We start from the raw sequence: 54,793 nt of genomic DNA on the forward strand, positions 1-54,793 counted from the left end.
GCGCGCACCCAGGCGGACGACATGCGTGACGAGGCCGAGCGCGATGCGACCGCGCGCCGCAGCGAGGCCCAGGCGCTGTACGAGCAGGAGCGGGCCAAGTCCGCTCAGGCCGCGGCCGCCTTCGAGACCACCCTGGCCGAGCGCCGGGGCAAGGTCGAGCAGGAGTTCGCCGCCCGGACCGCGCTGGCCGAGCAGCAGCTGGCCGCCGTCACCGACCGCGCCGCCCAGGTGCAGCGCGAAGCCGACCGCTCCCGCTCCGAAGCGGAGCGGCTGGCTCAGCAGCAGCTGGCCGACGCGAACCGGCAGGCTCAGGAGATCGTTGCCGCCGCCAAGGACAAGGCGGAGCGGATCCGGGCCGAGTCCGAGCGCGAGCTCGCCGCCGCGACCCAGCGCCGCGACAGCATCAACGCGCAGCTGACCAACGTCCGCCAGATGCTGGCGACGCTGTCCGGCAGCCCGGCGATGCCGCTCGACCTGCTGGCCGACGACGACGAACAAGCCACCACCGGCAGCAAGAAGAACTGAAACACCAGGCCGGCCCGAGAACCTCGGGCCGGCCTTTCGGTTCGAGTGACCGGTCGCTCAGTTCGGCAACCGGTAGCGAGCCCGCGGGAGCGGCTCGACCAGGCCGTCGGCCACGAGTCCGTCCAGCGCGCGCTCACGCTGAACGTCGTCGTGCCAGCAGGCGTCCAGAGCCTTCTTCGGTACGGCGCCTGACGCGGCCCGCAGGACCGCGAGCAGCCGACCCCGGACCTGCCGGTCGGTGCCTTCGTAGGTCTGCCCTCTGCGCGGCGGACCGTCGTACGGCGGGTTGCCGGCGAGGACCCAGGCGCAGCGGTCGCGGATCGGGCAGTCGCCGCACTTCGGCGTACGTGCTGTGCAGATCAGTGCGCCGAGCTCCATCGAGGCAACTGCCCAGCGGGCCGCTGTCGGCTCGTCCGCGGGCAGTGCGGTCACGGCCAACCGCTGGTCGGCCGCAGTGGGGGAGATAGTCGGCTGTGCGACGCCGGTGAGAGTCCTCGCGAGCACCCGGCGAACGTTGGTATCGACAACCGCGTGCCGCTGCCCGAACGCGAAGGACGCGATCGCAGCGGCCGTGTAGGTGCCAACACCGGGCAGAGCGAGCAGTGCGTCGTGGTCGTCCGGTACTTCGCCGCCGTGCCGCTCCACAATCGCCTGTGCCGCCGCGTGGAGCCGGAGCGCACGCCGTGGGTACCCGAGCCGGTCCCAGGCCCGCACAGCCTCGCCTGGCGGCTCTGGGGCCAGGTCCACCGGCTTAGGCCACCGCTCCAGCCAGGCGTGGTACGCCGGCAGCACCCGATTGACCGGTGTCTGCTGCAGCATGAACTCGCTGACCATCACCGCCCACGGGCCGGCGTCGGGCTGCCGCCACGGCAGCACCCGGGCGTTGGCGTCGTACCAGCGCAGCACCGGCTCGTGCAGAGCGGTAGCTGCGGCGGTGAGCGGCGAGCCTGACTGGTCCAGCACAGAGCCGATATTAGGGTGCGAGCATGAGCAGCCTGCTCCGTCCGGTCGGGCATCTGCCCGCCAGCGTGTACTGGTTCCGCCGGGGACTGGTACTCGTCGTTGTGGCGCTGCTGTTCATCCTGGTCTTCCGGCTGTTCTCCGGCGGCGGTGAGGATCCGCAGAATTCGGCCGCGTCCGGCCCGCAGCAGAACCCCAGCAGCGCCCCGCCGCCGACGCCGATCACCACACCGACGGCGACGGAGACCGACAAGCCGGCCAAGAGCACGCCACCGCCGACCCCGCGCGACACCAAGTGCGAAGGATCCGACCTCCGCGTCGACGTACTGCCCGCGACCCGCCGGATCGTCTCCGGGTCCGTGCTGAACTTCGTGGTCCGGCTCGACGCGGTCTCGGACGGGTGCAAGGCGAGTGTCGATCCCAGCCAGCTGACCGTCACGGTGATGTCGGGCAACGACCTGATCTGGACCACGACGCATTGCGCGCAAGCAATCAAGCGCACCACGCTAGTTGTTGCTGAAGGCAAGCAAGCGGCCAGTACGGTGGCGTGGAACGGCCACCGGTCCGGCCCCGGCTGCCTGCCGGGGCAGCCGGTGGCCAAGCCCGGTACCTACGTGGTCAAGGCCGTCTTCGACGGCACTCCGTCACCCGCGCAGGCCTTCCAGGTCGTTTGATCCCGGTACGTCGGCCGGCCGCGCCATGTGCGACGGCTTGGCGAACAGCAGCGCCGCGACCAGACCGATCAGCAGTACGGCGCCCGGCAGGATCAGCGACTGAGCCATCGAGTCACTGAAACCCTGCACGACCGCCTCCGGAAGCTTGCCTCCGGCAAATGCACCCTCACCACCCGCGGGCGCTCCACCCGGCATGGCCGGCAGGTTGTGCGCCAGCCGCGACTCGATCAGTACGGCGATGCCCGCGCTGCCGAGGACGGCGCCGACCTGCCGGGTCGTGTTGTAGACACCCGCGCCGGCTCCGGCCTGGTGCATCGGCAGGTTCCGCGTCGCGGTGCTTCCGATCGGCGCCCACATGAAGCCGTTCGCGACACCCAGCAGTGCGATCGGCAGCAGCAGCTCCCAGATCGGAAGGTCCGGCTCGATCACCTGGCTCAGCCAGAACATCGCCACCGAACAGCACAGCAGTCCGAAGCCTGCGATGAACCGCGGCGGCGTCCGGTCGACGAGCCGCCCGACGAACGGCGCCAGTGCACCGGAGATGACTGCCATCGGAACCAGCAGCAGCGCGGCCTTGGTCGGGCTGAGGCCGCGGACCGCCTGCGCGTACAGCATCAGCGGGAACGCCATCGCGGTGATCGCGAAGCCGACCGTGGTGATCGCGATGTTGGCCAGCGAGAAGTTGCGGTCCTTGAACAAACCCAGTGGGAGCAACGGCTCGCCGCGGTTGCGGGACTGCCAGACGACGAAAACCGCCAGCAGCACCAGCCCGGTGATGATCAGCGACCAGACCGAGATGGGTCCCTTGATCTGGCCCCAGTCGTACTTCTGGCCCTCCTGGATCCCGAACACCAGGCAGAACAGGCCGGCCGTGCTCAACGCGACGCCGATCAGGTCGAACTTGTGCGGGTGCGTCTCCAGGTTCGGCACCAGGCGCATCGCCAGCACGAAGCCGACCACCCCGACCGGCGCGTTCACGAAGAAGATCCACTGCCAGCCGAGACCGTCGACCAGGACGCCGCCGAGAATCGGGCCGACCAGGGTCGCCACGCCGGCCGTCGCGCCCCACAGGCTCATCGCCCGGCCGCGCTGGTCCGGCGGGAAGATCCGGGTGATCACGGCCATCGTCTGCGGCGTCATCATCGACGCGCCGAAGCCCTGGAAGACGCGGGCCACGATCAGCATCCCGATCGTGGTGGTGAAACCGCACCAGACCGAGGCCAGCGTGAACAGGGCCAGACCGGTCAGATAGACCTTCTTCGGCCCGACCCGGTCGCCGAGCCGCCCGGTCACCAGCAGCGGTACGGCGTACGCCAGCAGGTAGGCGCTGGTCACCCAGAGAACGTTGCCGACGTCGGTCCCGAGATCCTCCAGGATCGCCGGGGTCGCGACCGACACGATGGTCGAGTCGACCAGGATCATGAAGAAGCCGAGGACCAGCGCCCACAGCGCCGGCCACGGCCGAACCTGCGGCCTCACTGTTTCTTGCGGGGTTGCCATTCCAGGTCCTTGCTCTCGATACGTTCGATGACGGTGGCGAGCCAGTCGCGTTCCGCCGCGATCTGGCTGCGGACGTAGGCACCGCCGATCCAGTACGGCTCGTACACCTTCGCCGCCCGGGCGGCGCCGACCACTTCGTCGATATCGGCCAGCCAGCGGTCCAGGTCCTCGACGCGGCGGCGGAACCGCAGCACCGCGTCGTCGGCGTCCAGGTTGTGTGCCTCGCTCAGCACCACCGGGAAGAGCGGGTACTCGTAGACGTACTTCTCGATACCACTTTCCACCCGCCGGGTCAGCGCCTGGCTGCCCTCCGGAGTGATCTCGTATGTCGTCCGTTCGGGGCGGTTCCCGGCACGTTCGGTGCCGATCGCGCGGACGAGGTTCTGCCCGGCCAGCCGCTCGACCGTGTGGTAGAGCGAGCCGGGGCGGACCTTGACGATCCGGTCGTTGTGCCGGCTGATCAGCAGTTGGTACATCTCGTAGGCGTGCATCGGCCGCTCCTCGAGCAGCGCCAGCACCGAGATCGCCAGCGGGGTCAGGTCGGCCATCTTCCTCCACCCGGATTGTTCCACGCGAAATGTTCCATGTGGAGTATTACTCGCCGTACGCCGGAAACGCAAGCGCCCCCGGGCTCGATCACGAGCCGGGGGCGCCTGGTGGCAAGCGGGTCAGACGTAGCGTTCGAGGATGCTGGATTCGGCCAGCCGGGACAGGCCCTCGCGGACCGTGCGGGCGCGGTTCTCGCCGACGCCCTCGACCGTCTGCAGGTCGTCGATACTTGCCGCCAGCAACTTCTGCAGGTGGCCGAAGTGATCGATCAGCCGGTCGATCACGGCACCCGGCAGACGCGGCACCTTCGCCAGCAGGCGGTAGCCGCGCGGGGTGACGGCGGCGTCGAGCTGCTCGGCGCCACCCAGCTGCAGGGCCCGCGCGACCTGGCCGATGTCGAGCAGGTCTGTCGGGCTGACGGCGTCCAGCTCGAGCAGTACGTCGTCGGCCGTCTTGGGCTTGCGACCCGCGGCCGGCGGGAGGTAGTCGCGGACCACGAGCTCACGCTCGCCGGCGACCCCGGCGACCAGCTCGTTCAGCTGCAGGGTGAGCAGCCGGCCGTCGGTCCCGAGCTCGACGACGTACCCGTCGATCTCGGTGGCGATCCGGCGGACCATCTCCAGCCGCTGTGCGACCGCGGCCACATCCCGGACCGTGACCAGGTCCTCGATCTCCAGTGCGGACAGGGTGCCGGACACCTCGTCGAGGCGCAGCTTGTACCGCTCCAGGGTGGCCAGGGCCTGGTTGGCGCGGGACAGGATGGCGCCGGAGTCCTCCAGCACGTAGCGCTGGTCGTCGACGTACAGCGCGATGATGTGCATCGACTGCGACACCGAGATCACCGGGAACCCGGTCTGCCGCGCGACCCGGTCGGCGGTGCGGTGCCGGGTACCGGTCTCGTCGGTGTGGATCGACGGGTCGGGCATCAGGTGCACGGCGGCGCGGATCAGCTGGGTGGCGTCGCGGTCGAGGATGATCGCGCCGTCCATCTTGCTGAGCTCACGCAGTCCGGTCGCGGTGAACTCGACCTCGATCTCGAAGCCGCCGGTCGAGATCGAGTCGACGGTCTTGTCGTGACCCAGGACGAGCAGGGCGCCGGTACGCCCGCGCAGGATCCGTTCCAGGCCTTCGCGCAGTTCGGTACCCGGTGCCACCGCCGCGAGGGTCGCGCGCATCCGGGCGCCGGTGCTGTTCTTGTCGGAATTCGGAGCCACGAAACCTGAGTCTATGCGGTCACGCCGTCGCGTTCGCGCGGAAGTACCCGCCGACCGGTCGCTCGGCAGGTCAGGTCGGGACGGTGTTCGCCCGTGCGCGTGCAGGCGCCCGTGCATCCGGACCGTGCAGTTCCGGTTCCCCGCGTGAAACCCGACGTTGCGGGTACGGCGTCTGCCGCGTCAGGGGCAGCGGATGACCTGGCCGGCGTACGACAGACCACCGCCGAAACCGAACAGCAGTACCGGCGCGCCGGACGGGATCTCGCGCTTCTCGACCAGCTTGGACAGCGCCATCGGGATGCTCGCCGCGGACGTGTTGCCGGACTCGACGACGTCCTTCGCGACCACCGCGTTGACCGCGCCGAGCCGCTTCGCCAGCGGCTCGATGATGCGCAGGTTGGCCTGGTGCAGGACCACGCCGCCGAGGTCCTCGGGCTTGAGCCCGGCCTTCTCGCAGACCTGCTGGGCGATCTCGGGCAGCTTGGTGGTGGCCCAGCGGAAGACGCTCAGGCCTTCCTGCTGGAACGGGCCCTCGCGGCCCTCGATCCGGACCGCGTCCGACATCTCCGGCACCGAGCCCCAGACCACCGGGCCGATCTCGCGCTCGTCGCTTGCGACCACCACGGCGGCGCCGGCACCGTCGCCGATCAGCACGCAGGTCGTGCGGTCGGTCCAGTCCGTCCAGTCGCTCAGCTTCTCGACGCCGATCACCAGCGCCTTCGTCGCGTCGCCGGCCCGGATGGCCTGGTCGGTGGTCGCGAGTGCGTAGGCGAAGCCGGAGCAGGCGGTGTTCACGTCGATCGCAGCCGGGTTGCCGAGGCCGAGACGAGCCGCGACCCGGGCGGCGATGTTCGGTGACCGGTCGATCGCCGTACAGGTGGCGACCACCACGTAGTCGATCTCGTCCTTGTCGAGGCCGGCGTTGGCCACGGCCTTGTCGGCTGCCCGCCAGGCCATCTCGTCGACACTCTCGTCGGGCGCGGCGATCCGGCGTTCGCGGATGCCGACCCGGCTCTGGATCCACTCGTCACTGGTCTCGACCATGGTGGCGAGCTCGTCGTTGGTGAGCACCCGCTCCGGTTGATAGTGGCCGAGCGCGACAACTCTGGATCCGGTCATCTCGAGTGCTCCTGAGGTCATCCGGCAAGGCCGGGCGGTATCCCAGGTTCAGCACTGAACCCGGCGGGGGCGTCTCAAGACTACGTTCCGTCCATCAGCCCCGGGCAGCCCGCGTCTCATCCCTGACCCGATCTTGTGGGAAGGGACACAACCGCTCAGGTCAGGCCGGCGGCCAGCAGCGCCGAGGGCAGGTCGGGTGCGGCGAAGGTACGCAGGCCGTACTTGGCCTGGATGTCCATCGGCTTGAGGTCCTTGCCGCGGTTGGGGACGTCGGCAGGGATGATCGCCTTGGTGAAGCCGAGCCGGGCAGCCTCGGCGAGGCGCTTCTCCAGACCGCCGACGCGGCGTACCTCACCGGCCAGACCGACCTCGCCGATCGCGATCAGGCCGGGGTGGATCGGGCGGTCCATCACCGAGGACGCGACCGCGATCGCGACGGCCAGGTCGGCGACCGGTTCGGTGATCTTCACGCCGCCGACGGTGGCGACATACACCTCCTGGTCGGTCAGCTTCAGGCCGACCCGGTTGCCGAGGACGGCGAGGACCATCGCGACGCGGGACGACTCGAGGCCGGAGGTGGTCCGGCGCGGTTGTGGCGCGGCGGACGGTCCGACCAGCGCCTGGACCTCGGCCAGCAGCGGCCGGCGGCCCTCCATCATCACCGTCACGCAGGTGCCGGCGACGGGCTCGGCGTGCTCGGAGACGAACAGGCCGGTCGGATCGCTCACCTCGACGATCCCGGTGTCGACCATGTCGAAGCAGCCGACCTCATCGGACGGACCGAAACGGTTCTTGGTCGCCCGCACCATCCGGAACCCGGAGTGCCGGTCGCCGTCGAAAGCCAGCACGACGTCGACCAGATGCTCGAGCATCCGCGGACCGGCGATCGCGCCGTCCTTGGTCACGTGGCCGACGAGCACGACCGCGATGTGCCGCTCCTTGGCCAGCCGCACCAGCGCACCGGTGACCTCACGCACCTGGGTCACGCCGCCAGGAGCGCCGTCCACCTCGGGATGCGCCATCGTCTGCACCGAGTCGATCACCAGGAACGTCGGCTCGACCGCGTCCACCTGGCCGACCACCGCGGACAGGTCGGTCTCGGCCGCGAGGTACAGCTCGTCGACCAGCGCGTCGGTCCGGCCGGCTCGCAGCCGCACCTGGGCGGCCGACTCCTCACCCGACACGTAGAGCGTGCGCTGCCCGCGGCGAGCCGACTGCGCGGCGACCTCGAGCAGCAGCGTTGACTTGCCGACCCCGGGCTCGCCGGCGAGCAGGATCACGGCGCCTGGTACGACGCCGCCACCGAGAACGCGATCGAGCTCGGCGATGCCTGTCGGACGGGACTCGGCCTCGATGACGGAGACCTTCGCGATCGGCATGGCCGGCGACGACACCGGCCCGGCGCTGATCCGGGCGGCCTTGGGCGCACCGACCTCGGCGACCGTGCCCCAGGCTTGGCATTCGCCGCAGCGACCGATCCAGCGCGCCGACGTCCACCCGCACTCGGTGCACGCGAACTGCGGCTTGGCCTTCGTGTTCCCCGTCGCCTTCGCCATGCAGAACAACCTAGGCGAACCCGCCGACAAAACCTCAGCGGCTGAGCGTGAAGTGATCCCTGATCTTGTCGAGCAGCCGCCGGAACCGGCCAACCGTGACGCCGTCCCCGCCGTCGTCGTCGACCTCGGGCGGCTTCCCGTCCTCCTGCGCGGCCTCGAGGTACTTCGTCAGCAGCTCACTCTCCGATGTCCGGAGCCCGGCGCTGCGCTCGAGCAACGCCCGGGCCTGCTTCTTCCGGCCGGCCACGACCTCTGCCGATCCGAGGTGCTGCAGGCAGCGGGCGCGGCCTTCGCTCTCGTCGATCTCCGAGTAGAGGTGTTCCGCATGACGCCACATTCGCTTGGCCTCGTGCGGACTGCGTTGCATCCAGGCCGCTACCCCCATCAGCTCGGACGCGTGGGCCTGGCCGCTGATGTCACCGGCCGCGCGAGCACGTGCGACGGCGGGCCGGAGTTGGTCGAGCGCCTCTTCCGGCTCCAGTTGGTACAGGTTCACGATCGCGCGGTTGATGAGGATCGCCACCTCGGCAGCCAGGTCAGGGCCTGGCCGGTTCAGGCGCGCGTCGTCCAACCGGTCGCGCGCGTTGAGCACCGCCTCGACCCGGTCGTTGCCCGCCGGCGATTGCTCCGCACGAGCTAGGTGCAGAAGCGCCCGCTCGACCTGCCGGCGAGTCGTGAGCGCCGCCGCGGTCCGGCTGTGGGTCGCCACGTTGTCCGAGACGCCCAGCCGCGTGGTCGCACTCTCCAGATCACCCAGCAAGCGGTACGCCGTTGCTTCGCGAGCCGCCGCGAGTTCTGCGAGATCGCGGCGCCCGCAGGCCTCCGCAACGGCGGACAGGAGTTCGCTGAGCTCCAGCAACGGGAGCGGCTCGGACCGGCGCAGGTACCAGACCTCCAGCGCGTCGCAGATCCGGGCGAAGTCGTCCGCGATGCCTTCGCGTGGCTTCTCGGCCTGCAGGCGCTCGCGCAGTTGCGGCTCGTTCAGTGAGTACCACTCGGCGGCCGCTATACCGCCGGTGTCGGAGCCGAGCGCGATCATCCACTGCTCGGCCTCCTCCGCCGCCGCACGCAGCTCCGGGGCTGCGACGACTGCCACAGCCTCTTGTCGCCGTCGCTTGTACGCCGCCAGCACGGTCGGCGCGTAGTACGCCGCCCAGATGAGCAGGAAGAGGAATGTGAGCGACAGGCCGACCACACGGACCCAGCCGCCGCTGTCGAGACTCTGCGACAGCCGCTCGCCCGCAAGACCGGACAGCAGTGCTGAGGCGAGCGCGCTGATCCCGAAGAAGTCACCCCGCCTGCGGCTTTGGCGCTCCTTGTTCTCCGGCTTCGGTTGCTGGTCGCCAGAAGTCATGGCCGACTCCCTGCGGTCAGTCCACGCACCACTTTCTGCCAGAACGTCAGCATCAGTACGGCGGGCACAACTGACGCGACCACAGCGGCAGCAGCGACGGTCCCACTGGACGCGGAGAACTGCCGAGCCTCGCCCCACAACACCAGCGACAACGGCGTCGTACCCGGACCGCTGATCAGGAACCCGACGATGAAGTCGTTCCACACCAGTGCGAACTCCAGCACCGCCACCGCGATCAACGCCGGCCGATAGGTCCGCTGCACCGTCGCCAGTACGGCGCTCTGTCGCGCAGGACCCAGCAGAGCCTCAGAAACCAAAGCAGGTGGAGCAGACGCGAACGCGGACCGCAGGAGCAGCACAGCGAACGGCAGACCGGCCGCCGCATGGACCAGTGCCAACGCGATCCGCGATCCGGCCAACCCCGCTGCACCGATCGCGTCCTGCAGCGGAGCGGCGTACATCTGGACCGGGGTGACCGCGAGTACGACGAACACGGCCATGACCACGCGGCCCAGCCACTGCGGTAGACCACCCCACGCGATCAGATAGGCGGTCGGTACGGCGATTACCAGGAGAACTGCTGTGGCTGCGCCGGCAATGAGCACTGTGGACAGCAGAGCGCGGAACAGTCCGATGTTGGCGGCAGCGCTGAAGGACGAGAAGCCGAGACCGGACAGCGACCACCAACCGTGCAGACCGGCCTCACGTGGGGAGTGGAGAGCAGTGGCGACGAGCACTATGGCCGGGAAGATCCACACCAGGCTGACTGCGAAGCCGACGATCCACCCGAAGCGCCGTACCAGCTTGCTGGGTTTCGGACGGCCCAGCGTCGGGTCCGGGGTCACCACAGAGACCGGCATCGCCCACCGGCGCCGGCGCAGTCCGCGTACGCCGATCACGGCGACAGCGGCCACGATCGCGAACAGCACCACACCAAGCGCCGCCGTACGACCCGAGTCCGCACCATTCGCGTTCGCACGCCACCAGTTCAGGCCGAGCACATCCGCGGAGCCTTGCATGGAACCAGGTACGACGATCAAGACAAGGTCGAAGACCCGGACCGCCGCGATGACAAGAGTCAGCGTCACCACACCGGTGATCGGCCGGAGCAGTGGGATCTCCAGTGCGAACAGCCGTCGCCAGCCCGTGACACCCTCGGCGGCGATCGTGCGAGTGACGTCGTCCGGGATCGCGTCCAGGCCGGCGCGGAACAACGAGACGACGTACCCGAGCCAGGTCCAGCCGAAGGCGGACACCAGTACGAGCCAGAACAGGCCGGGGCCGAGCCACACCGGGCTAGTGCCGAACAGCCGCGTCCAGACCGCAGTCACGGTGCCGCGCTCCGGCGTCGGGTCGAAGATGAGCCGGAACGTCGCACCCGACACCAGCACGGACACAGCGAACGGGATCACCAGTGCGGGCTGCAGGAACGACGTCAGCCCGGGCAGCCGATAACTCAACAGGGCCAGGAAGAACCCGACCACGACCAGCGCGAACGCGACCAGTACCCAGGCCAGACTGTTGCCTACGGCACGCAATGCGCCGGGGTCACCCATCACCGCGAAGTTGCCGAACCCGAAGCCACTGCTGGTCCGGAACGCCGCCACGACCGTTACCCCGATCGGGATCAGCAGCAGGCTGCTCAGCAACAGCGCGGGGAGCCCGAGCAGGTACGGTCCGGCCGGTCGCCGCGGCTTGCCGGCCACGGGGCGGCCGCTCACCTCGCGCCCGACGATCTCCAGCGAAAGGCCGTTCGTCTGCAAGCCCATCAGCTCTCCACCTCACGCAGTTCGTTCACCGCGGCGTCAACAGCCTCCGGTACGACGGCACTGCCGCGATCGCCGATCCTGATCAGGAAATCGGTGAGCACGCGCCACAGCCCGTTGATGCCACCAACGGGTCCCAGTTGGTCGGACAGGTCGAACTGCAGCAGTCCATTCGGTGCGGTCAGTTGTTCGGCCAGTCTGGTCAGCTCGGGCGAGTAGCCCGACACCCGTCCGTCGACGAGGAAGCCGCCCTGCCTGATCCACGGGTCCACCGCGGTCGGGTCGGACAGACGACGTACCAGGTCGACTGCGTCGTCGCTGGAGGGCTTCGGCAGCACCATTACATCGCCGCCGACCACAACTGGCGCGGCGGCACCCGGCGCGAGAGCCGGGAACGTGAACACCCCGATGTCGTCCGGGTCGGCTGCGAACGAACGCACCACTGGCTCGGCGAAGTCGGACGCCAGCACCATGGCGGCTCTGCGGTGGCCGAACACCTCAACGATCGCATCCGGGAACTGCTGCACGAGGGAGCGCTTCACACCTCCGGCCAACGCGCCCGGAGCGGACCACATGGATCCCAGCAAACGAAGGGCTGCGGCGAACTCGGGTCGTCGTGACGGCCTCGGCTCCGTCGCTGTCGCCAGCCCTGCGTAGACCGCAGGCGCTATGCCCAGCAGGACGTTCTCGAGAAAGTCGGTGAGTACCCAGCCGTCACCCGCGGCCAGTGAGAGCGGCCGGACACCTGCGTCGGTCAGCGTCTTGTTCAGCATCAGCCAGTCCGACCAGAGCTGTGGTGGCTCCACACCGACCTCCCGGAACGCAGAGGGCCGGTACCAGACCGCCGACTTGTGGGCCGTCTTGAACGGGACGCCGTACGTCTTGCCGTCGTACACGAGCAGGTCTTTCCACAGCCGCGCCCGGCCGGGGGTCGCGAGCTCGTCCGGGATGGCCTGGAGGTCGTTGCGCTCATTGCGTTCACGCGGGACCAGTCCGGGCTGCGGCAGCATCACGAGGTCCGGCCGCCGGCCGGAGCGGGCCCCGAACGCAGTGGAGATGTCGTCGCCCAGCGGCACGACCTCGACCGGGTAGTCCAGCTTGCCCAGACCATCGAGTACGTCGTGGAACGCATGCAACTCCTGACCGCTCCAACTCACCGCGACCCGCACACTGCGCCGCAGTCCCAGTACGTCGTTCGAACACCCCGCGACCATGAGCGTCGCGGCGGCTCCCAGGAATGCTCTGCGGCTACTAGGCATCGCGGAAGCCCGCCGTACGGCTGGAGTCGGTGGTGATCAGCAGCACTGCGGCTCCGTACAGCTCAGGGGGTGGTTCCTCGGGTGCGTGGTGGAGCCGGAGCAATGATCCCCACGTCGGCAGACCGGCTGCGTCCTCCAGCACGATCACCCTCGGGTGTGCGCGGAGTGCGCGAGCCACACCGGCCAGCCGGCGACGTCCTGGCGTGATCTCGTGCGGATAGCGATCCAGTACGTCGTCCAATCCGCAGTCTCCTGCGGTAACAAGGCTCTCCTCCTCCGCGGCTTTGCGGGTGACGCGGTGCTTGACGATGTGGCCGTGGACGACGTTGCCGAGCACTGTCAGGTGTGGCAGCAGTCCGCCTTCAGCAGGCACCAGCCGGACCGGATCGCTGATCGTCACCACTGCACCGGCCGGTGGATCGTCTGCACCGGTCAGCACATCGACCAACCGGCGTGCTGCAGCGGCCGACGGCATCACCAGCGCTCGCTGCTCGCCTACGTCGATCTGGACCGTCTCCGGCAAGCCGGGGACCTTTTCGAGCAGCAGACCGTCCATCCGTGGCTGGCGCCTCCCCAGAAGACCCGTCGAGTGGTTCGTCAACCCTATGGGGAGTGGAGGTCCGTTCGCAGGGCCGTCCGGGTGTCGTTTCAGAAGACGTTCAGAAGGTCCGGCTCCACAGGTTGATCGCGTAGTCGACCTCGACCCCCGGATGCGACGCGATGATGCGTTCCGCGTCGGCCGGCGTGAACTCGATCCGGATCACGGCCTCGAGATCCTCCCGCCGTTGGAACCGCCAGCCCATGTCGAGTGGCGTCCGCTGCCAGCCGCGCGCGGTCCAGAACGCCTCCACGTCGGCCGCTTTGATCTTCGGGTACGACTCGGCGAACCAGCGCCCGAACGTCGACCGGCTCCCGTCGTTGTCGATCACGAACGCCGTCCCGCCGCGCCGCATCACCCGGTCCAGCTCGGCCAGTCCCGGTTCGCAGCCCGGCCCGAAGAAGTACGCCCAGCGCGCGTGCATCACGTCGATCGACGAGTCCGGCACCGGCAGCCGTTGCGCCGTACCCTGCCGGACCTCGACGTTCGGCAGGTCCTTGGTACGACGCTTGGCTGCGTCGGCCAGTGCACCATGCGGCTCGACCCCGATCACCCGGCCGGCCGTTGCGGCGAACATCGGAAGGTGGAATCCGGTCCCGCAGCCGATGTCGAGCAACGTCGCGCCGGCCCAGTCCCGGATTGCCCGCATGGCAGGCTCGATCACCCCGTCAGGATCGACGGCCCGGTTCTCGACCTCGTACACCTTCGGGTGATGCCAGATGTTGGGACTAGGGATCCCACCGTCCGCGATGCTCACATCGTCAAACCCTAGTTGCTGCCGGCATTGGTCTGGTCGTCGCGGCCAGTAGGGCGACCGGGATCAGGAGCATCCCGCAGAAGACGGCGAGCCAGTGGAAGCCGAGTACGGCGAGGATCGGGCCGGCCGCCGTACCGGCGATCGAGGCGAACGCACCCATGGTCAGGTCGGACAGGCCCTGAGCCGACGTGCGGATGTCTTCTGGCACCGAGCGGGAGAGCAGGGTGGAGCCGGCGACCAGGCAGGCGGACCAGCCGAGTCCCAGCAAGGCCAGTGCGGCCGCGGTCAGGCCGTGAGCGTTGTCGGGCGCGAGCGCGACCACTGTCATGGCTGAGGCAAGGACAGCCAGGCCGATGCCGATGGTCGGGATGCGGCCGAAGCGATCCGCCATCCACCCCATCACGGGCGAGAGAGCGTACATGCCGGCCACATGACCGCTGATGACGAAGCCGACGATCGTGAGCGATGCACCGTGGTGCCGCAGGTGCACCGACGTCATCGACATGACTCCGACCATCACTGCATGGGCGACCGCGATGGACAGCAACCCCAGCCGGGCATGGGGGATCGACATCACGGTCCGGAAGGTGGAGGCGAGTGGCTGCCGTTCGACCTTGGCTCTGGGAGTGTTCTGGTGCAGCCGGCGCAGCCCGAACCACACCGTGGCCAGACTGATCGCGAAGGCGATGACCGAGAAGATGTACGGGCCGGCGAGTGCCATGACTCCCAGCGACGTACCCACAGCGCCGCCGACACCGGTGAGGTTGGGACCGACGACCACACCGATTGTTGTGGCCCAGACGACCAGGGAGAGCGAGCGGGCGATGTGTGCTGGGTCCGCCGCGTCGGTCGCGGCGTACCGGGACTGCAGATTGGACGCGGACCCGCTGCCGAACAGACAACCGGCCAGCAGGAGCAGTGCGAGCGAGTCGATCTGGGCTGCGGCGATGCTCAGCAGTGCACCGGTCGTAGCGATCAGATAGCCGACCGTCAACGACACCCGTCGGCCGCGCGACCTGGCCAGCCCAGCCAGCGGTACGGCGAGGATCGCGGCGCCCAGAGTGGTCGACGTGGCGGCCAGTCCGGCCATCGAGGTGGAGCCTGAGATGCTCTCGGCCAGCAGCCCGGCGACCGCGAACCCACTCGCGACGGCGACTCCGCCCACGACATTGCTCACCACCAGCACCCGCAGCGTCGTTCGTTGCAGCTCGGCGGGTCTGATGTCGGCGGTCACGGGCTCACCTTCTCATCAACCTGACCGGTAAGCAGCCCCATTCAGTGTGTTCGACAGTGTTCTCACGAGGCGCTCTACGCGCACTTCAGAACGTGGACGCGCACCGATGCGCGCTTATAGGATCGTTCTGACGTAAGTCCACCCCCTGCTTTGGAGTTCCGGATGCCCGACATCGCGATCGTTCCTGCCCCGCGTGAACTCACCGTCGACGAAGGCCAGTGGGTGAGCGCGGATCCCGCCGGCGAAGCCATCCGGGACGTGGTCGAGAACCTCGGCGAGACCGAGTACCGCATCGACGTGACCGCCGATGGTGCCCGCCTGTCGGCCGGCTCCGAGGACGCGCTGCGGCACGCGGAGTCGACGTACGCGCAACTGCTGGATGCGGCCGAGCCGGCCGAGGACGGCAAGGTCGCGGTGCCGGCGGTGCGGATCGCCGACGCGCCGCAGTTCGCGTGGCGCGGCATGATGCTGGACGTCGCCCGGCACTTCATGCCGAAGGAATTCGTGCTCAAGGTGCTCGACGTACTCGCCCTGCACCGGCTGAACACGCTGCACTTCCACCTGACCGACGACCAGGGCTGGCGGGTCGAGATCGAGGCCTACCCACGGCTGACCGAGATCGGCGCATGGCGGGACGAGACCATGGTCGGCAAGATGTCGCGCGGCCAGCAGGACTTCGAGTACGACGGGCAGCGGCACGGCGGCTTCTACACCAAGGACGATCTGCGCGAGATCGTCGCGTACGCCGCCGAGCGGGGCATCACCGTGGTCCCGGAGATCGACCTGCCGGGCCACATGCAGGCCGCGATCGCGGCGTACCCGGAGCTCGGCAACAACCCGGACACCCAACTGACGGTGCGGCAGTACTGGGGCATCAGCGACGACGTACTGAACGTGAACGACGCGACCGTCGAGTTCGTCCGGACCGTGCTGCGCGAGGTGCTGGACATCTTCCCGAGCCCGTACATCCACCTCGGCGGTGACGAGTGCCCGTCGGTGCAGTGGGCCGTCTCGGAGGAGGCGCAGAAGCGGCAGGCCGAGCTCGGGCTGACCGAGCCGGGGCAGCTGCAAGGCTGGTTCACCGAGCAGGTCGCGTCGGTGCTGGCCGAGGAGGGCCGCAGGCTGGTCGGCTGGGACGAGATGGTCGAGACCGACTGCCCGAAGGACGCGGTCATCATGGCGTGGCGGAGCGCGCAGCGCGGTGAGATCGCGGTGAAGGCCGGCCACCAGACCGTGATGGCGCCGTGCGAGTCGGTGTACTTCGACTACTACCAGGGTGACCCGGCGACCGAGCCGCTCGCGATCGGCAACTTCATCCCGCTGGAGAAGGTCTACGACTTCGAGGTGATCCCGGCCTCGCTCACCGAGGAGGAGGCGGCCCTGATCGTCGGCACCCAGTGCCAGATCTGGACCGAGTACATGCCGGACGAGCAGCAGGTCGGCTACATGCTCCTCCCGCGCCTGTCCGCCTTCGCCGAACGCGCCTGGGGCTCCCCGCGCACGTCGTACGACGAGTTCCTCACCCGCCTCCGCCCGCACCTCGCCCGCATCGAGCGCATCGGCGTGAACTACCGTCCCCTCGACTAGCTTTTGCTTCTGCTTCAGTTGCTGAGGGGAGAACAAAATCTCCGTAAGCGCTGTGGGCAGGGGTAGACGGACTGGGCCCCGATGGCGACGATGAGGCGTCGGGGATCCCAGGTCGGGAGCGGGAGGGACCATGACCGCGGTGGGACCGCTGGACGCGATGTTCCTGCTCGGTGAGAGCCGTGAGCAGCCCATGCACGTCGGCGGGTTGATGGTGTTCGAGCTGCCGGAGGGCGCCGGACGGGACCACGTGTTCCCGGAAGGTTCCCGGGACTACCTGTCGCAGCTGTACCACGACATGGTCGCGGCGCCGGCGGTCAATCCGTTGTTCGCCCGGCGGGTGCGGAACCGGGCACTCGACCTCGGCTACTGGTCCTGGGAGCACGACGACGACATCGATCTCGAGTACCACGTGCGGCTGTCCGGACTGGCGCGTCCGGGGCGATTCCGGGAACTGTTCGAGTTGACCAGTCGCCTGCACGGGACATTGCTGGACCGGCATAGGCCGCTGTGGGAGATGCACCTGATCGAGGGCGTCGAGGGCCGGCGCTTCGCCCTCTACAGCAAGATCCACCACTCGCTGCTCGACGGCGTCACCGCTCTCCGCTGGATGCAGGACACTCTCACCACCGACCCGGACACAACGGATATGCCCGCGCCTTTCGCGTTGCCGGCCTCTCCCGAATCGGTTGTGGAAAGTACTGTCGGCCGGATGCCGACTGCTGCCGAATTGTTTGCAGCGATCGGGCGGGCGCCGGGTGGTGCTGCTCATGTTAGGCGGGTGCTGGCTGACCTTGCTGGTCTTACGCCGGTTGGATTGAAGAGTTTGTTGCGGACTCTGCAGGCCGAGCATTCGTCCGTTGCATTTCAGGCGCCGCGGACGATCTTGAATCAGCCGATCACCGGAGCACGACGCTTCGCGGCGCAGTCGTGGCCGATCGAACGCCTGGAGAAAGTCCGCGCAATCACCGGGGCGACGCTGAACGACGTTCTGCTCGCCCTGTGTTCAGGGGCCTTGCGCAACTATCTGCTCGAGCTGAACGCCCTGCCGGACAAGGCGTTGACCGCGATGGTCCCGGTCTCCCTGCGCGGCGACGCCGACGCACCTGGCGGCGGCAACGCGCTGAGCACGATGATCGCCGACCTCGCCACCGACGAGGCGGACCCCGAGCAGCGGATCCGCCGCATCATGGCTTCGACCACGTATGCCAAAGGGGTGCTGTCCGGGCTCAGTCCGTTGCAGCGACTGCTGGTCGGCGCTCTCGGCTTCGGCGTCGCCGGTCCCGCGGCGGTTCTTCCCGGTGTGGCCGGCCGTACGACGCCGCCGTACAACGTGGTCATCTCGAACGTGCCCGGCCCGGCCGAGAGTCCGCTGTACTGGAACCGGTCGCGCCTGCTCGGGATGTATCCGGCCAGCATCGTGCTCAACGGCCAGGCGCTGAACATCAGCGTCACCAGCTACGACCATCAGTTGCACTTCGGTCTGATCGGCTGCCGGCGTACGGTCCCGCATCTGCAACGGCTGCTGGCGCAGCTCGAGGTCTCACTCGTCGACCTCGAGAACATCCACTAGATGTACTCGATCATGAGGTTGGTGAGTGCGGCACGTCCGCCGTGCCGCGACCATCGCCTGCTACCAACGCGGCGGCTGATCGGCCAGCCTCCGACTGGGTGCTGACGCGACTTTGGGCACGGGTCGGTCACGCGGGACGGGATTTGGTGGTTGATCGGTGCACAGAGTCGGCGGTGAACAGCGGGCGACTAGAGCAAAGCGTCCATTTGGCTGACGCCCTGTTCCAGTCCGGTGTCCATGCCCATCTGGATCAGTTGGTCCATCTGTTCGCGGGTGCCGAACTCCGCCCGCAGTTCCATCCGGGTGCCGCCGTTGTACGCGCCGAGGTGCAGGTGCGTGGTGGTCGCCGGCATCCCGGCGGCCGGGTTGCCCTCGGAGTCAGCGAACGAGTCGACGAACTCCATCGCCTCGGGCGGGTCGACGGCAACAATCTGCCAACGGCCGTGGAACTTCTCGCCCTCCGGGCTGGTCATGTAGTAGAACACCTCGCCACCCGGCGTCAGGTCGTGCTCGATCACCGTCGCCGGGTACGTCGGCGGGCCCCACCACCGCTCGAGTTTCCGCGGGTCCGCCCACAGTTCCCACACCTGCTCCACACTCGCGGCGAAGTCCGCGATCAGGGTCAGGGTCAGTGCGTCGAAGTCCTTGTCAACGCTCGTGACACTCATTTCTTGTCCCTTCGCTCCGGTGTGCTCTCGGTCAGCAGGTCCGTCATCCGATCCACGCGACCACGCCAGATCACCTCGAGCTGGTCGAGTGCGTCCCGGGCCCGCCGTACGGCGTCCAGGTCACTGCGCACCAGTTGCTCGCGCCCCCTGCGTTCCTTGGTCACCAGCCCGGCCCGCTCCAGCACCGCGACGTGCTTCTGCACCGCCGCAAAACTCATCGGATACGCCTCGGCCAACCGCGACACCGACGCCTCGTCCACCAGGCACCGCCGCACGATGTCCCGCCGCGTCGAATCCGCCAACGCCGCCAGCAACCCGTCGACGACACCATTATCTACAACCATTTGGTTGTACGTTAGCCCGACGGTTCACCCCGGTCAACCGCCGAGCAGCCGATCTGGCGCGCGCCACTCGTCTGCCTTGGATCAGTCACATCGTCAGTCCCGGTCCCGCGCCGGTCGCGCAGAGCCGGGCACGTCTGTGGTGCGAGGATCGTGACGTGCCCTCGGATCCCGCACTCGACCAACCCCTCGCTCGTCCGGACCTGCTGACCTGGTTGGCCGACGAGATCCCCCACCCAACCAGCGACGACTGTGTCCGGGTAGGCATCGACGGTGTCGACGGCTCAGGCAAAACAACCTTCGCCAACGAACTGGCCGCGGCCCTACGAACTGCCGCCCGGCCCGTCGTACGCGTCTCGGTAGACGACTTCCACAACGTCCGAGCCATCAGATATCGCCGCGGCCGAACATCTCCCGAGGGCTTCTGGCAAGACGCGTTCAACTACGACCGCCTTCACACCGACGTCCTCGACCCACTGGGCCCAGGCGGCTCCCGCCACTACCGCCCAGCCGCCCACGACCTGTCCACCGACCAGATCCTCGATCTGCCCTACCAGGTAGCCCCACCCGGCGCAGTCCTAGTCGTCGACGGCCTCTTCCTCCACCGCAACGAACTCAAGAACGCCTGGGACCTCTCCATCTTCCTAGACGTCCCCTTCAACATCACCATCCAACGAATGTCCCACCGAGACGGCACAAACCCCGACCCCAACCACCCCACCGTCCGCCGCTACGTGGACGCCCAACACCTCTACTTCAAAACCTGCAACCCCCACCAGAAAGCAGACATCCTCATAGACAACACCAGTCTCAACACCCCCCGCCCCCTCCGAATCCACTAGTCCCGCCACCGCCACTCCACCAAGCACCCACCCCGGCAAGCCGCCCACACCCCAGGCATACAGCACCCGGTACGCCGCCCTGCACGCCCGTAAGCAGCCGCCCGGCACTCCAGTAAGCGGCCAGCCTGCACGCCGCCCAGCGGACTCCGCAGACAGTCGGAGCGACGGATCAGCCAGCCCGCGGACAGCTGCCCGCCGCCCGCCGGGGCGGTAGCCCCGCACACCGCGGCGGTAGCCGCGAGACCCGGCGGTAGCCAGCATGTGCGGGCGGTCAGCCCGTCGGGAAGGTCGGGCGGGCGGGAGCGCACGGAGCCGGTGCGACGGAGGAGCGCCTGCGTAGCACGCTGGGGACAGAAACTACAGCCGGACGACCCCGTTGGGGGTTTGGAAGACGGCGGCTACCAGGCCGGGTTGGCCGTTGGGGCCCACCCAGGCGACGTCGAGGTCGTCGAGGAGGTGGTCGGCGGGGTGGCCGATCCAGTCGGTGACGCGGTGGGGGTCGCCCGCGATCTCGAGCGCGGTCAGCCGAATGCCCTTGCCGCCGACGGACGGGTGCTCGGTGAGGTCGTCCCAGTGGACGAAGAACGGCAGTTGCGGGTCGGCGATCAGGCCCTTCACGCCGATCTGCCGCCAAGTCAGGTTCACCCCGTCAGGCCGGTGCCGGTTGCCAGGTGCGGCCTCGCGGCCGAGGCGCTTCTCCATCCGCTCCATGTCGCGAACCGCAACCACCCAGCCGAGCCAGCCGCCGCCCAGCTCCTTGCGGGCGCGCACCGCCTGGCCGAACGGCGCCTTGTCCGACGCCGGGTGATCGAGTACGTCGACGACCTCGATGTACCGATCGTTTTCCAACGGCAGGATGTGGTTGACCGTGCCGAAGCGCGGGTGCACACCACCGTCCACGAACTCCGCCCCCAGTAGCGCGGACAACCGCTCGAGCGTGGCCTTGCAGCCGTCAGGGCCGCACGCGTACGACAGATGATCCAGACGCATGCCAGTCATTGTGTCCCCACCCACCGACACTCGTGGCCCCCGGGGTGTGTCGGGGCCACGTTCTAAGCTCTCCACCATGCGTACGGTCGTCATCGGAGGAACTGGCCACATCGGCACCTACCTGGTCCCGGAGCTCGTGCGGCTCGGGCATCAGGTGACCGTGCTCAGTCGCGGCGAACGGTCGCCGTACCAGAGTGATGGCGCCTGGAAACAGGTCGAGCTGGTCCAGGTCGATCGCGCCGCGGAAGATGCCGCAGGCACCTTCGGTGAGCGGGTGGCCGGGCTCGAGCCGGACATCGTGATCGACCTGATCTGCTTCACCGAGGACAGTGCGAAGCAGCTCGTCGAGGCAGTGCACGGGAAGATCCAGCACCTGCTGCACTGCGGCACGATCTGGGTGCACGGGCCGAGCATGACCGTGCCAACCAGGGAGGACACGCCGCGCCGGCCGTTCGGTGACTACGGCATCCAGAAGGCGGCGATCGAGCGCTACCTGCTCGACCAGTCCCGCCGCAACGGTCTGCCGACCACGGTCATCCACCCCGGCCACATCTGCGGCCCCGGCTGGACTCCGATCACCCCGGCCGCCACCTTCAACCTCGAGGTGTACGAGAAGCTCGCCCACGGCGACGACCTGCTGCTGCCGAACCTCGGCCTGGAGACGATCAACCCGGTGCACGCCAACGACGTGGCCGGCATCTTCCTGGCCGCGATCGCCAGCCGTTCGACCGCGATCGGCGAGAGCTTCCACGTGGTCGCGAGCGATGCGGTGACGCTGCGCGGCTACGCGCACGCGGTCGCCGACTGGTTCGGCCAGGAGGCCCGGCTCGGCTTCCTGCCGATCGGCGAACTGCGCGAGCAGCTGTCGGAGCGGGACGCGGGAGCCATGTGGGACCACGTCGCGCACAGCCCGAACTGCTCGATGGACAAAGCCGCCAGACTGCTCGGTTTCCGACCGCGCTACTCCGCGATCGAGGCTGCCCTGTCAGGCATCGAGTGGCTCGTCGACAACGGCAAGGTCACTTAGACGCTGGGTGAGGCAGCAACGGCCGGGCCGCCTCCAGGTGCTGCCGGCACAGATCCGCGAGTACGTCGTACGCCTTGTGACCCATCAGAGTCTGGAGCTCGACCCGGCTGGACTCGAAGACCGCCTCGACGGCGATGTGCGCCTCGGTGTTGCCGGTGCAGTACCAGTCCAGGTCGTGTCCGCCCGGTCCCCAGCCACGCCGGTCGTACTCGCCGATGCCGACCTCGGTGTACGTCGTACCGTCCGGGCGCTCCACCTCGCGGAAGGTCCGGCGGATCGGCAACTGCCAGCAGACGTCCGGTTTGGTCTCGACGAAGTGCACGCCCTTCTTCAGCGCCAGGCTGTGCAGCGCGCAACCGCCGCCACCGGCGAAGCCCGGCCGGTTCAGGAAGATGCAGGCACCCTCCCAGACGCGGGTCTTGCGGTCGCCGTCGTCGTCGGTCTCGACCCAGCCGTTCTTCCGGCCCTCCTTGCGGAACTGCCAGTCGTCCTTGGTCAGCTCCTTGACGTACTGCTTGACCCGCTTCTCGTCGTCATCGTCGGAGAAGTGTGCGCCGAGGGTGCAGCAGCCGTCGTTCGGCCGGCCCTTGTAGATGCCGCGGCAGCCACCCCCGAAGATGCAGGTCCAGTTGGAGGTCAGCCAGGTCAGATCGCAACGGAACACCTGGTCAGGATCGTCGGGGTCGATGAACTCGACCCAGGCACGGGGGAAATCGAGAGAAACCTCAGGCACCTGGAAAGCGTACGCGCCTTCGCCCGCAGACGGTGAATGCCGACTCCGGCGCGCTGTCCTCCGGTGGAACGGTAGCGTGAGGGTATGCGGCTCGGCGTACTCGACGTGGGATCCAACACCGTCCACCTCCTCGTGGTGGATGCGCATCGCGGTGCCGCGCCGTACCCGGCGTACTCGCACAAGACCGAACTGCGGCTGGCCGAGCACCTGGACAAGGACGGCAAGATCGCCCAGTCCGGGGCGGACGGGTTGGTGTCGTTCGTGAAGGAAGCTACCGAACTGGCCGAGGACAAGGGCTGTGAGTCGGTGCTGGCGTTCGCCACCTCCGCCCTGCGGGAGGCGCCGAACGGGGACAAGGTGCTGGACCGGGTCAGCGCCGAGACCGAGATCGACCTGCAGGTACTGAGCGGTGAGGACGAGGCCCGGCTGACGTTCCTGGCGGTCCGCCGGTGGTTCGGCTGGTCGTCCGGGCGGCTTGCGGTGTTCGACATCGGCGGGGGATCGCTGGAGATCGCGGCCGGTTCGGACGAGGAGCCGACGGTGGCGGTCTCCGCACCGCTCGGTGCCGGCCGGCTGACCCGGGAGGGCCTGTCCCAGGACCCGCCGGCCAAGGACGAGGTGAAGGCCCTGCGCAAGCGGATCCGGATGGAGATGGCCGCGGTGGCCGGGCCGGTACTGCGCGCAGGCGAGCCGCAACGGTCGGTCGCCACCAGCAAGACGTTCCGGTCGCTGGCCAGGATCTGCGGTGCGGCGCCGTCCGACGACGGACCGTACGTGCCGCGCTCGCTGGACCGCGAGGACCTGGCCGAGTGGATGCCGAAGCTGACCAAGATGAGCGCCGACGAGCGGGCCGAACTGCCCGGGGTGTCGGCGGGGCGCTCCACTCAATTGCTCGCCGGTGCGCTGGTCGCGGACGCGGTGATGGATCTGTTCGACCTCCCCTCCCTCGAAGTGTGCCCGTGGGCGCTGCGGGAAGGCGTCATCCTGTCCCGGCTCGACCAGTTGCAACCGCGGTGAACCAGATGAACCCGAGTACGACGGCCAAGATCGGCCTGTCCACAGCCTCCGTCTACCCCGAATCGACCGCCAGCGGGTTCGAGCTGGCCGCCCGGCTCGGGTACGACGGCGTCGAGGTGATGGTCGGCATCGACCCACTGAGCACCCAGATCGACGCGATCAAGCGGCTGGTCGACTACCACCAGCTGCCGGTGCTCGCGATCCACGCGCCGTGCCTGCTGATCACGCAGCGGGTCTGGGGGACCGACCCGTGGGGCAAGCTCGAGCGCAGTGCGGAGGCGGCGAAGGATCTCGGCGCCGATGTGGTCGTGGTCCACCCGCCGTTCCGCTGGCAGCGCGACTACGCGCGCGGGTTCGTCGAGGGGATCGCCCGGCTCGAAGCCGAGACGGGCGTCATCTTCGCGGTCGAGAACATGTACCCGTGGCGCGCGCCCGGCAGGGGCCTGCAGGCGTATGCGCCGAGCTGGGACCCGACCGAGCAGGACTATGCGCACACCACCCTGGACCTGTCGCACTCGTCGACCGCCGAGCAGGACTGCGTTGAGCTGGCCGCGACGATGGGCCGGAGCCTCACCCACATCCACCTGACCGACGGCACCGGCTCTGCGAAGGACGAGCACATGGTGCCCGGCCGTGGGACTCAGCGGGCCGCCGATCTGCTGGCCGGCCTGGCGAACCAGGACTTCCGCGGCCACATCATCATCGAGATCAACACCCGCCGCGCGACCAGCCGGTCCGAGCGCGAGGTCGACCTGGTCGAGTCGCTCGAGTTCACCCGCAAGCACTTCGTCCGGACGTCGCGCCGCTCATCGTTCGCGGTCACTCCCCAGGGCGAGATCTCGGAGCTCACGTCGTGAACACCCGCGGCGGATCCGGCGGTACGGCGGAATCTGGCGCGGCCCATACGACGACCGCCGGGCGGGCGGGGCGTCGTCCCGGCGGCCCGGACACCCGCGGCGAGATCCTCCGCGCGGCCCGGGAATCCTTTGCAGACAAGGGTTTCACGGCCACTTCGATCCGCGCGATCGCCCGGGAGGCCGCGGTGGACGCGGCCCTGGTGCACCACTACTTCGACAGCAAGGACGAGCTGTTCATCGAGGCGATGGCGATCCCGGTCGACCCACGGCAGATCGCCGCGCGCATCATCGACGGTCCGCGCGATGAACTCGGCCGGCGGATCGCGACCGCGTTCCTCGGCGTCTGGGAGTCGGCTGAAGGTCAGCAGCGGATGAAGGCGATCTTTCGCAGCGTGGTCAGCAGCGACGAGGTGGCCCGGATCATGCGCGAGGGCATCACCCAGATGATCATCCAGCCGGTCTCCAAGGTGCTCGACGTACCTGACGCACACCTTCGCGTCACGCTGGTCGCGACCCAGCTCATCGGGCTTGCGATGGCCCGCTACCTCGTCGAGCTCGAACCGGTCGCGTCCGTCGACCTGGCCACCCTGATCGACCGGCTCGGGCCGGTCCTGCAACTTCATCTGACCGGTTGATGCAGCTCCCGACCGACCGCGAGATCGAGACTCTGCATCGCGATCACGCGCCCACCCGCGACGCCTTCGAGTCCGTGTACGAACACTGCCGGATCGTCTGTGAGCTCGCCTCGCAGTACTTGCCGTCGCTGGACGTCGACGCTGATCTGGTCCGCGCCGGCGCGCTTCTGCATGACATCGGCGTCTACCGGCTCTACACGGCTGGGGTGCTCGACACAGTTGACTATGTGCGGCACGGCGTACTCGGGCATGAACTGCTTGCTGGTCTTGGGTTCTCCGAGACGATCAGCCGGTTCTGTTCCCGACATTCCGGAGTCGGTATCACGCGGGACGACGTACTGCGGCAAGGTTTGCCGATCCCGGCGGCCGACTATGTGGCGGAGTCGCGCGAGGAGGAGTTGGTCATGTACGCCGACAAGTTCCACAGCAAGCGGACTCCGCCGGTGTTCGTGAGCGGTGCGTCGTACGAGATCGCCGTACGTCGGTGGGGTGAGGAGAAGGCGGTCGCGTTCGCCTCGCTGAGGCACCGGTACGGCGATCCGGAACTGGAGTCCCTCAGCGCTGCCACCGGCTACGCGGTGATCTGACGTACATCAGGACAGGAGGTGTGGCTCTTGTCGGCGCCTGGTCACGCTGGGAAGCCTCCCGGCGAGTCCGGCTTCGGGGAATACCTCCTGTTCTTGGGTACGCAAGCTGTTGCCAAGTGTGTGGTCTCGGGCTAAATTCATCACATGATGAAAAACGCGGTGAGTTGCCGGGACGTCGTGGTGGTGCGCGGCGACCGGGAGGTCCTGCACGGGGTCGGGTTCGACCTGCGGACCGGGACGGTGACCGGGCTGCTCGGTCCCTCCGGCTGCGGCAAGACGACGCTGATCCGCGCGATCGTCGGTCTCCAGGCCAAGGTCACCGGCGACGTCTCCGTCCTCGGACTGCCCGCCGGTGCGCCCAAGCTGCGCGGCCGGATCGGGTACGTCACCCAGGAGCCCAGTGTGTATGGGGATCTGAGCGTGACAGAGAACCTGCGCTTCTTCGCCGCGGTGCTGGGGGTGCCGGCCGACGACGTGGGCCGGGTGATCGACGCGGTCGATCTGCGGTCGCATGCCGACGTACGCGTGGATCGTCTGTCCGGTGGGCAGCGGTCGCGGGCGTCGCTTGCTGCCGCGCTCCTCGGCGACCCGGAACTTCTCGTCCTCGACGAACCGACCGTCGGCCTGGATCCCGTTCTCCGGCGGGATCTCTGGGACCTCTTCCATCGGCTGGCCGACGCTGGCGCGACCCTTCTCGTCTCGAGTCACGTGATGGACGAGGCTTCGCGCTGCGATCGCCTGCTGTTGATGCGCGACGGCGAGCTGCTCGCCGACGACACCCCGCAGGCCCTGCTCGAATCGGTCGGGACCGACGATATCGAGCAGGCGTTCCTCACCCTGATCGAACAGAAGGCAGGTGCGCGATGACGCCCCGGGTCACCTTCGCCGTCGCCGCTCGGGTCCTCGCCCAGTTGCGCCGCGACCACCGCACCGTCGCGATGCTGATCGTGCTCCCCACGTTGCTGGTCAGCCTGATGTGGTGGATGTTCCACGACTCACCCGGCACCTTCGACCGGTTCGGTGGGCCGCTGCTGGCCGTGTTCCCGGCGATCATCATGTTCATCGTGACCTCGGTGGCGACGCTGCGGGAGCGCTCCACCGGCACGCTGTCGCGGCTGTTCACGATGCCGATGGCGAAGGTGGATTTCCTGCTGGGCTACGCGTTGGCGTTCGCCCTGATCGCTGTCGTCCAGGCTCTCGTGGTCGTGTCGATCGCGCTGTATGCCCTCGATCTGACCATCGAGGGAGCCGCCTGGCAGCTCGGTGTGGTCGCTGTACTTGACGGCGTTCTTGGTACGGCGCTTGGTCTCTTCGCGAGCGCGTTCGCGGCGACCGAATTCCAGGCGGTCCAGATGATGCCGGCCGTGATGATCCCGCAGATCCTGCTCTGCGGACTCCTCCTCCCGCGCGACCAGCTGCCAACCGTGCTCCACGCCGTCAGCGACCTACTGCCCCTCTCGTACGCCGTCGACGCCGTCACCGGAGTTGCCCAAGGCAACGGCTTCGGCGCGGGCGCAGGCAGCGACGCCCTGGTAGTCACCGCCTTCATCCTCGCCGCCCTAGCCCTAGGCGCCGCCACCCTAAAACGCCGCACAGCCTGAGGTTTCCCACCCCTCCGCAGTTGAAAGTCCTACAGAGGTATAGACCGATAACTCGTCCGCTTGGTTGATAACAACTCAGGACGACTGCGCAGGCACCGTCCGCACCTCACTCACGTACCTGCCCCGGAAGACGATCTGCGTGTGGTGCCCGGCCGGAGTGTTGAAGTACACCCAGTGGTCGTCGTTCCCGTGTCGCCCGATCACCCGCACGCTCGAGTAGCCGCGGAGGTACTGCTTCGCCGACATCCGCGCATCCGGCTTCCCCAGCAACCGCTTGACCTGCCGCTTACTCATCCCGTTCGTGATCGTCACCCGTCAACGCTATGAGGCCGCCACCCCCGCCCACCCCGGATGGCAGCTACCGGTCAACCGGCCAGGTGGGAGACGTTGTGCCAGGCGGGGTCTTCGGTGACCTCGACGGAGACCGGTCCGTGCGGCCAGCCGGTGGTGGCGGCTTTGAGTTGGGCGCCGGCCGGTGTCGTGCCGTCGGCGTAGTAGTGGAGGGTCCGAGTGCCGGCCGAGGTCTCGTGGGCGAGCAGATTGCCGGAGCCGCCGAGACGATCGGTCAGGTGGTCCTCAAACCGGCGCAGTTCATCGAGCATCTCGGACTCCGGTAGCCCGTCGTCGCGCACCACGGGGTATTGGATCGAGACCGCGACGTGGGTGTCGAGGTGCGGCCGCCGGATGGACCGCAACGGGTACTCCGCCGTCGCGATCAACCGATGCCCGTCCCGCGTCCCCTCGAGCATCTTCCACGCCGGACTCCCGTCCTCCAGCGTGTGATCAGCCGCGAACGCAGCAACCGCAGGCAGCAACGCCTCGATCGGCACGGCATCGGCCGGCGCCTCGGCCAGCGTGTCGATCGCCCCGACCCACGTCTCCACCATCTCCTCGCCCAGCACGAGATCGAGCATCAGGAACGTCACCCGCCGCTGCACATCCACCGGCAGTTCCGGGAATGCAGGATGATGTACGCCGACGTGGATCGCCGACGAATCCGGCTCCATCGACACCACGGCCTCATCGATCGGGATGGGCGGCAACCCGTCGAACCGGATCGTGAACGCGGGCCCCGGTCGCCGCAGATCGGCGTACTCCCAGGTCCGGTCCGACGGCGGAGCGGCCCGAAGCCAGCGTCGCGCGACAGCACGCCGGCTCGGGTTCCCGGCCGCGGTGACGATCAGTACGTGCTGGGCGTGCAGTCCAGGACCGAGCTCCCACTCCAGATCCGGGTCGATCCGCGCGATCAGATCGGTCAGTACGTCGCTCAGATCCGCCGGCACCTGACGTGCGATCGCATCGGCCACCTGCGCCGCGCCGGATTCGCTCCACCAGGACCAGAACGCGCCGATCGGGTCGGCCTCCACGGCAGTCCGCTTGCGACGCTTGAAGATGGGCATGGACGCATCCTCTCCCGGTCATGGGTGCGTCCGGCCGGTGGTTCCCGGGACGGCGACGTACCGTCACCGACCTGGCGTCAACAGTAACCGGCGACCGAACCAGTGACCTCGGTGGTGTGGTGCCTGCCACACGATTCGCGAGGCTCAGGTTCAGGCGCGTAGCCTGCTGACACCACTGGCAGATGGGGCCGGGTGGGTCGATGAGGAGGAACACGTAGTGCTTCGGCGAGTCCTGCTGGGCATGTCCCGCAGCCCCCAGATCAAGAAGGCGGTTTCGTCGCTCCCGGTGTCCAGTGGCATCGTCGCGCGCTTCGTCGCCGGTGAGACCGCGCCGGAGGCCGTGCTGGCCACCGAGAAGCTGGTCAGCAACGGCCTGAACGTCACCCTCGACCACCTCGGCGAGGACGTCACCGACCTGGCCGCAGCGACGGCGACCGCGGACGCGTACCTCGAGCTGCTCCGCAAACTGGCCGAAGCCGGCCTGACCAAGAACGCCGAGGTCTCGGTCAAGCTGTCCGCAGTCGGCCAGGCGCTGCCCGGCGACGGCGAGAAGATCGCGCTGGAGAACGCGCGGACGATCTGCCTCGCGGCCCGCAACGCCGGTACGACGGTCACCCTCGACATGGAGGACCACACCACCACCGACTCCACGCTGAGCATCCTGCGCGAACTGCGCCAGGACTTCCCGGAGACCGGTGCGGTGCTCCAGGCGTACCTTCGCCGGACCGAGGGCGACTGCCGCGACCTGGCCCACGCCGGCTCCCGCGTCCGGCTGTGCAAGGGTGCCTACAAGGAGCCCGAGTCAGTGGCGTACCAGGACAAGCGCGGTGTGGACAAGGCGTACGTCCGGGCCATGAAGGTCCTGATGAACGGCGCCGGCTATCCGATGATCGCGTCGCACGACCCGCGGCTGATCGCGATCGCCGGCTCGCTCGCCGACCGCGCCAACCGGCAGCCGGGCAGCTACGAGTACCAGATGCTCTTCGGCATCCGCCCCGAGGAGCAGCTCCGCCTGTCCGGCCTCGGCCACACGATGCGCATCTACATCCCGTACGGCGAGGACTGGTACGGCTACCTGGTCCGCCGCCTGGCCGAGCGCCCCGCCAACCTCCAGTTCTTCGCCCGCTCCCTGATCAGCAAGAAGTAACCGCCTGCTGGGCGCTCGGGTCCGCGGGCAGCCCGGATCAGTAGTGTGTTGGCCATGACTAGTCAGGTGGCCATTCTCGGGGCCGGTGTGATGGGGGAGACGTTGCTGTCCGGGCTGATTCGAGCCGGGCGGCGACCGCAGGAGCTCCTCATCACCGAGCGCCGGGAGGAGCGAGCCGCCGAGCTGCGGGAGCGGTACGGCGTCGACGTCGTGACCAATGTGGACGCGGCGGCCAAGGCGGACACGCTGGTGCTGGTGGTGAAGCCGCAGGACATGCCGGATCTGCTCGCCGAGATCGCCCCGGCCGTCCGGTCGTCGCAGACCGTGGTCTCGCTGGCCGCCGGCATCACCACCGGGTTCATCGAGTCGCGGCTGCCTGAGGGCGTGGCCGTCGTACGCGTCATGCCGAACACGCCGGCGCTGGTCGACGAGGGTATGGCGGCGATCTCTCGCGGTGCGCACTGCGATGAGAGCCACCTGGAGTTGGCGGAGGGCCTGTTGGCCGCGACGGGACGGGTGATCCGGGTGCCGGAGAAGCAGCAGGACGCAGTGACGGCGATCTCCGGGTCCGGACCGGCGTACCTGTTCTTTGTTGTCGAGGCGATGATCGAGGCCGGCGTCCACATGGGTCTGCCGCGGGGGACCGCTACGGAGCTCGTCGTACAGACCGTTGTGGGCTCGGCGAAGTTGCTGCGGGAGACGGGGGAGCACCCGACCGTGCTGCGCGAGCGGGTGACGTCTCCGGGAGGTACGACGGCCGCCGCCGTACGCGAACTGGAGGATCACAAGGTCCGCGCCGCGTTCCTGTCCGCGATCGAGGCCGCGCGTAACCGTTCGCGCGCGTTGGCCGCCGAATAACACCTCTGCTACCGGTGGCGTTATTGTTGGCGCCGCAGTTTCCTGCCGTGTTCAAGGGATGAGTCGACTATGGTCCCGCCCATGAGTAATCGTTCGGAGCAGGAGAGCCCCGAACAGGTGAGCCCTGCCCCCGTGCGCGCGGCTCAGGTCCCGGACCTGCCGTGGCGGGTGCCGTTGGATCCGGCGCCGTGGTGGGCGTGGGCGCTGTTCGTCGCGCCGTTCATCGTCGTACCCGCGCTGAACTCCTGGCTGTGGATGGGCGCCCGCGACATGCTCGCGGTCGGACTGCTCACGATCATCGGGGCGTCGGTCGTGCGCGTCGCCGGCGGCGTCGTCCTCTACCGCGTCGAGCTCACCGCGACCGCCCTGCGCGCCCGCACCAGCATGCTGGTCCGCAGTCTCGCCTGGCAGGACGTCGACACGATCGAGGTCGGCGACGACAACGTCGTACTCACCCGCGGCCAGGACGAGAACGAGATCAACGGCATCCCCCGCGACCGCACCGCCGAGGTAGGCGCCGTCATGGAAGCCATCCATCACGAGGCCGCCAACACCCCCACCCACCACCACCGCCCCCGCCCCGGCATAGGCACCCTCCTCGTCCTCACCTACCTGATCCTGTCCATCGGAGCCTTCCTCCTCCGCTGGCACCTCGTCTGACCCAAGCGCGAACAGTTGCCGTAGGCACGTACTCCCCCCGAAGCCCACGGTCGCCTCGCCCTGGCCACGTGCCGGCCTGTGGTGTACAGCCCAACAGGTAGTGCACCCGCGATACACCGTCCACAGCACGCCAAGCACGCTCACCCGCACTACCAACCCCCCAACACCTCCTGTCGAGCTGCACGCCTGCGGCGGCAACCGGGAGTCCGGGCCGGGCGGCGGACTCGGTGTCAACGGGGTTTGGGGCTAGTGCTTTCCCCAGGGGCCTTCGCCGGCTACTTGTTCGACGGTGATTCGGGCTATGACGCCGGTGTGCCAGATGCCTTGGCCGAAGGGGAATTCGGGGAGGTTGAGGTAGCGCTGGGAGAGGCGGTCCATCAGGGCCTTGTAGTCGGCGGGGATGTCCGGGCCTTCGAGTTTGGCGGTGCCGCGGATGGTCAGGTACTGCGTGATGCCGCGGGAGCTCACCTGGTCGTCCTGGACGAGCAGGGTGACGCGGGGGTCGCGGCGGAGGTTGCGGGTCTTGCGGTGGGGGTGCTGGATGCCGATCAGGATGTCGTCGCCGTCGCGCTCGGCCCAGACCAGCGACGCCTGGGGCGATCCATCCGGGTCGAGGGTGATGACAGTGACGTCCTTGGGCTCGGCGAAGAGCCGGTGTGCGCTTTCGGGAAGACCGTTCATGGACAAGACGCTAGGCGCCGCCGTGGGAACCTCTGGGTACCCTGACGCCCGTGGACGGTTTGGATCCGGGGAACGTGTTTCTCGCCGACTGCCCGGCCCGTCTCGCGGTCGAGGTGATCGCGGACAAGTGGGCCGTGGTGGTCCTGTGGGGCCTGAACGACGGCCCGCGACGGCACACGGAGTTGATCACGCTGATCGGCGGCATCTCCAAGAAGGTGCTGACCCAGACGCTGCGCCGGCTGCAGACGAACGGCCTGGTCACCCGCGAGAACTTCGGCGGCGTCCCACCCCGCGTGGAGTACGAGCTGACCCCACTCGGCCGCACCCTGATGGGCCCGATCCGCATGCTCACCCTCTGGGCCGAGGAGAACGGCGAAGCAGTCCTGGACGCCCAAGAGCGAACATAGACACCCACAAGAGAAACTAAGGACATGGATTTCTCTTTGTGGCCCGCGGCCAACCGGACCTGGCAGGACGTGCTCGACGGAGCGGAGTACGCCGAACGGACCGACTGGCACGGCGTCTGGATCGCCGACCATTTCATGCAGAACGGTGACGACCTGTCCGTCCCGGTGAACGAGTGTCTGGCCCTCATCGCCGGTATCGCCGCCCGCACCGAGCGAGTGCGCGTCGGCTCGATGGTGCTCGGCAACACCTACCGCCATCCCGCCGTCGTCGCGAACCAGGCGGCGACCATCGACCAGATGAGCAGCGGCCGGTTCGTGCTCGGGATCGGGGCCGGCTGGCAGGTGAACGAGCACGAGGTCTACGGGATCGAACTGCCGCCGGTGCGCGAGCGGCTGGCCCGGTTCGAGGAGGCCTGCCAGGTGATCAAGGGCCTGCTCACCCAGGACCGCACCACCTTCGACGGCACCTACTACCAGCTCGCCGGCGCTCCCCTGGAGCCGAAGCCCGCCAGCCTGCCGATCATGATCGGCGCCGCCGGCGAGAAGGTTGCCCTCGGCATCGTTGCCCGGTACGCCGACGAGTGGAACCACTGGGGCAACCCGGAACTCGCCGCCCACAAGGGGAAAGTCTTCGCCGAGCACTGCGAGCGCATCGGCCGGGATCCCAAGTCGGTACGCCGTTCCGCCCAGACGATGCTGGAGATCGTCGTACCGGGGGACACCGAGGCGGCCGAGCGCAAGGAGCGGCTGGAGAGCCGCGGCGGGCACGTGATCATGGGTTCGGCCCAGGAGGTGCTCGACGTCGTGGCGCAGTACCCGGCGGCCGGGATCGACGAGGTCCTCGTCCCGGACTCGATGCTCGGCACCGGCAACCGCCGCTTCGACGCCCTGGAACGCCTCCGCGAGGAAGTCTTCGCCAAGATCTGAACAGCCAGGATCTAGAGGGACAGCGCGGCCATGACCGGCCAGTGGTCGCTGGGCAGCCGTCCGCCCGGGCGGTAGTGGGAGACGGCTGCCTCGTCCACCGTCCACCCGGCGCCGACCAGGATGTGGTCGATCCGCTCGTTGTCCTCCGCGCCGCTGAAGTCGTGCCAGCTTCCACCGGCCGCGATCGGTACGGCGTACCGCAGGCCGGCCTCCGTCAGCACCTTCAACGCCGGCGAGTCCGGCGTCGCGTTCAGGTCGCCCATCACGATCCACGGCAGCGCACCGGTCGTCCAGCGGGCGATCAGCCGCGAGGACTGGAGTTGGGCGACCTTGCCGGCGTGGTCGTAGTGCGCGTTCGCGACGGCGATCGTCGTACCGTTGCGGTGCCGCAGCCAGACCAGCGTCGCGATCCGGGTCAGCTGCGCGTCCCAGCCAACGGATCCCGGCGTACCAGGGTCGTCGGACAGCCAGCGTGTCTCCTGTTTGTCCACCCGCCAGTCACCCGGCCGGACCATGACGGTGCAGTGCTCGCCCGCGTCCATCCCGTCGTCCCGGCCGACACCGACGATCTCGTACTTCGGGAAGCGCCAGCGCAGGTACTCGAGCTGGTCGGGCAGCACTTCCTGCAGCCCGACCACGTCCGCGTCGAGGTGTTCGATCGCCGCCACCGCCGCATCCCTCCGCACCGGCCAGGCGTTGTCGCCGTCCGGCGCGGAGGAGTTGCGGATGTTGAAGGTGGCGGCGCGAATCTTCATGGAGCAGATCCTGCCAAACCCATCGCGCGCTCCGCCGCCCGGAGCCGGGGCAGGCTCGCTTCCAGCGCCCGGTCCCGGCCTTGCGCGAGCAGTTCGTCGATCGCGCCGGGGTCGGTCGTCAGCCGGGCGTACTCCTTCTGCAGCGGCTCGAGTACGGCCAGCACCGCGTCCGCGACGTCCCGCTTCAGCTCGCCGTACGACGAGTACGCCGTCGCCAGCTGCACCGGGTCGCCGTCGGTGCAGGCGGCCAGGATGTCGAGCAGGTTGGTGATCCCGGGTTTCGCGGCCTCGTCGTGGCGGACCTCGTTGTCGGAGTCGGTGACGGCACGCATGATCTGGCGCCGGATCACGTCCGGCGGGTCCAGCAGCCGGATCGTCCCGACCGCGTCGTCGGCCTCGGACTTGCTCATCTTCTTGGTCGGGTCGGCCAGATCCTTGACCCTGGTCGCGTACGCCGCCTTGGCCAACTGCGGTACGACGAACGTCTCGCCGTACTCGCGGTTGAACCGGATCGCCACGTCACGAGCCAGCTCCACGTGCTGGGACTGGTCGCCGCCGACGGGGACCCGGTCGGCGCCGTACAGCAGGATGTCCGCGGCCATCAGGCACGGATAGGTGAACAGCGAGGCCCGCGTCATCGGCCGGCCCTTGCCCTTCTCCTTGTACTGGATCATCCGGGACAGTTCACCGACGTACGACGTGCATTCGAGCAGGTACGCGAGCTGTGCGTGGGTGTTGACGTCGGACTGGACGAACACGGTGCCCGGTGCGGTGCCGGCCGCGAGCATCAGCGTCGCGAACTCGCGGGTCAGCGTGGCGAGCCGTCTGGGGTCGTGTTTGGTCGTCATCGCGTGCAGGTTCGCGACGAAGTAGAACCCCTCGGGGTCGGTGAACCGGCGCAGCGCGCCGAGGTGGTTGCCCAGCGTCAGACGGCCGGACGGGGTGATGCCGGAAAGCGTGGTCATGTCGATGCCCTTTCGGTGCGTGGATGCCTCACCGAGGGCATCAAAAAAGGCCGCCTCGGCGAGGCGGCCTCTTGGATGCGTGTGAACGCTGGGGACCGCCCTAGGCGGCCCACCACAGCTGCAAGTTCGTGTTCACGCCATCAGCATAACCGATCTCACTTGACCGCCGGAAGCGGCGCTACGAGGGACTGGACGGTCAGTTCGTTGCGGGCGTTCTGACCGAGGGTGATCGAGGTGTGTACGCCGTCGCGGAGGTAGGAGGTGATCCGGCTCGGCTTGGCGGCCAGGTACTCGGCCCAGCGGATGATCCGCAGGTTCGGGTACTTCTTCTGGGCGTCGGACAACTGCAGGTTGACCCAGGCGGAGTTGCGCTGGTCGGCCATCTGCACGGCCGCGGTCTTGGACCACCGGGTGGCATGCACGTTGATCCAGTACACGTACCGGTTCGAGCCGGCCAGTTTCATCGCCCGGTCGACCTGGGCGGCGAACTTGGGCGGGTCGAAGATGTCGTTGCTGCCGGTCGCCATCAGGATCCGGCGCGGCAGACCGTACGCCGTCGCCCACTGGGCCATCGCGTCGACGGCGCCGGACGTCGGCCGCCCGGACCAGTTGTGCACGGCCATCTGGCTGCCGTCGCGGCCGATCAGCCGGGTCGCCAGCGACTTGCCGTCCTGGACGGCGATGCTGTCGCCGAACATGAAGACCCCGTTGGTCGCGAGCACCCGTTTGATCTGGGTCTCGGTCGAGATCGCCTTGCTCATGGCCTGCCAGGGCCCGAGGTCACCGGAGCCGTACGGGCCGCCGAAGGCGGCTTCTGTCGATGTCGCAGTCGAGACAGCCACCGTCGAAACAGCAACCACGGCCCCCGCCGTAAAGATCTGCCGCCGATTGGGTCTCGCCGAGTTCATGGCGTTCCTCACGGGATGGAACAGTGAGGCCTAGACCGCTCCAGTGCAACCCTCCGTGACCGAATCGCGGCCTGAATTGCAGCTTCCTGCAAGTCTTGTAACACCTTGCAGTGTTTGCGCGATGAAGCACGTGCCTGGCACCAGCACGGCGGGACGGGCGAGCGCGGCCTTGGAGGGGTGTCGCGCCCGCCCGTTTCCGCTGCCGGCTCAGCTGGAACCGTTGGCCAGTTCCTCGATGATCGGCCCGGCCACCGCCATCAGCTCCTCGGGTGACGCGTCGAGCCCGTCCAGCCGGACCAGGTGCCGCCCGATCACGAGCCCGAGCGTCAACGCTCCGATCACCCCCGAGCGCAGTACGGCGTCCTCACCCGGCAACTGCTCGGCGATCTGTCGCTGCTGTCCTGTCATCGCCGCCCGGACCTCCGTGGCCGCTTCCGGATGACTGAACATCGCCCGCATCGCCGCCAGCGCGGCCGCCGGTTCGTCGGCCAGCTTGTCGGTCAACGCGGCCGTCAGCATTGCGGCGATCTCCTCGGGCGAACCCTTGATCGGCCCGTCCGGGGGAATGGTCGCGGCCTGGGCGAACAGCTTGTCCTTGGACCCGAAGTACCGCATCACCAGGCCGGCGTCGCTCCCGGCCGCCTCGGCGATCGCGCGGATCGTGGTCCGGTCGTACCCGTACTCGCCGAACAACTGCCGCGCCGCCGCCAGGATCCGCTCTTCCGTCCGCCGTCGCTGCTCCATCCTGGTAGTCACGGCGCTCAGTCTACGCATGTTGACTCAGCGGTCGATCCGGCCTAGATTTTCAGTCAACACCCGTAGACCGAAAGGGCTTGATCATGACACTGGCGATCGTGCTGAGCTTCCTGGCCGGGCTGATGGGAGCGAACGGGATCCCGCACTTCGTCCTGGGCATCACCGCCCGGGAGTACCCGAACCTGACCGGCAACTCTCCGGTCCGCAACGCGGTCGGCGGAGTGGCGGCGTTCGTCATCGCCGGGCTGCTCACGTTCTGGGCGCATGTAGGCGATCACCCGGTGGCGGCCGCGGTCGCCGCCGTCGCGGGTGTGCTGCTGATGTCCGTGTTCCACGCGCGTGGTGGTGCTTACCGGCTGAACGCCAGATTCGGGAAACCAGTGCCCGTGCGGTGACAGCTAAGGTCGGAGGCATGAGCGGTGAGGCGATGCTGGTCTTCGACGAGGGTCTGACGGCGTACGACTTCGGGCGCGGGCATCCGATGAGTCCGATCCGGGTGGAGTTGACGATCCACCTGGCGCGGGCGCTCGGCGTACTCGACGAACTCAAGGTCGTTCCGCCTCCGACGGCTGACGACGCGCTGCTCCGGACCGTGCACACGGCCGACTACATCGCCGCGGTCAAGCGCGCCGGGGAGCATCCGGAGGTGTCGGATCTCGAGCACGGGCTCGGCACCGACGACACGTACTGCTTCCCCGGAATGCACGACGTCTCCGCACGCATCGTCGGCGCGAGCGTCGAGGCGGCGCGGGCCGTCTGGGAGGGTGAGGTGCAGCATGCCGCGAACATCTCCGGCGGTCTGCACCACGCGATGCCCGACCGGGCCAGCGGTTTCTGCGTCTACAACGATCCGGCCGTTGCCATCCAGTGGCTGCTCGACCATGGTGCCGAGCGGGTCGCGTACGTCGACGTCGACGTGCACCACGGGGACGGCGTACAAGAGGTGTTCTACAACGATCCGCGGGTGCTGACCGTGAGTCTGCACGAGTCGCCGACCACGCTCTTTCCGGGCACCGGCAGTGCCGGCGAGACCGGGGGACCTGACGCGGAAGGTACTGCGGTCAACATTCCGCTGCCGCCCGGGACCGGGGATGCCGGCTGGCTGCGGGCGTTCCACGCGATCGTTCCGGATGTGGTGAAGGCGTTCCGGCCGCAGGTCCTGGTGACCCAGCACGGCTGTGACTCGCATGTCGAGGATCCCCTGGCCCACTTGACGAAGACAGTCGACGGGCAGCGCGCGGCGTACCTGGCGTTGCACGACCTGGCGCACGAGCTCGCGGACGGGAAGTGGATCGCCACCGGTGGCGGTGGGTACGCGATCATCGACGTCGTACCGCGGGCCTGGAGCCACCTGCTGGCGATCGTCGCGGGGAACCCGATCGACCCGCAGACCCCGGTGCCGGAGGCCTGGCGCGAGGAGGTCCGGATCCGGTTCCAGCGGGTCGCGCCGATGCGGATGACCGACGGCCAGGACGCGTCGTACACGGACTGGGCGACCGGCTACAACCCGGACACCTGGCTGGACCGATCGATCAAGGCGACCCGCGACGTCAGCTTCCCACTCCTGGGCCTCGACCCCACCTACTAGGCCACGGCCAGTCACACGAGTCCCCCTCTTTCCCATTCGTACCAACAGCCACTACGCTCGTTGCATGCACGGACGGAGGTGCCGGAGGGGAAGCCGGCGCACGATCCGTGCTGGAAGTGCGGTGCGCAATGGCATCAAAGAAGTCCGGTGGTGAGCAGCCGCTCGCCGAGGTGAAGTTCCTGACCGTGGCGGAGGTCGCCACGGCCATGCGCGTGTCCAAGATGACGGTGTACCGCCTGGTGCACTCCGGTGAGCTGCCCGCGGTGCGGGTGGGTCGTTCGTTCCGGGTGTCCGAGGATGCCGTGCACGACTACCTCAAGGGCGCCTTCTTCCAGGCCGGATAACCACGAGAAGAGCAAGCGGCCGGATCCCTCGGGACCGGCCGCTTCGCTATGTCCGGGACACGTCCCGCAGCGCCACCGTCGCCTGTTTCACGGCGTCGTCCGGCAGGCCCGACCACAGTTCGTGGTGCGCGACCGCACTGGCCTGCACGGCGCGCTCGGCCAGGGCGACGCCCTCGTCGGTGAGCCGGATCTGGGTGCCGCGGCCGTCGTCGGGATCGGGCTCGCGGACGACCAGGCCGCGCCGGACCAGCTGATTCGTCACGTTGCTCGTCCCGCCGGTGGACAGCAGCAGGCTGCGGCTGAGATCCGACGGCTTCTGCCGGTACGGCGGTCCGGATCGGCGCAGCGACACGATCACGTCGAACTCGGCCGTGGTCAGCCCGAGGTCGCGCAGTACCCGCCGGGTCGCTTCGTTGAGCTCGGTGGCCAGGACGAGGATCCGCTTGGTCAGCTCGCTGGTCGGATACAACACCCCCGGCAACTCCCGCTGCCACGAAGCAATCAACCGATCCACTCGGTCCGAATTCATGGTTGCGAACCCCCACTCCCCACCGTTCTTCCTGCCCGAGGGGCAACGCACGGGTGTCTGGTCATGGTTGGCAGTCTAAGTGTCTTTGATGATAGCTTTCAGAAAAGCTTTCTAGTGAGGAGATACGTATGCGCTTGTTGTTGCGTGGTGGTGTGGTGATCGACACCGAACCGGACGTGGTGGCCCGGCGGGCCGACGTACTGATCGAGGACGGGCGGATCGCGGCGGTCGGTCCGGAGCTGATCGTGGATACCTCGGACGTCGAAGTGATCGATGCATCGGAGCGGATCGTGCTGCCGGGGTTCGTGGACACGCACCGGCATCTGTGGCAGACCGCGTTGCGTGGCGTCACGGTCGACGACGATCTGGGCACGTACTTCGAGCGCGTGCTGAGCTCCTACGGCTCGAAGTTCCGTCCGGAGGATGTTGCTGCGGGCAACCTCATGGGTGCGCTCGAGTGTCTCGACGCGGGAATCACGACGGTCCAGGACTACTCGCATGTGCAGTCGTCGCCGGCCCACGCCGACGCGGCCCTGGACGCGTTGGAGCGCAGTGGGATCCGCGCGGTCTTCGGTTACGGCCCTTCGCCGCTGAGTGGTGGCGCAGTCGACGCAGACGGGATGCGGCGGATCATGGACCGTCGTTCGGAGCGGATCGGGCTCGCGGTGGCCGCGATCGGACCGTCGTTCACGTCGTTCGAGACTGTCGGTGCCGACTGGGAGCTGGCCGATTCGCTGGGTGTGCCGGTTGTCGTGCACATCAGCAGCAGCTCGCAGATTCCGGACCCGATCACGCGTCTGCGGGATGCCGGTCTGCTACGACCCAACACGCTCTATGTGCACGGGAACCGGTTGCCGGACTCCGAGCTGAAGCTGATTGCGGAGTCGGGGGCATCGGTGTCGACAACCCCGACCGTGGAGGCGCGGATGGAGATGGGTGAGCCGCTGGCCGGCCGGCTGCGTGCGGCCGGTGTCAACGTCAGCCTGGGCATCGACGTCGTGACGAGCGCGGGCGGCAACATGTTCACCGCCATGCACGAGCTGCTCGCCCTGGGCTACAAGACCTTCACGGCAGCCGATGTACTGCGTATCGCCACCATCGGAGGTGCTCGCGCCCTCGGACTGACCGACGTCGGATCGCTTGCTGTAGGCAACCGTGCCGATCTGATGATGCTTCGTCACACCGACATCAACCTGGCCGGCGGGTTGCACGACCCGATCGCCACCGTTGTCACCGCGGCCCACCCCGGCAACGTGGACACCGTCCTGGTCGGCGGCACGCCGGTCAAGCGGGACGGCAAGCTGATCAGTACGTCGCTGCCGGCCGCCTACGAGGCCCTGGCCGAATCGACCGCCTACCTCACCGCTTGAGCAAGGCTCTGATCGCGGTGGTGATCTCTGCGGGGGACTCCTCGGCCATGAAGTGACCTGCGGTCGTGGTCTGGTGGTGAAGGTCCGGAGCCCAGGCCCGCCAGAGCGCCGCGGCGTCGAAGCCGAGTGCCGCTCCCCAGTCCTGCTGGATCACCGTGACCGGCATCCGCAGCTTGTTGCCCTGGGCAAGATCGTGCTGGTCGTGGGTGACGTCGATCGCTGCCGAGGCGCGGTAGTCCGCGACGATCGACGGCACCGCGTCCCGGCAGGCGTCGAGGTAGGCCGCCCGTACGTCGGCCGGGATCGCCGCGGGATCATTCGTCCACAGGTCGAGGAAGTGGCCGAAGAACGCCTCCGGGCGGGCCGCGATCAGCTCCTCCGGGAGGCCGGGTGGCTGCGCCATCAGGTAGAGATGGAAGCCGACGGCAGCGCTCGTGCCGTGCATCACGTCCCACATGTCGAGGGTGGGTAGCACGTCCAGGCACATCAGATGAGTGATCGTGTCCGGGTGGTCGAGGCCTGCCCGGAACGCGACCAGCGCGCCACGGTCGTGACCGGCCAGGGCGAACGTGTCGTGTCCGAGGTTCCGCGCCACGGCGACGATGTCCGCGGCCATCACTCGCTTCGCGTAGTCGTCGGCGGGCTTGTCGCTCTCGCCGTACCCGCGGAGATCGGGGCAGATGACGGTGTGGTCGGCGGCCAGGTCGGTGGCGACGTGCCGCCACATCAGGTGGGTCTGCGGGAACCCGTGCAGCAGGACGATCGGCGTACCGGAACCTCCGACGGCGACGTTGAGTTTGACGTCGCCGTCGCCGGAGATGCGGTGGTAGTCGAAGCCGTTGATCTTCATGCCGGCCAGGATCGCGCGCGCGAATGAGCGTTGGATGAGCGCTACGGTGGCCGGGTGGATTTCGGGGTGCTCGGGCCGGTGGTGGCCTGGGATGATGCCGGCCGGCCGGTGGGCCTGAACGGACCGCGGCATCGGGCGGTGCTGGCTCGGTTGATCGTTGCGCGCGGACGCGTCGTACCGGCTCGGCTTCTGGTGGACGACTTGTGGGTGCATCCGCCGGACGGTGCGTTGAGTGCGGTGCGGACGTTCGTCGCGGCGTTGCGGCGGGCGTTGGAACCGGAGCGGGCGCCGCGGTCGCCGGCGCGGTTGCTGGTGACTGAGGGTCCGGGCTATGCGTTGCGGACGGATGCTGTTGACGCGTGGCGGTTCGAAGCGGCTGTTGGTGCTGCGTTGCCGGCGGGGGAGTTGGTGCCGGTGCTTTCCGAGGCGCTGGCGTGGTGGCGCGGGCCGGCGTACGCGGAGTTTGCTGACGAGGGTTGGGCGCAGGGTGAGCGGTCGCGGTTGACGGAGTTGCGGCTGCGGGCGGTGGAGCGGTTGGGGGAGGCGCGGTTGGCGGTCGGGCTTGCTGCCGAGGCTGTGCCTGAGCTGGATGCGCATGTGACCGAGCATCCGTGGCGTGAGGACGCGTGGCGGTTGCTGGCGCTGGCCCTGTACCGGACTGGTCGGCAGGGCGACGCTCTCGCCGTACTGCGTCGGGCTCGGGCGATGCTGGTCGGTCAGCTCGGGGTGGATCCCGGTCCGGCGCTTGGGCGGTTGGAGACCGACATTCTCAACCAGGCCGCGCATCTGGAGCCGGTGTCGGCCGGACACGTGTGGGCGGAGGCTGCTGCGGCGTACGACCGGGTCGTTGGGGGCAATCGGGCTCGGCTGGAGTCGACGGTGGGGCTGCTGCGGAATCTTGCCGTCACGGGTGGCGGTGGTCTCGAGGCTGCGCGGCAGCACCGTCTCGCTGCGATTGCTGCGGCTGAGGAGTTGGGGGATGTCGATCTGACTGCGCGGGTCATCGGTGCGTACGACGTACCGGCGATCTGGACGCGGTCGGATGACGAATCGCATGCTGCGGCGATTGTGGCGGCGGCGGAGCGGGTGTTGCCTACGCAGGAGCATCCCGGGGTGCGGGCGCGGCTGCTGGCGACGGTTGCGCTCGAGTCGCGTGGTTCGCTGGATCCGCGGGCTCGGAACGCGGCGCTGGAGGCTGAGTCGATCGCGCGCGGGTTGGATGATCCTGTTTTGCTGGCGTTTGCGCTGAACGGGGTCTTCATGCAGACGTGCTATCGCGCGGGTCTCGCTTCCGACCGCTCGGCGATTGGTGCTGAGCTGGTTGAGCTGTCCCAGCGGCATGGGCTCTTTACCTATGAGGTTCTGGGGCATCTCATCCGGCTGCAGTCGTCGTGCGCTGTGGCGGACTATGCGGCCGCCGATCACCACGCCGAGGCTGCCGATGAGTTGGCTGCCCGGCATGAGTTGCCGCTGGTCGGTGTCTTCACCCGGTGGTACGCGGCTCTTCGCGAGGACACTCCGGAGGCCTACCACCAGGCTGCTGCCCTCCTGGACGCCGCATCCATGCCTGGCCTGCAGTCGGGCCTCCTCCCATTGGCTCTGGCCTGCCACGCAATCCGCCACGACCTGCCCGTGGTTGAAGCCGGCTACGGGCCCCACATGGCGTGGGTCCGTCCGCTTCTCCTGCTGTCGCAGAACCAATCCGCCGAAGCAGGCCGGGCGCTCGATCACATGCCCGACCCACCACCGGGCCTGCTCCTAGAAGCTCACTGGGCTCTGGTCGCCGCGGCGGCCAAGACCCTCAACCACGAGCAACCGTTGGCGCGTGCCCGAGCCGCGCTGACTCCAGCCGCGACAGAACAGGCAGGAGCCGGGTCTGGCCTGCTGACGCTGGGGCCCGTTGCGACCTACCTCTGACCCACGCGATGCCTGTTTCGAGATCAACCTGTCGGCCCGAGGTCGTCTGGGGAGCTGGTCTCGGACTTGCGGTCGGCGGCTTGGCGGAGCTCGTGGTGCGACTGGTGGGCGGTCGTACGGTAGGCCTCCTCGTACGCTGCCAGCGCGCCGGCGACGCCGGAGCCGTGACCGCGGCGCTTGGCCCAGGAGGCGAACCAGGTCAGCCCCGTCAGCACGGCGACGAGTCCGCCGAGGAACACCACGTAGGCCATCTCTGCAGGCTACCCGTCAACGGTGGAAGGCGGCCTCGAGTCGGGCCAGGAGGATGTCGGCCCCGTGCTGCACGCGGGTGACCAGCTGCGGGCCGTGGCGTCCGGCCAGTACTTCGGCCCGTACCTCGGTGACGATCGATCGCTGGACACCGACCAAGGCGTTGGCGATCGCCCACGACTCCATCCGTCCCGTCCCCTCCGAGCGCAGCAGGATGGCGAGGGCGTCGGTGGTGGCGGCGACGATCTCGCGCTCGCGGGCCTGCAGCGACGGGCTGCCGGCCACGACCCGGGCGGCGGTGGTGATCAGGTCGACCGCGCCCGGGTCGGCGGCGTGCGCGACGTTCGCGATCGTGAACCGGCGGAACGCGCCGATCGCCGACTCCCCGTCCGGGCGGTCACCGACCGCGGCCAGCGTCGCCGCCTGGAACTGTTCCAGGCCGCCGCCGAAGAACAGGTCGTCCTTGGTCGGGAAGTAGTTGAAGACTGTTGCCTCGGACACCTGTGCGGCCCGGGCCACGTCGACCACGGTGACCGCGTCGAACCCGTGCGCGACGAACAACTCCCGCGCCACGGCCGCGATCCGCTCGCGCGTCTCCCGCTTCTTCCGCGCCCGCAGTCCGTCCGCCTCCTTCACACGGTCAGGGTAATGGTTCTAGAGTGACCGTAAATATAGGGTGACCCTAAGAATCTGGAGGCGCGACATGTCCACGGAGCTCGGCGACGCCCCGCAGCGGCTGGTGCAGAGCCTGATTGCCCAGGACACCGCCGCCCTGAAGCCGCTTGTCGACCCGCACTGCCGGATCGTCGGACCGAAGGGCTTCATGATCGAGCCGGACGAGTGGATCGGCGTACACACCAGTGGCGTGTTCGAGCAGGTCTCGCTGGAGTTGCTGCAGTCGGATGTCGTCGCCCACGGTGAGACGGTGGTGCGGACCGAGATCCAGCGGTCGGAGTGCCGGTTCCACGGGGAGACGATCAAGGGATTGTTCCGGGTGATGAGTGTCTGGCTCGCCCGGGATGGTGACTGGCGGCTGGCCGGCGTTCAGTACACAGCGCTTGCCGCTGACGCTGCCGCGGCGGCCGGGATCACGGAGGCGGGCGAGTGAAGGTCAGTGTGACGGTGACGGATCACGCCTGGGCGGATGGCGTGGACGGGCTGCGGCGGATCGCCTCGATCGCGGACGAGGGTGGGCTGGACACGATCTGGGTGCCGGATCATCTGTTCCAGGCGGATCCGACCAGTCATCCGCAGGCCGAGTTGTACGAGGCGATCACGATGCTCGGGTTCCTGGCTGCGACGACCAGCCGGGCGCGGCTCGGGATGCTCGTGTCGCCGGTGCCGTTCCGGCCGCCGGCGGTTCAGGTGAAGGCGATCGCGACGCTGGATGCGCTCACCCCCGGGCGGGCCTGGTTCGGGGTCGGGATCGGGTGGGAAGGCGAGGAGGCCCGGGCGATGGGGATCCCGCTCGGGCCGACGAAGGACCGGTTCGAGCAACTCGAGGAGTTGCTGGACATTGCGGACCGCATGTTCGCCGGCGACAGTTCGCCGTACCAGGGCAAGCATTTCCAGCTCGAAGGACCGATCTGCAGCCCGCGGCCGGAACGGCGTCCGCCGGTGCTGATCGGTGGGACCGGCGAGCAGAAGACGCTGCGGATGGTGGCGCAGCGGGCCGATGCCTGCAACCTGTTCGACCTGCCCGACGGAGGTACGACGGTGCGCCACAAGCTCGACGTACTCCGTGGGCACTGCGAGGAACTCGGCCGCCCGTACGACGAGATCGCGAAGACGCTGTCGACCCGGCTCACCCCGGACGACACCGTCGGCACCTTCGTCGAACGTTGCCGCGAGCAAGCATCATGGGGAATCGATCACGCGATCGTGATCCGGACCGGTCCGTGGACGCCGGAGTCGGTCGGGATCCTCACCGCCGCGGTGCCGGAGGTCGCCGGGTTGTGACTCCCAGGAAGCTCCCAGCTTCCTCCCAGAACGATTGCAGACCGCGCCCTGAGGATGGAATCACAGCCGAATCCACCACCTCCAGGAGCCCGCAATGCAGCTCAAGATCGTCAAGACCGTTGCCATAGGCACCATCACCACCCTCGGCCTCGCCGCCGTCGCCTTCACCCCCGCCGCCTACGCCTCCACCACCAACCAGACCGCCACCCCACACCTGGTCGTCCTCACCGACCCCGTCCAACTCCCCACCCGCAGGGCCGCCTAAAGCGCCAGACACCAGTCATTGCAACGCATCCAGTGGCCCTTCGGGTACTCGAAGTCGCGATCGCCAAGCAGGACGAAGCCCGCCTTACGGCACAGTGCGTTGGAAGCAGCGTTCGTCACGCCGGGATAAGCGTGCAGCGTGCTGTGCTTGCCGGCCGCAGCGGCGACCTTCGCTACCTCGTGCACCGCGGCGGTCGCCAGCCCACGTCCCTGGAACTCCGGCAGGATCGCCCAACCGGTCTCCCAAACCGTCTCGGTCGCCTCGGTGTGCTCCCAGTAGCCGACCAACCCAGCCCGCTCACCCTCGTCGGTGACGATCACGAACATCCGCCCGGTGAAAGCGTTCTCGACGTACCGCTGCTGCCTCTCGCGAAGCTTCGCCGGGGTCTCGGGGCCGCCCAGGTGTGCGGTCATCTCGGGCGTGTTGCAGCCCTCGAGCAGGGCGAAGTCCTGCTCACTCCACGAATCCAGCGTCACCATGCCGACCAGTCAACCAGCCGGCACCGACAGCCTTTGCTCAGGTGGTGCGGCGGGCGCGGACCGCGAGGGAGTGCGGGACGCCTCTGTCGTCCGGCTCCTCGAAGCGTTCGAGGGTCAAGCCGGTGGTCAGGAAGGCGTTCAGGTAGTCGGCGAGGGTGAGGTGGTGCATGCCGACGTGACGCCGGATCCCGTCGCCCCAGTGCGGCGACTCCTCGTGCCAGCCCGGCTGGCGGTAGGAGGGGTGGATGAGGCGGCTGCCGTCCTCGTTCCACACGACGTGCGGCCCGTTGAAGCACGGATGTACGCCGTACGCGACCAGCACCCCGCCCGGCCGGAGCACCCGCGTCGCCTCGCGCACGACCTCGGCGAAGTCGTCCACGTCGGTCGAGATCCACATCACCATCGCGGTGTCGAACGACTCGTCGGCGAACGGGAGGGTGGCAGCGTCCGCGACCATCAGCGGACCGTCGGTCCGGCTCCGTGCCAGCCGCAACTGGTCGGCGGAGAAGTCCACCCCGACCACACTGCGCCCAGTCGCCCGAATGGTCTCGAAGTTGCGCCCGGTGCCACACCCGATGTCCAGGCAGGGACCGGATCCGGGCCCGAGGAGCTCGAGCAGACCCGGCTGATGTGGTTCCGCTCCGGCCACGTACTTCGCGTCGTACCAGTCGGCCAGACCGTCGTACCGGGCCGTCGTACTGCTGGTCATCGGCGCCTCCCCAGGTCACCGCCCAGCCTATCGAAGCAGCCTGCTTTAGGTTCACCGCCTGACCTGCGGGTAAGCTTTGCCGACGTTCTCTTTGAGTTTGGATGGTCCAACTGTGGGTTCTGTTATCAAGAAGCGCCGTAAGCGGATGGCGAAGAAGAAGCACCGCAAGCTGCTGAAGAAGACGCGGGTGCAGCGCCGCAAGCTCGGCAAGTAAGCAGTTCCCGCCGCGCCGGGGGCCGGCGCGGCCACTTGTTGGGTTGCTGTCTGGCTGGGGGTTTCTCGTGGCACAGGTAGTGATGGTGACCGGCGTCTCCCGGGACGCCGGTGCTCGCTGTGCCCGCAGACTGGCCGACGACCCGTCGATCGGCACGGTGCTCGGCGTCGACGTGGTGCCGCCGCGGGCCGAGCTGGGCCGGGTCCGGTTCGTCCGGGCCGACATCCGCAACCCCGTGATCGCGAAGGTGATCGCCGCCGAGGGCGTCGACACCGTCGTCCACACCGGCGTCGTGGCCACTCCTGGTAGCGCCGGCGGCCGGTCGTCGATGAAGGAGATCAACGTCATCGGCACCATGCAGCTGCTCGCCGCCTGCCAGAAGGCGCCCGGCGTGGCCAAGCTGGTGGTGAAGTCGTCGACCACGGTGTACGGCGCGGGTCCGCGGGATCCGGCCATGTTCACCGAGGAGATGGCGCCGCGGGCGATCCACCAGACCGGGCTGAGCAAGGACGCGGTCGAGGTCGAGGGGTACGTGCGCGGCTTCGCCCGGCGCCGCCCCGACGTCCGCGTCTCCACGCTCCGGATGGCGAACTGGATCGGCCCGAAGACCGACTCCCCGATCACCCGGTACTTCGCGATGCCCGTCGTACCGACCGTCTTCGGGTACGACGCCCGCCTGCAGTTCCTGCACGAGGACGACGGCGTCGAGGCGATCCACCACGCCACCGTGAACGACCTGCCCGGGACCTTCAACCTGGCCGGCGACGGAGTGCTCTCGCTGTCCCAGGCGATCCGCAAACTCGGCCGGCCCGCGCTCCGGCTGCCGTCCTTCACCGCGTCCAGTACGGCGGCCGCCGTACGCCGGGTCCGGCTCGCGGACTTCTCGCCGGACCAGATCACCTTCCTGACCTACGGCCGCGCGGTGGACACCACCCGGATGCGGGCCGAGTTCGGGTTCGAGCCGAAGTACACGACTGCGGCCGCTTTCGACGACTTCCGCGACTCGCTCAGCCCCGGCGCGGTCGCCCGCGCGGCCTCGATGCTGACGGCCGGACTGGGAGCGTTGCGTGGTTGACGCCGAGGTGATCCCGATCGGTGCCGGCGGACGTCCGGGCCGCGGATCAGGCCGCCGTACGACGCCGTCCGCGGCTGCTCGCGCACTCGCGGGGCCGGGAACGCGGTTGAAGAAGAAGGGCAAGCGCTCGGTGGAGCCGCCCGTGGCGGAGCCGGACGAGGCTGGTCCGGCACCGCAGGCGCCGATCGTCGAGGCGGCGCCCCTGGACTTCGCGGGACTCGAGCGGGTCGTGCGCGAACTGTTCGGCGAGGACGGGGAGCGACGGGTCGCGGAGTGGCTCGCGTTCCTGCGGCGGCGATTGAGCGGGGAGTACGACCTCGACGAGTTCGGGTACGACTCCGACCTGACCGACCAGGTGCTGCTGCCGATGCTGCGGCCGATGGTGGAGAAGTGGTTCCGGGTCGAGGTGCGCGGGATCGAGAACATCCCGGACACCGGCAGCGCCCTGGTGGTCGCGAACCACTCCGGCACGATGCCGCTCGATGGGCTGGTCACCCAGGTCGTCGTCTCGGATCACACGAACCGGCCGCTGCGCACACTCGCGGCGGACCTGGTCTTCCAGACGCCGTTCGTCGGTGAGTTGGCCCGCAAGGGCGGCGCGACGCTGGCGAGCAACGACGACGCCGAGCGGTTGCTGCGGCAGGGCAATCTGGTCGGTGTCTGGCCGGAGGGGTTCAAGGGGCTCGGCAAGCCGTTCTCCGAGCGGTACAAACTCCAGCGCTTCGGGCGGGGTGGGTTCGTCAGCGCCGCGATGCGGACCGGCGTACCGATCATTCCGTGCTCGATCGTCGGCGCCGAGGAGATCTACCCGCTGGTCGGCAACATCTCGTCGCTGGCACGGTTGCTCGGCGTTCCGTACATCCCGATCACGCCGTTCTTCCCGCTGCTCGGGCCGCTCGGTCTGATCCCGCTCCCGTCCAAGTGGCTGATCGAATTCGGCGAGCCGATCCGCACCGACGAGTTCCCCGACGGCGCTGCCGACGATCCGATGCTCGTCTTCAACGTCACCGACCAGGTCCGCGAAACCATCCAGCAGACCCTCTACACCCTCCTCATGCAACGCCGCTCCGTCTTCTTCTAAGCCACCCCGGCCGCTCTCCCTTGTACCCGTGGCTGACGGAGCTCCCCCTGGCACCCGGCGCCTGGCTGTTGCCGACACGAACGGATATCCCCGCCCGTGGTGGGTTCTCCCCTCGTACAAGAGCAGAGAACCCATCACACGAACGGATCTCCCCTCGAACGCCGAGCCGGGAGTGGGGTGGGGTGGGGCGCGGGCGGGGTGGTGCTGGGAGTACGGCGGGTTGCGTGGCTGAGGGCGTGTGCATTCGCCGGGAGGTGCTCGGTTGTGAATGGAAGAAGCCCGGCACATCGTGTGTGCCGGGCTTCTGTGCGTCTGTGCCTACTTCTGGGCCTACTTCCAGGGTGGGAGCAGGGTCTGGATGACGCCGGGGAGATTGATGAGAGTCGGAATGCTGAGGGTCGGGAAGGGCCAGGGCCACGACGGTGTGCCTGGCGTCGGGAGGCTCGGGAGGACCGTGGGGGTCGTCGACGAGTTCGGGGTGTTCGGCTTCGGCGGCGTCTTCAGGCTCGGCGGGGGAGTGTTGGACTCCTCGACGATCGTCGTGTTCGGCAGCTTGGTCGGCGACCCACTCGGCTGCGTGGACGCACCGGGTGCCGGCGCGGTGGACGCCTTCGAGTTGGGCGATCCGTTGGACGGATTGCTCGGCTCGGTGCCCACGCTCGGACCGGCAGGCTGGGTGCCCTTGGCCGGCTTCGGCTGGTCGCACTTCGGGCAGGCGGCCGTGGTGTGCTGGGCCAGTTGCTCGATGGTGGCCAGCGCCTCCACGGCGGACTTCAGCGACTCCGGGGGCAGTTTCGGCGCGAGCTCACCAAGAGCCTGGCGGGCGTTCGTGATGAAGGTGGTGATCGCCGTGATCGAACCCTCGTCGCCGTCCTGCTGGTACGACGCGACCAGGCGGGACACGCCTTTGCGTGCCTGCGCCGAGAAGTCGTCCAGAGTGCCGTTGATCGTGCCCACGTCGCCGCCGTGCTCGGCCAGCGCGCGGACCTCGGACAGTCGGGTCATCGCGTGCTCGAGATCGCGCCGGCCGCGGGAGTCGTCCCCGACGCCCACGTTGGTGGCCACGTTCTCGATGCTGCGCTTCATCCCGTACAAGGTGTCGCCGGGCATCGCCTGCTGAGCGGCGGCGGCGGAACCGATGCCACCTCCGAGCAGGACCAGCGCGGCGGTACTGGCCACGAGCCGGATGCGCCGGCCGTGACGATGGCGGATAGGTGTCACGGACGCGTCGACGTCCTCGCGGGTCGGCGGGTCGTCCGGACCGTCAGGAGTGCTGTGCACCACCATCGGAGTCGTCGCCGCGCGGGCAGCCGCCTGTTCCATCAGGCGGTGCCGTAGCTCGGCACTGAACTCCGGACGCGGTGCCACTGCGCCGGCGGTCCTCAGCCGTCCGACCAGCTCCACAGCCTCCACAAGCTCCGGGTCATCGCTCAGTCGCGAAGAGTGACGGGGCCCGTGATCGACGGCGTGCGCGAATGACTCCGCGCGCGCTCGAGCCCTGTGTAGGTCACTCATGTGTTCTCGTTCTCCTCAATGGCCAGTCGGGGTCACCGACAGGTCCTCACGAAGGAGAACGAGGAAACTCGCTGACGGGTTACGAAAGACATTCGTTGTCATCCTCCTCACCTCAAGTCCTTGGGGATAACCTTCGCCAAGTGCCGTACGGCCCTCAGTTGCAGTTGCTTGACGGCGCCTTCGGACTTCTCCAGCGCCTTGGCCGTTTCCGCGATCGACAATCCGGCGAAGAATCGCATCGTCAGGCAGTCGCGCTGCTCCTCGGGCAAGGCCGCGACGGCGTCCCGCAGCACCTCGGCGGTGGCGGCGGCCAGTACGTCGACCTCCGGCCCCTCGGTCTGCCGGTCGTGCGTCTCGATCTCGTCCGTGACCACCTCGAGCCGGACCCGGCCGGACTTGTAGTGGTCGGTGATCAGGTTCCGGGCGATCGTCACCAGCCAGGCGCCGAAGTCCCGGCCCTGCCAGCGGAACGAGTCCAGTGCGCGCAGCGCCCGGACGAACGTCTCGCTGGTCAGGTCCTCGGCGAGTGCCGAGGACGACACCCGTGCGTAGATGTAGCGATAGACGGTGAGCGAGTACTCGTCGTACAGCTCACCGAAGGCACCGACGTCCCCGGCCTGGGCGCGATCGACGAGCTCCGCACGTCTCATCCCGTCCGGGCTTGGCTCCGGCGTCGTCAAGATTTCTCCCCGTTCAACTGACACGTCTTCTGACACATCCGCGAATGGCCACAGCGGCTTGAGGCAGCACTGAGCGTTATGCCTCAAGCACTCGCTGTCAACAGCCTGAGGCGTGCCGCCTTCCGTCCGGTCCGAGTCGTCACGAATGCGCCAGCGGGCCGGCACCGGACAACGGCGCAGCCTGCTGCCGGGGGTAATTGCGCATAGGACCCCGGCCGGACGGTTTCTGCAGTGTGAGGTTCAGCAGAAGCTCGCCCACGAGTTCACCTGTATATCGCCCGTCACGCTCTGCTGCAACCGTTCCGAGCGAGCCGAACGCTCCAACCGTGCCGGAAGCGCGCCCCGGCGACATGGCAGACTCGCCTGGTGAACTTCAATTTCGCTGACATTCTTCGTGACACAGCGCAACGTCACGGTGAACGTCTGGCGCTGGTCGACGGGGACCGGCGGCTGACCTGGCGCGAACTCGACAACGTCGTCGACGCGACCGCGCAGGGGTTCGCCGCGGCCGGCCTGGTGCCTGGGTACCGGGTCGTCCTGCTGATGGCCAACAGCATCGAGTTCGTCGCGTCCTACTTGGGGATTCTCCGCGCCGGGCTGGTCGCCGTACCGCTGAACACCGGGCTCACCGAGCCCGAGATCGGGGCCGTCCTGAAGCACTCCGGAGCCCGGCTCGCGGTCACCGACAGCGACCTCGCGGCGAAGGTCGGTGAGGGGGTCCGGACGGTGCGTCCGGGCGAGCTCCAGGGTGACGCTCCGTTACTTCCGTCGATCGACCCTGAGACACTCGCGGTCCTGCTGTACACGTCTGGAACCAGTGGCGATCCGCGGGCGGCAATGCTCAGCCATCGGGCACTGGCTGCGAACGTCAAGAATCTTTCCGAGCTCGGCGAGGACCGGATGGGTCCGGAGGACGTCGTCCTCGGGGTCCTGCCGATGTTCCACGCGTTCGGTTTGAACGCCGTACTGGGCTGGGCTGTCGCCACCGGCGCCGCGCTCGTGATCGACCAGCGGTTCGACTCCGCGCACACGCTCGACCTGATCGGCAAGTACGGCGTGACGCGGCTGCCGCTCGCGCCCCCGGCACTGAATGCCCTGCTGGCCCGGTCGGATCTGCGGGACGCGCTGAAGACGATCAAGGTCGTGCTGACCGGCGCGTCCACCCTGGACCGCGAGATGGCAGACCGGTTCGAGCGTGAGACCGGCAAGTTCGTGCACCAGGGCTACGGCCTGACCGAGGCTTCGCCCGGTGTCACCACCACGCTGGGGGAGAGCGAGCCGAAGCCCGGCTCGGTCGGCCGTCCGCTGCCGAACGTCGAGCTCCGGATCGCCGACGAGCAGGGCGAGGACGTCGAGGGCGACGACCCCGGCGAGATCGTGATCCGCGGTGGCAACCTGTTCTCCGGCTACTGGCCGGACGGTGTCGAAGGCCCGGACCGCGAGGGTTGGTACCGCACCGGCGACGTCGGGTTCCTGGACGCCGACGGCGACCTGTTCCTGGTCGACCGGCTCCGCGAGCTGGTCATCGTGTCCGGCTTCAACGTCTTCCCGAGCGAGGTCGAGGAGGTGCTGGTCGGTGCGCCCGGCGTCCGTGAGGCCGCGGTCATCGGCGTACCGTCCGAGGAGACCGGCGAAGCGGTGAAGGCGTTCGTCGTACCGCAGACCGGCGCGACCGTGGACACCGCCGAGGTCCTGGAGTACGCCGGGACGCGGCTGGCCAGGTTCAAGTGCCCGGTCGAGATCGAGGTGGTCGACCATCTGCCGCACTCGGTCACCGGCAAGGTCGCGAAGGGCCGGCTGCGGGAGGGCGATCGATGAGCAGGGTCACACTGTTCGGGAAGCCCGGCTGTCACCTGTGTGACGACGCCCGCGAGATCGTCCGCGCGGTCTGCGCCGAGCTCGGGGTGGAGTGGACCGAGGTCGACATCACCCAGGACGACCGCCTGTTCACGGAGTACGGCGAACAGATCCCGGTCACCTTCGTCGACGGCAAGCAGCACGACTTCTGGCGCGTCGACCCGGCCCGCCTCCGCAAGGCCCTCACGGCATAGTGCGCTGGGTCACTCTCGCCGATTTTGTTCTCACGTTCACAAGCTCCTAGAGTAAGGAACGGGCCGCCGGCCGTCAGACCGCGGCCGAGCAACCGTTCCCAGGAGAATTGTGACGCGTGCCAGCAGCCGTCGACCGGGCCCGCCGACGAGAACCGAACGCGGGATCCCCGAGGCGACTGTCGCGCGCTTGCCGGTCTACCTCCGGGCGCTGACCGCACTGTCGGACAGCGGGATCGCGACCGCCTCGAGTGAGGACCTGGCCACCGCCGCCGGAGTCAACTCGGCCAAGCTGCGCAAGGATCTGTCCTACCTGGGCTCGTACGGCACCCGCGGCGTCGGGTACGACGTCGAGTACCTCCGCTACCAGATCGCCCGTGAGATCGGCGTCACCCAGGACTGGGCCGTGGTCATCGTCGGGATCGGAAACCTGGGCCACGCGCTGGCGAACTACTCCGGTTTCGGCACCCGCGGGTTCCGCATCGTGGCGCTGCTCGACGCCGACCCGAACCTGATCGGCGAGCGGATCGGCGACATGGAGGTCCGCGACTTCGCCGAACTGGAGGACATCGTCAAGGCCGACCGGGTCTCGATCGGCGTCATCACCACTCCCGCCGGCCCGGCCCAGGGCGTCTGCGACCGGTTGGTCGCCGCCGGAGTGACCAGCATCCTGAACTTCGCGCCGGTGGTGCTGTCCGTGCCCACCGGTGTCGACATCCGCAAGGTGGACCTCTCGATCGAGTTGCAGATCCTGGCGTACCACGAACAACGAAAGTCCGGAGAGGCGGCGCTCCCCCAGGTGCCCGAGCTACCAGCGATGAACGGCCTGACGGATCTTCCGAGCGTGGGCGGGGGTGTCGGCGCGTGAACGAGCGGAGCGAGTTCACCAATAAGCTCAGCAGCTCGAGCTCATCCGCGCCCGCAGCGAAGCGAGGAC

At 68.5% G+C, this 54,793-nt stretch carries 62 protein-coding genes (1 of these 62 running past the window's edge); 31 read left to right on the forward strand and 31 right to left on the reverse strand.

Features of this window, described 5'->3' with window-relative positions; all coding sequences use genetic code 11:
• Positions 1-525 carry the 3' portion of a DivIVA domain-containing protein gene (locus E0H73_RS23440; RefSeq protein ID WP_131360044.1) on the forward strand. Its footprint begins 426 nt before the window's first position, so only the last 525 of its 951 coding nucleotides appear in the window; its start codon lies beyond the left edge, outside the window; its stop codon occupies positions 523-525.
• Positions 526-582: 57 nt separating this feature from the next.
• Here the strand turns inward: E0H73_RS23440 and E0H73_RS23445 are convergent, their stop codons facing one another.
• Entirely contained in the window at positions 583-1,488 is a 906-nt protein-coding gene (locus tag E0H73_RS23445; RefSeq protein WP_272949147.1) for an HhH-GPD family protein, read from the reverse strand.
• Between the two features lie 23 nt (positions 1,489-1,511).
• Here E0H73_RS23445 and E0H73_RS23450 point away from each other — a divergent pair, with 23 nt between their 5' ends.
• The gene (locus tag E0H73_RS23450) at positions 1,512-2,159 is read left to right on the forward strand and encodes a hypothetical protein (protein WP_131360049.1); all 648 of its coding nucleotides are present in this window, start codon (positions 1,512-1,514) and stop codon (positions 2,157-2,159) included.
• Here the strand turns inward: E0H73_RS23450 and E0H73_RS23455 are convergent.
• From E0H73_RS23455 to E0H73_RS23505, 11 genes are all read right to left on the reverse strand, one after another.
• The gene (locus E0H73_RS23455) at positions 2,130-3,659 is read right to left on the reverse strand and encodes a DHA2 family efflux MFS transporter permease subunit (protein ID WP_131360051.1); all 1,530 of its coding nucleotides are present in this window, start codon (positions 3,657-3,659) and stop codon (positions 2,130-2,132) included. The genes E0H73_RS23450 and E0H73_RS23455 overlap by 30 nt on opposite strands.
• Positions 3,635-4,207, reverse strand: a complete 573-nt coding sequence (locus E0H73_RS23460; RefSeq protein ID WP_131360053.1) for a PadR family transcriptional regulator — start codon at positions 4,205-4,207, stop codon at positions 3,635-3,637. The genes E0H73_RS23455 and E0H73_RS23460 overlap by 25 nt, the downstream gene beginning before the upstream one ends.
• 120 nt (positions 4,208-4,327) lie before the next feature.
• On the reverse strand, positions 4,328-5,383 hold the full coding sequence (gene disA / locus E0H73_RS23465) for a DNA integrity scanning diadenylate cyclase DisA (RefSeq protein ID WP_131360443.1): 1,056 nt from the start codon (positions 5,381-5,383) through the stop codon (positions 4,328-4,330).
• A 219-nt stretch (positions 5,384-5,602) separates the two neighbouring features.
• Positions 5,603-6,541, reverse strand: coding sequence for a beta-ketoacyl-ACP synthase III (locus tag E0H73_RS23470; RefSeq protein WP_131360055.1), 939 nt, complete (start codon positions 6,539-6,541; stop codon positions 5,603-5,605).
• A 155-nt stretch (positions 6,542-6,696) separates the two neighbouring features.
• Positions 6,697-8,097 (reverse strand): DNA repair protein RadA, encoded by a 1,401-nt coding sequence (gene radA / locus E0H73_RS23475; protein WP_131360057.1) that lies wholly within the window; start codon positions 8,095-8,097, stop codon positions 6,697-6,699.
• A 34-nt stretch (positions 8,098-8,131) separates the two neighbouring features.
• Positions 8,132-9,451 (reverse strand): hypothetical protein, encoded by a 1,320-nt coding sequence (locus E0H73_RS23480; RefSeq protein ID WP_131360059.1) that lies wholly within the window; start codon positions 9,449-9,451, stop codon positions 8,132-8,134.
• Positions 9,448-11,220 (reverse strand): ABC transporter permease subunit, encoded by a 1,773-nt coding sequence (locus E0H73_RS23485; RefSeq protein WP_131360061.1) that lies wholly within the window; start codon positions 11,218-11,220, stop codon positions 9,448-9,450. Before E0H73_RS23485 ends, E0H73_RS23480 begins: the two co-directional genes overlap by 4 nt.
• On the reverse strand, positions 11,220-12,476 hold the full coding sequence (locus E0H73_RS23490; RefSeq protein WP_131360063.1) for an ABC transporter substrate-binding protein: 1,257 nt from the start codon (positions 12,474-12,476) through the stop codon (positions 11,220-11,222). The genes E0H73_RS23485 and E0H73_RS23490 overlap by 1 nt, the downstream gene beginning before the upstream one ends.
• Positions 12,469-13,032, reverse strand: a complete 564-nt coding sequence (locus E0H73_RS23495) for a P-loop NTPase family protein (RefSeq protein WP_131360065.1) — start codon at positions 13,030-13,032, stop codon at positions 12,469-12,471. Before E0H73_RS23495 ends, E0H73_RS23490 begins: the two co-directional genes overlap by 8 nt.
• Positions 13,033-13,135: 103 nt before the next feature.
• On the reverse strand, positions 13,136-13,831 hold the full coding sequence (locus E0H73_RS23500; protein WP_131360067.1) for a class I SAM-dependent methyltransferase: 696 nt from the start codon (positions 13,829-13,831) through the stop codon (positions 13,136-13,138).
• Between the two features lie 4 nt (positions 13,832-13,835).
• Complete coding sequence (locus E0H73_RS23505; protein WP_131360069.1) at positions 13,836-15,065, reverse strand: MFS transporter; 1,230 nt, start codon at positions 15,063-15,065, stop codon at positions 13,836-13,838.
• Between the two features lie 162 nt (positions 15,066-15,227).
• Between E0H73_RS23505 and E0H73_RS23510 the strand changes: the two genes are divergently transcribed.
• Positions 15,228-16,652, forward strand: a complete 1,425-nt coding sequence (locus E0H73_RS23510; protein WP_131360071.1) for a beta-N-acetylhexosaminidase — start codon at positions 15,228-15,230, stop codon at positions 16,650-16,652.
• A 130-nt stretch (positions 16,653-16,782) separates the two neighbouring features.
• Positions 16,783-18,222, forward strand: a complete 1,440-nt coding sequence (locus tag E0H73_RS23515; protein WP_131360073.1) for a WS/DGAT/MGAT family O-acyltransferase — start codon at positions 16,783-16,785, stop codon at positions 18,220-18,222.
• Positions 18,223-18,410: 188 nt separating this feature from the next.
• Here E0H73_RS23515 and E0H73_RS23520 read toward each other — a convergent pair whose 3' ends face one another.
• Both E0H73_RS23520 and E0H73_RS23525 read right to left on the reverse strand, forming a co-directional pair.
• A complete protein-coding gene (locus E0H73_RS23520; RefSeq protein WP_131360075.1) occupies positions 18,411-18,890 on the reverse strand; it encodes an SRPBCC family protein in 480 nt (159 codons plus the stop codon).
• Positions 18,887-19,234 (reverse strand): ArsR/SmtB family transcription factor, encoded by a 348-nt coding sequence (locus E0H73_RS23525; protein ID WP_131360077.1) that lies wholly within the window; start codon positions 19,232-19,234, stop codon positions 18,887-18,889. Before E0H73_RS23525 ends, E0H73_RS23520 begins: the two co-directional genes overlap by 4 nt.
• A 212-nt stretch (positions 19,235-19,446) precedes the next feature.
• Between E0H73_RS23525 and E0H73_RS23530 the strand changes: the two genes are divergently transcribed.
• Positions 19,447-20,073, forward strand: coding sequence for an AAA family ATPase (locus tag E0H73_RS23530; RefSeq protein WP_238164185.1), 627 nt, complete (start codon positions 19,447-19,449; stop codon positions 20,071-20,073).
• A 357-nt stretch (positions 20,074-20,430) separates the two neighbouring features.
• Here E0H73_RS23530 and E0H73_RS23535 read toward each other — a convergent pair whose 3' ends face one another.
• Complete coding sequence (locus E0H73_RS23535) at positions 20,431-21,063, reverse strand: VOC family protein (RefSeq protein ID WP_131360079.1); 633 nt, start codon at positions 21,061-21,063, stop codon at positions 20,431-20,433.
• A 76-nt stretch (positions 21,064-21,139) separates the two neighbouring features.
• Between E0H73_RS23535 and E0H73_RS23540 the strand changes: the two genes are divergently transcribed.
• Positions 21,140-22,090 (forward strand): NAD-dependent epimerase/dehydratase family protein, encoded by a 951-nt coding sequence (locus tag E0H73_RS23540; protein WP_131360081.1) that lies wholly within the window; start codon positions 21,140-21,142, stop codon positions 22,088-22,090.
• Here the strand turns inward: E0H73_RS23540 and E0H73_RS23545 are convergent.
• Positions 22,083-22,823, reverse strand: a complete 741-nt coding sequence (locus tag E0H73_RS23545) for a DUF3109 family protein (protein ID WP_131360083.1) — start codon at positions 22,821-22,823, stop codon at positions 22,083-22,085. The genes E0H73_RS23540 and E0H73_RS23545 overlap by 8 nt on opposite strands.
• Positions 22,824-22,907: 84 nt before the next feature.
• Between E0H73_RS23545 and E0H73_RS23550 the strand changes: the two genes are divergently transcribed.
• The 6 genes from E0H73_RS23550 to E0H73_RS23575 all read left to right on the forward strand — a co-directional run bounded on the left by E0H73_RS23550 (position 22,908) and on the right by E0H73_RS23575 (position 27,520).
• Positions 22,908-23,840 carry a Ppx/GppA family phosphatase gene (locus tag E0H73_RS23550; RefSeq protein ID WP_131360085.1) on the forward strand — a complete coding sequence of 311 codons (933 nt, stop codon included), beginning with the start codon at positions 22,908-22,910 and terminating at the stop codon, positions 23,838-23,840.
• Between the two features lie 5 nt (positions 23,841-23,845).
• On the forward strand, positions 23,846-24,697 hold the full coding sequence (locus tag E0H73_RS23555; protein ID WP_131360087.1) for a sugar phosphate isomerase/epimerase family protein: 852 nt from the start codon (positions 23,846-23,848) through the stop codon (positions 24,695-24,697).
• Positions 24,694-25,332, forward strand: a complete 639-nt coding sequence (locus E0H73_RS23560; RefSeq protein WP_131360089.1) for a TetR/AcrR family transcriptional regulator — start codon at positions 24,694-24,696, stop codon at positions 25,330-25,332. The genes E0H73_RS23555 and E0H73_RS23560 overlap by 4 nt, the downstream gene beginning before the upstream one ends.
• Positions 25,332-25,919: an HD domain-containing protein gene (locus tag E0H73_RS23565; protein ID WP_131360091.1), complete on the forward strand. Its 588-nt coding sequence runs from the start codon at positions 25,332-25,334 to the stop codon at positions 25,917-25,919. Before E0H73_RS23560 ends, E0H73_RS23565 begins: the two co-directional genes overlap by 1 nt.
• 144 nt (positions 25,920-26,063) lie before the next feature.
• A complete protein-coding gene (locus tag E0H73_RS23570) occupies positions 26,064-26,786 on the forward strand; it encodes an ABC transporter ATP-binding protein (RefSeq protein ID WP_131360093.1) in 723 nt (240 codons plus the stop codon).
• Positions 26,783-27,520 (forward strand): ABC transporter permease, encoded by a 738-nt coding sequence (locus E0H73_RS23575; RefSeq protein ID WP_131360095.1) that lies wholly within the window; start codon positions 26,783-26,785, stop codon positions 27,518-27,520. Before E0H73_RS23570 ends, E0H73_RS23575 begins: the two co-directional genes overlap by 4 nt.
• Before the next feature lie 75 nt (positions 27,521-27,595).
• Here the strand turns inward: E0H73_RS23575 and E0H73_RS23580 are convergent, their stop codons facing one another.
• On the reverse strand, positions 27,596-27,832 hold the full coding sequence (locus E0H73_RS23580; RefSeq protein ID WP_131360097.1) for a hypothetical protein: 237 nt from the start codon (positions 27,830-27,832) through the stop codon (positions 27,596-27,598).
• Positions 27,833-27,885: 53 nt separating this feature from the next.
• The gene (locus tag E0H73_RS23585) at positions 27,886-28,920 is read right to left on the reverse strand and encodes a DUF695 domain-containing protein (RefSeq protein ID WP_131360099.1); all 1,035 of its coding nucleotides are present in this window, start codon (positions 28,918-28,920) and stop codon (positions 27,886-27,888) included.
• Positions 28,921-29,137: 217 nt separating this feature from the next.
• Here E0H73_RS23585 and E0H73_RS23590 point away from each other — a divergent pair, with 217 nt between their 5' ends.
• The 3 genes from E0H73_RS23590 (at position 29,138) to E0H73_RS23600 (ending at position 31,585) form a co-directional block, all read left to right on the forward strand.
• Entirely contained in the window at positions 29,138-30,067 is a 930-nt protein-coding gene (locus E0H73_RS23590) for a proline dehydrogenase family protein (protein WP_131360101.1), read from the forward strand.
• A gap of 54 nt (positions 30,068-30,121) precedes the next feature.
• Positions 30,122-30,925, forward strand: coding sequence for a pyrroline-5-carboxylate reductase (gene proC, locus E0H73_RS23595; protein ID WP_131360103.1), 804 nt, complete (start codon positions 30,122-30,124; stop codon positions 30,923-30,925).
• 81 nt (positions 30,926-31,006) lie between these two features.
• Positions 31,007-31,585: a hypothetical protein gene (locus E0H73_RS23600; RefSeq protein ID WP_238164186.1), complete on the forward strand. Its 579-nt coding sequence runs from the start codon at positions 31,007-31,009 to the stop codon at positions 31,583-31,585.
• Between the two features lie 246 nt (positions 31,586-31,831).
• Here E0H73_RS23600 and E0H73_RS23605 read toward each other — a convergent pair whose 3' ends face one another.
• A complete protein-coding gene (locus tag E0H73_RS23605) occupies positions 31,832-32,266 on the reverse strand; it encodes a PPOX class F420-dependent oxidoreductase (RefSeq protein WP_131360107.1) in 435 nt (144 codons plus the stop codon).
• 50 nt (positions 32,267-32,316) lie between these two features.
• Between E0H73_RS23605 and E0H73_RS23610 the strand changes: the two genes are divergently transcribed.
• Both E0H73_RS23610 and E0H73_RS23615 read left to right on the forward strand, forming a co-directional pair.
• Complete coding sequence (locus E0H73_RS23610) at positions 32,317-32,673, forward strand: winged helix-turn-helix transcriptional regulator (protein ID WP_131360109.1); 357 nt, start codon at positions 32,317-32,319, stop codon at positions 32,671-32,673.
• 24 nt (positions 32,674-32,697) lie between these two features.
• Positions 32,698-33,600: a TIGR03560 family F420-dependent LLM class oxidoreductase gene (locus E0H73_RS23615; RefSeq protein WP_131360111.1), complete on the forward strand. Its 903-nt coding sequence runs from the start codon at positions 32,698-32,700 to the stop codon at positions 33,598-33,600.
• Between the two features lie 11 nt (positions 33,601-33,611).
• Here E0H73_RS23615 and E0H73_RS23620 read toward each other — a convergent pair whose 3' ends face one another.
• The 4 genes from E0H73_RS23620 to E0H73_RS23635 form a co-directional block, all read right to left on the reverse strand.
• The gene (locus tag E0H73_RS23620; protein ID WP_131360113.1) at positions 33,612-34,355 is read right to left on the reverse strand and encodes an endonuclease/exonuclease/phosphatase family protein; all 744 of its coding nucleotides are present in this window, start codon (positions 34,353-34,355) and stop codon (positions 33,612-33,614) included.
• Complete coding sequence (gene trpS / locus E0H73_RS23625) at positions 34,352-35,320, reverse strand: tryptophan--tRNA ligase (RefSeq protein WP_131360115.1); 969 nt, start codon at positions 35,318-35,320, stop codon at positions 34,352-34,354. The genes E0H73_RS23620 and trpS overlap by 4 nt, the downstream gene beginning before the upstream one ends.
• A 155-nt stretch (positions 35,321-35,475) precedes the next feature.
• Entirely contained in the window at positions 35,476-36,162 is a 687-nt protein-coding gene (locus E0H73_RS23630) for an SGNH/GDSL hydrolase family protein (protein ID WP_131360117.1), read from the reverse strand.
• A 273-nt stretch (positions 36,163-36,435) separates the two neighbouring features.
• Entirely contained in the window at positions 36,436-36,984 is a 549-nt protein-coding gene (locus E0H73_RS23635; protein WP_202867525.1) for a TetR/AcrR family transcriptional regulator, read from the reverse strand.
• Positions 36,985-37,067: 83 nt separating this feature from the next.
• Here E0H73_RS23635 and E0H73_RS23640 point away from each other — a divergent pair, with 83 nt between their 5' ends.
• The 3 genes from E0H73_RS23640 (at position 37,068) to E0H73_RS23650 (ending at position 38,916) form a co-directional block, all read left to right on the forward strand.
• The gene (locus tag E0H73_RS23640; RefSeq protein ID WP_131360121.1) at positions 37,068-37,379 is read left to right on the forward strand and encodes a hypothetical protein; all 312 of its coding nucleotides are present in this window, start codon (positions 37,068-37,070) and stop codon (positions 37,377-37,379) included.
• 17 nt (positions 37,380-37,396) lie between these two features.
• A complete protein-coding gene (locus E0H73_RS23645; RefSeq protein ID WP_131360123.1) occupies positions 37,397-38,572 on the forward strand; it encodes an acetoin utilization protein AcuC in 1,176 nt (391 codons plus the stop codon).
• A gap of 128 nt (positions 38,573-38,700) precedes the next feature.
• Entirely contained in the window at positions 38,701-38,916 is a 216-nt protein-coding gene (locus E0H73_RS23650; protein WP_012923942.1) for a helix-turn-helix domain-containing protein, read from the forward strand.
• 46 nt (positions 38,917-38,962) lie between these two features.
• On the opposite strand, the gene E0H73_RS23655 is transcribed toward E0H73_RS23650, so the two are convergent.
• Positions 38,963-39,445 carry a MarR family winged helix-turn-helix transcriptional regulator gene (locus E0H73_RS23655; protein WP_131360125.1) on the reverse strand — a complete coding sequence of 161 codons (483 nt, stop codon included), beginning with the start codon at positions 39,443-39,445 and terminating at the stop codon, positions 38,963-38,965.
• Positions 39,446-39,573: 128 nt separating this feature from the next.
• Between E0H73_RS23655 and E0H73_RS23660 the strand changes: the two genes are divergently transcribed.
• Positions 39,574-40,815: an amidohydrolase family protein gene (locus E0H73_RS23660; RefSeq protein ID WP_238164187.1), complete on the forward strand. Its 1,242-nt coding sequence runs from the start codon at positions 39,574-39,576 to the stop codon at positions 40,813-40,815.
• On the opposite strand, the gene E0H73_RS23665 is transcribed toward E0H73_RS23660, so the two are convergent.
• The gene (locus E0H73_RS23665) at positions 40,805-41,665 is read right to left on the reverse strand and encodes an alpha/beta fold hydrolase (RefSeq protein ID WP_131360127.1); all 861 of its coding nucleotides are present in this window, start codon (positions 41,663-41,665) and stop codon (positions 40,805-40,807) included. The two genes, E0H73_RS23660 and E0H73_RS23665, sit on opposite strands and share 11 nt — an antisense overlap.
• A 54-nt stretch (positions 41,666-41,719) precedes the next feature.
• Between E0H73_RS23665 and E0H73_RS23670 the strand changes: the two genes are divergently transcribed.
• Entirely contained in the window at positions 41,720-43,582 is a 1,863-nt protein-coding gene (locus tag E0H73_RS23670; protein WP_131360129.1) for an AfsR/SARP family transcriptional regulator, read from the forward strand.
• Between the two features lie 23 nt (positions 43,583-43,605).
• Here the strand turns inward: E0H73_RS23670 and E0H73_RS23675 are convergent, their stop codons facing one another.
• Together E0H73_RS23675 and E0H73_RS23680 are read right to left on the reverse strand one after the other, a co-directional pair.
• The gene (locus E0H73_RS23675; RefSeq protein ID WP_131360131.1) at positions 43,606-43,833 is read right to left on the reverse strand and encodes a hypothetical protein; all 228 of its coding nucleotides are present in this window, start codon (positions 43,831-43,833) and stop codon (positions 43,606-43,608) included.
• Between the two features lie 16 nt (positions 43,834-43,849).
• Positions 43,850-44,467 (reverse strand): TetR/AcrR family transcriptional regulator, encoded by a 618-nt coding sequence (locus tag E0H73_RS23680; protein ID WP_131360133.1) that lies wholly within the window; start codon positions 44,465-44,467, stop codon positions 43,850-43,852.
• Positions 44,468-44,534: 67 nt separating this feature from the next.
• On the opposite strand from E0H73_RS23680, the gene E0H73_RS23685 reads away from it, so the two are divergent.
• The 3 genes from E0H73_RS23685 to E0H73_RS45980 all read left to right on the forward strand — a co-directional run bounded on the left by E0H73_RS23685 (position 44,535) and on the right by E0H73_RS45980 (position 46,055).
• The gene (locus E0H73_RS23685; protein WP_131360135.1) at positions 44,535-44,939 is read left to right on the forward strand and encodes a nuclear transport factor 2 family protein; all 405 of its coding nucleotides are present in this window, start codon (positions 44,535-44,537) and stop codon (positions 44,937-44,939) included.
• Positions 44,936-45,790, forward strand: coding sequence for an LLM class flavin-dependent oxidoreductase (locus E0H73_RS23690; RefSeq protein ID WP_131360137.1), 855 nt, complete (start codon positions 44,936-44,938; stop codon positions 45,788-45,790). The genes E0H73_RS23685 and E0H73_RS23690 overlap by 4 nt, the downstream gene beginning before the upstream one ends.
• 94 nt (positions 45,791-45,884) lie before the next feature.
• Positions 45,885-46,055: a hypothetical protein gene (locus E0H73_RS45980; RefSeq protein ID WP_165555794.1), complete on the forward strand. Its 171-nt coding sequence runs from the start codon at positions 45,885-45,887 to the stop codon at positions 46,053-46,055.
• Here E0H73_RS45980 and E0H73_RS23695 read toward each other — a convergent pair.
• Together E0H73_RS23695 and E0H73_RS23700 are read right to left on the reverse strand one after the other, a co-directional pair.
• On the reverse strand, positions 46,052-46,534 hold the full coding sequence (locus tag E0H73_RS23695) for a GNAT family N-acetyltransferase (RefSeq protein ID WP_131360139.1): 483 nt from the start codon (positions 46,532-46,534) through the stop codon (positions 46,052-46,054). The two genes, E0H73_RS45980 and E0H73_RS23695, sit on opposite strands and share 4 nt — an antisense overlap.
• Before the next feature lie 37 nt (positions 46,535-46,571).
• Complete coding sequence (locus E0H73_RS23700; RefSeq protein WP_131360141.1) at positions 46,572-47,243, reverse strand: class I SAM-dependent methyltransferase; 672 nt, start codon at positions 47,241-47,243, stop codon at positions 46,572-46,574.
• Between the two features lie 112 nt (positions 47,244-47,355).
• On the opposite strand from E0H73_RS23700, the gene E0H73_RS23705 reads away from it, so the two are divergent.
• From E0H73_RS23705 to E0H73_RS23715, 3 genes are all read left to right on the forward strand, one after another.
• Entirely contained in the window at positions 47,356-47,457 is a 102-nt protein-coding gene (locus E0H73_RS23705) for a 30S ribosomal protein bS22 (protein WP_008356322.1), read from the forward strand.
• 67 nt (positions 47,458-47,524) lie between these two features.
• Positions 47,525-48,532 carry an NAD-dependent epimerase/dehydratase family protein gene (locus tag E0H73_RS23710; protein WP_238164188.1) on the forward strand — a complete coding sequence of 336 codons (1,008 nt, stop codon included), beginning with the start codon at positions 47,525-47,527 and terminating at the stop codon, positions 48,530-48,532.
• A complete protein-coding gene (locus E0H73_RS23715; protein ID WP_131360143.1) occupies positions 48,525-49,613 on the forward strand; it encodes a lysophospholipid acyltransferase family protein in 1,089 nt (362 codons plus the stop codon). The genes E0H73_RS23710 and E0H73_RS23715 overlap by 8 nt, the downstream gene beginning before the upstream one ends.
• 330 nt (positions 49,614-49,943) lie before the next feature.
• On the opposite strand, the gene E0H73_RS23720 is transcribed toward E0H73_RS23715, so the two are convergent.
• Entirely contained in the window at positions 49,944-51,026 is a 1,083-nt protein-coding gene (locus E0H73_RS23720; protein WP_238164189.1) for a DUF5667 domain-containing protein, read from the reverse strand.
• A 209-nt stretch (positions 51,027-51,235) separates the two neighbouring features.
• On the reverse strand, positions 51,236-51,808 hold the full coding sequence (locus E0H73_RS23725; protein WP_238162892.1) for a sigma-70 family RNA polymerase sigma factor: 573 nt from the start codon (positions 51,806-51,808) through the stop codon (positions 51,236-51,238).
• A 366-nt stretch (positions 51,809-52,174) separates the two neighbouring features.
• Between E0H73_RS23725 and E0H73_RS23730 the strand changes: the two genes are divergently transcribed.
• From E0H73_RS23730 to E0H73_RS23740, 3 genes are all read left to right on the forward strand, one after another.
• A complete protein-coding gene (locus E0H73_RS23730) occupies positions 52,175-53,626 on the forward strand; it encodes a class I adenylate-forming enzyme family protein (protein ID WP_131360146.1) in 1,452 nt (483 codons plus the stop codon).
• A complete protein-coding gene (locus E0H73_RS23735) occupies positions 53,623-53,859 on the forward strand; it encodes a glutaredoxin family protein (RefSeq protein ID WP_131360148.1) in 237 nt (78 codons plus the stop codon). The genes E0H73_RS23730 and E0H73_RS23735 overlap by 4 nt, the downstream gene beginning before the upstream one ends.
• Positions 53,860-53,968: 109 nt before the next feature.
• Entirely contained in the window at positions 53,969-54,724 is a 756-nt protein-coding gene (locus tag E0H73_RS23740) for a redox-sensing transcriptional repressor Rex (protein ID WP_131360150.1), read from the forward strand.
• Positions 54,725-54,793 lie beyond the last annotated feature (69 nt).

Source organism: Kribbella pittospori (assembly GCF_004331465.1).
In the GTDB taxonomy this organism is placed as follows: domain Bacteria; phylum Actinomycetota; class Actinomycetes; order Propionibacteriales; family Kribbellaceae; genus Kribbella; species Kribbella pittospori.

Excerpts from the sequence above, each read along its gene's own strand:
- E0H73_RS23450 (WP_131360049.1), top strand. The coding sequence starts at position 1,512 with ATGAGCAGCCTGCTCCGTCCGGTCGGGCATCTGCCCGCCAGCGTGTAC.
- E0H73_RS23455 (WP_131360051.1), bottom strand. The coding sequence starts at position 3,659 with ATGGCAACCCCGCAAGAAACAGTGAGGCCGCAGGTTCGGCCGTGGCCG.
- E0H73_RS23460 (WP_131360053.1), bottom strand. The coding sequence starts at position 4,207 with ATGGCCGACCTGACCCCGCTGGCGATCTCGGTGCTGGCGCTGCTCGAG.
- disA (WP_131360443.1), bottom strand. The coding sequence starts at position 5,383 with ATGCGCGCGACCCTCGCGGCGGTGGCACCGGGTACCGAACTGCGCGAA.
- E0H73_RS23470 (WP_131360055.1), bottom strand. The coding sequence starts at position 6,541 with ATGACCGGATCCAGAGTTGTCGCGCTCGGCCACTATCAACCGGAGCGG.
- radA (WP_131360057.1), bottom strand. The coding sequence starts at position 8,097 with ATGGCGAAGGCGACGGGGAACACGAAGGCCAAGCCGCAGTTCGCGTGC.
- E0H73_RS23480 (WP_131360059.1), bottom strand. The coding sequence starts at position 9,451 with ATGACTTCTGGCGACCAGCAACCGAAGCCGGAGAACAAGGAGCGCCAA.
- E0H73_RS23485 (WP_131360061.1), bottom strand. The coding sequence starts at position 11,220 with ATGGGCTTGCAGACGAACGGCCTTTCGCTGGAGATCGTCGGGCGCGAG.
- E0H73_RS23490 (WP_131360063.1), bottom strand. The coding sequence starts at position 12,476 with ATGCCTAGTAGCCGCAGAGCATTCCTGGGAGCCGCCGCGACGCTCATG.
- E0H73_RS23495 (WP_131360065.1), bottom strand. The coding sequence starts at position 13,032 with ATGGACGGTCTGCTGCTCGAAAAGGTCCCCGGCTTGCCGGAGACGGTC.
- E0H73_RS23510 (WP_131360071.1), top strand. The coding sequence starts at position 15,228 with ATGCCCGACATCGCGATCGTTCCTGCCCCGCGTGAACTCACCGTCGAC.
- E0H73_RS23515 (WP_131360073.1), top strand. The coding sequence starts at position 16,783 with ATGACCGCGGTGGGACCGCTGGACGCGATGTTCCTGCTCGGTGAGAGC.
- E0H73_RS23520 (WP_131360075.1), bottom strand. The coding sequence starts at position 18,890 with ATGAGTGTCACGAGCGTTGACAAGGACTTCGACGCACTGACCCTGACC.
- E0H73_RS23525 (WP_131360077.1), bottom strand. The coding sequence starts at position 19,234 with ATGGTTGTAGATAATGGTGTCGTCGACGGGTTGCTGGCGGCGTTGGCG.
- E0H73_RS23535 (WP_131360079.1), bottom strand. The coding sequence starts at position 21,063 with ATGCGTCTGGATCATCTGTCGTACGCGTGCGGCCCTGACGGCTGCAAG.
- E0H73_RS23540 (WP_131360081.1), top strand. The coding sequence starts at position 21,140 with ATGCGTACGGTCGTCATCGGAGGAACTGGCCACATCGGCACCTACCTG.
- E0H73_RS23550 (WP_131360085.1), top strand. The coding sequence starts at position 22,908 with ATGCGGCTCGGCGTACTCGACGTGGGATCCAACACCGTCCACCTCCTC.
- E0H73_RS23555 (WP_131360087.1), top strand. The coding sequence starts at position 23,846 with ATGAACCCGAGTACGACGGCCAAGATCGGCCTGTCCACAGCCTCCGTC.
- E0H73_RS23565 (WP_131360091.1), top strand. The coding sequence starts at position 25,332 with ATGCAGCTCCCGACCGACCGCGAGATCGAGACTCTGCATCGCGATCAC.
- E0H73_RS23570 (WP_131360093.1), top strand. The coding sequence starts at position 26,064 with ATGATGAAAAACGCGGTGAGTTGCCGGGACGTCGTGGTGGTGCGCGGC.
- E0H73_RS23575 (WP_131360095.1), top strand. The coding sequence starts at position 26,783 with ATGACGCCCCGGGTCACCTTCGCCGTCGCCGCTCGGGTCCTCGCCCAG.
- E0H73_RS23585 (WP_131360099.1), bottom strand. The coding sequence starts at position 28,920 with ATGCCCATCTTCAAGCGTCGCAAGCGGACTGCCGTGGAGGCCGACCCG.
- proC (WP_131360103.1), top strand. The coding sequence starts at position 30,122 with ATGACTAGTCAGGTGGCCATTCTCGGGGCCGGTGTGATGGGGGAGACG.
- E0H73_RS23600 (WP_238164186.1), top strand. The coding sequence starts at position 31,007 with ATGAGTAATCGTTCGGAGCAGGAGAGCCCCGAACAGGTGAGCCCTGCC.
- E0H73_RS23605 (WP_131360107.1), bottom strand. The coding sequence starts at position 32,266 with ATGAACGGTCTTCCCGAAAGCGCACACCGGCTCTTCGCCGAGCCCAAG.
- E0H73_RS23615 (WP_131360111.1), top strand. The coding sequence starts at position 32,698 with ATGGATTTCTCTTTGTGGCCCGCGGCCAACCGGACCTGGCAGGACGTG.
- E0H73_RS23620 (WP_131360113.1), bottom strand. The coding sequence starts at position 34,355 with ATGAAGATTCGCGCCGCCACCTTCAACATCCGCAACTCCTCCGCGCCG.
- trpS (WP_131360115.1), bottom strand. The coding sequence starts at position 35,320 with ATGACCACGCTTTCCGGCATCACCCCGTCCGGCCGTCTGACGCTGGGC.
- E0H73_RS23640 (WP_131360121.1), top strand. The coding sequence starts at position 37,068 with ATGACACTGGCGATCGTGCTGAGCTTCCTGGCCGGGCTGATGGGAGCG.
- E0H73_RS23645 (WP_131360123.1), top strand. The coding sequence starts at position 37,397 with ATGAGCGGTGAGGCGATGCTGGTCTTCGACGAGGGTCTGACGGCGTAC.
- E0H73_RS23650 (WP_012923942.1), top strand. The coding sequence starts at position 38,701 with ATGGCATCAAAGAAGTCCGGTGGTGAGCAGCCGCTCGCCGAGGTGAAG.
- E0H73_RS23655 (WP_131360125.1), bottom strand. The coding sequence starts at position 39,445 with ATGAATTCGGACCGAGTGGATCGGTTGATTGCTTCGTGGCAGCGGGAG.
- E0H73_RS23660 (WP_238164187.1), top strand. The coding sequence starts at position 39,574 with ATGCGCTTGTTGTTGCGTGGTGGTGTGGTGATCGACACCGAACCGGAC.
- E0H73_RS23665 (WP_131360127.1), bottom strand. The coding sequence starts at position 41,665 with ATGAAGATCAACGGCTTCGACTACCACCGCATCTCCGGCGACGGCGAC.
- E0H73_RS23675 (WP_131360131.1), bottom strand. The coding sequence starts at position 43,833 with ATGGCCTACGTGGTGTTCCTCGGCGGACTCGTCGCCGTGCTGACGGGG.
- E0H73_RS23685 (WP_131360135.1), top strand. The coding sequence starts at position 44,535 with ATGTCCACGGAGCTCGGCGACGCCCCGCAGCGGCTGGTGCAGAGCCTG.
- E0H73_RS45980 (WP_165555794.1), top strand. The coding sequence starts at position 45,885 with ATGCAGCTCAAGATCGTCAAGACCGTTGCCATAGGCACCATCACCACC.
- E0H73_RS23695 (WP_131360139.1), bottom strand. The coding sequence starts at position 46,534 with ATGGTGACGCTGGATTCGTGGAGTGAGCAGGACTTCGCCCTGCTCGAG.
- E0H73_RS23700 (WP_131360141.1), bottom strand. The coding sequence starts at position 47,243 with ATGACCAGCAGTACGACGGCCCGGTACGACGGTCTGGCCGACTGGTAC.
- E0H73_RS23735 (WP_131360148.1), top strand. The coding sequence starts at position 53,623 with ATGAGCAGGGTCACACTGTTCGGGAAGCCCGGCTGTCACCTGTGTGAC.